Here is a 57,671-nt window from a genome sequence, read left to right as displayed (position 1 = left end):
GGCTTGTCCGCGCACAGTTCCTTTGGGGATTATAGCACAGCGGCGCCAAGGTTCGCCTGTGCGCGGCTTAGTGGGAGACGATCTCGACCAGAATGGAAGCAAGCGAAAAACAGACGCCGACCAGATACAAAATCGCGACAGTCTGCACCTGTGTCAATCCAGACTTCATCAATAGGTGAAACGTGTGCCCTTTATCGGCGATGTAAATGGGGCGGCGTTCTTTGAATCGGCGTGATACCACCCACAGAGTGTCGAGGATGGGCACACCCAGCGCGAGCATCGGCACAACCAAAGAGACGATGGTCGCACTCTTGAAGGCGCCATCGACTGCGATGGCAGCCAAAGCATAGCCGAGGAACGTCGCTCCAGCATCACCCATGAAAATGCGAGCCGGGTGAAAATTGTATTTCAGGAAGCCAAGGGCGGATCCGACCAGTGAAATGGCAAGCATGGCCATCATATCCTGGCCTTTCATCAAGGCGATAAACACCAACGTCAGAGCGGAAATGGCTGCAATCCCAGCTGCCAAGCCATCAACTCCGTCGAGAAAATTCATCATATTGGTGATGGCGACCACCCAAAAGACGGTAGCAACTGCTGACAGCCAACCTGGAAATGCGTAATACATATGCCAAAACGGGAGGTTGACGCCACTGATCCGCACGTGAAACAGTACCAGCACGACAGCGGCGGCAATCTGCATGAGGAATTTTGGCCAAGCCTTAAAGTCACGACCGCGAGTCTTGTAGTAGTCGTCGAGAACGCCGATGCTGAAGATGATAAAGCCGCCGGCTGTGATCCCCCAATAGGTCGCATGGCGGTGTCCCAGGAAACCTGCTGCGACGACGAACGATATGTATATGGCGAGTCCCCCAAGCAGAGGGATGGGTTCGCGGTGAATCTTTCGCTGGTTGGGGCGATCCACAAATCCTGTCCGCAAGGCAAACGAACGAATGAACGGAATCGAAAAGTTGGAGATAAGCGCAGCGACTGCGCAACAGACAAACAGATACCATCCAGGAACCATGTCGGCGATGCGACCTCCCATCCTGACGAGGCAAATCTCCTTACCGACCTGATTGTACCAAAGTTCGCTCGGTCTTCGCTCGAAATTTGCGACAGGCTGTCATGGCGTTTTTGTGTGGGACATAGACATGTAGCGAACAGGCCAACACCATTCTACGCAAGGGGGCTGCACGACATTGCCTACCCATGACGTCATCATCGGTCTTCTCATTGCTCTCCCGGTCGCCTTTATCGCCGGGCGCTACTCCAATCGGATCGCATTTTTTCATGCTCAAACGGAGGAAAAACTGACGGTACCCGAGTTTTTGAAATCGCGGCAATAAAGCGATCCTGGCAGCCCGGGGTCTGGGACATAGCCAGTCCCTGGGCATGCCCTTATCGCCGCAATCCAGCCTCGTCCACAATTTTCAAAAACGCCGTTTCATCGAGAATTTGCAGTGAGGCGTTCGCATGTGTCGCCAGGATTTCTTGCGCCTTGGCCAGCTTGCTCCCCGCCTTCTCCCCAGCGATCAAGATGTCCGTCTTGACGCTGACGCTTGACGACACTTTACCGCCCAGCTGTTCGACCCAGGCTGCCGCCTGTTTGCGATCCGCCTCCGCTAATACCCCCGTCAATACGACCGTCTTGCCTGCAAAAGGCCCGTCAGAGACAGCGCGCGCCCCCAGGTAATCCATGTTTAACCCGAGCTCCTTGAGTTCCCCAATCAGCAGTCGCACGCTTGGGCTCGCGAAGTAGAGTCGAATGCTTTCTGCCATCTTTGGCCCCACATCCGATACCTGCAGCAGCGCATCGATGTCAGCAACCATCAGGGCGTCCATGGTACCAAAGTGCTGCGCCAGTGTCTTCGCCGCCTTTTCCCCAACGTGCCGGATGCCGAGGCCAAACAACAAGCGCTCCAACGAGTTTCGCTTGCTATCTGAGATTGCGCGTAACAACTTATCGGCCAACTTGTCGCCCATCCGCTCAAGCTGCAGGAGATCGGCCTTTTTCAGGCGGTACAAGTCCGCATACGTGCGCACCATGCCGCGATCAAGCAGGATTGCGATCCACTGTTCGCCAAGCCCCTCAATGTTCATAGCATCACGTGACGCAAAATGGATGAGCCCTTCGCGAATCAAAGCCGGACACTCCGGGTTCATGCATCGCCAAGCCACTTCACCATTCAGCTTTTGCAAGGGCGATCCGCACTGTGGACAGGTGGTTGGCATCTGAAATGCCGGCAATTCCTGTGTGCGCCGCTCCGGTATCGCGCGAATGACCTCCGGAATGATGTCCCCCGCCTTTTGCACAACAATCACATCGCCGACGCGTATGTCCTTTTCGTGAATCAAATCTTCGTTGTGCAACGAGGCGCGCGCAACTGTGGTGCCCGCCAATGGCACCGGATAAAAGACGGCGGTAGGCGTGACGACACCCGTGCGACCGACAGTAAGCTCGATGGACCGGAGCGTCGTTTCTGCCTGTTCGGCCGCATATTTGTATGCAATTGCCCAACGCGGGCTCTTCGCTGTAAAGCCAAGTTCGTCTTGTAAAGCGAGATCGTCAACCTTAATAACCATGCCATCGGTCGCATATGGAAGGTCGTGGCGACGATTCGCCCATTCTTCGATATACGCCACAACCTCCTCGATGTTGTGACACAACCTGCGCTCGCCATGCGCCGGAAGCCCGAGACGGGCGGCGTAGGCCAAAGCTTCGCTGTGCGTCCCCACAGCATGCTCTCCCGGCTGCGCAAGCTGATACACGATCACGCCAAGCCTGCGCGATGCGGCGACTGCAGGGTCCAATTGGCGCAATGAGCCGGCGGCCGCATTCCGCGGATTGGCAAACAACGGCTCTCCCTGCGCCTCACGCAATTCATTGAGACGCGCGAACTCGCGCTTTGGCATATACGCCTCGCCGCGCACCTCGATGCTGACGGGCTCATTGAGCTGCAAAGGGACATTGCGAATTGTACGGATGTTGGCCGTGATGTCCTCCCCAATTTCGCCGTCACCACGCGTGGCCCCTTGCACCAAGATGCCGTTTTCATAGCGCAGCGAGACGGCCAGCCCATCTATCTTCAATTCGCACACGTAGCGAACCGCTTCGCCCACCACCTGCCGAACGCGCCTGTCAAACTCGATCAGATCCCCCGTCGAATACGCGTTGGCCAGCGACAACATTGGAATGGCATGTTCGACCTTGGTAAACCCCTCCGCCACGGGAGCGCCGACGCGCTGTGTCGGAGACGTCGGATCGGCCAATTCCGGGTACGCGGCCTCCAGTTGCAGCAATTCCCGCATCAACGAGTCCCACTCGGCGTCGGTGATCTCCGGTTGATCCTCGAGGTAGTACCTCCGATTGTGATACTCGATCTGCTCGCGCAGTTCTTTCACACGCGATTTCGCTTCTTCGAGCGTCATGCTCATCATCGATATCCTCCAAGTGCTATCGGTATATGTGGGTGCCAAAACTTGCGCATTCTATCCATGTGTATTACGGTTCATTGACTTTCTGAATCGGTGCAAACTTTGCAAACAGTTTCCGTTCACCAATCGGATCGGCAAACCGAACCATCAGTTCCAATTGCTCGCCTTCGCCTTGCTTCGATACGATGACGCCCCGCCCCCACTTGCGATGTTCCACAATATCGCCGGGATTGTACGGCACTGTGAGATCGGCACCGAACGACTGCGGAACAACGACGCGCGAGCCAAGCCGCGGTGCCTCACCATCGCGATCCAACCGGCGCGATCCAGTATCTCGTCCAAACGCAACATCCGCGGTACGCAGTGTGGACAAGCCGTCGTGATCGACATCGGACGAAGGCATTTCGCTCAGAAAACGGGACGGTGTGAAGTAGCGGCGTTCACCGAAAATCATGCGATTGCTGCACGTCGTCAGAAAGAGTTGCTCCTTCGCCCGCGTGACGCCAACATAGCATAAACGTCTCTCTTCCTCCATCTCTTCCGGCGAATCGAGTGCCCGCTTGTGCGGAAACACGCCCTCCTCCATCCCCACGAGAAAGACCACGGGAAACTCCAAACCCTTCGCCGCATGCAAAGTCATCATGGTCACTTGGTTCGTGACCTCAGCCGGAACCGGCTTGCCGCCAGCCAGATCTGTATCCGAAACGAGTGCGACTTCCGTTAAAAATTGCTCAAGGGCGCCTATTTCGCCATCGATAACGCCGTTCTCGTCGAACTCGCGCGTCAGCGACAAAAACTCGTCCAAATTTTCAAGTCGGCTTTGTGATTCAAGTGTCTTCTCCGCAGCCAAGGCATCTCGGTAGTTAGATCGGTCGAGCAGTTGTTCGGCCAAATCCGTCAGCGGCAAAAACACACGCTGCTGTTGCAGAATGAGGAGAAGATCGACAAATTGGGCCAGAGCCGTCGCCGCCTTGCGCGCGATACCTGCCTCACCGGCGCGCTCCGCCGCTCGAAAGAGCGATATGCCGTGCGCGCGTGCATAGGTTTCAAGCCGTTCTAAAGATGTATCGCCGATCCCGCGCTTTGGCACGTTCACGACACGCAGAAACGAGACATCGTCATCCGGATTGGCTATCAACCTGAGATAAGCAAGGATATCCTTGATTTCCTTGCGCTCGTAGAAGCGTACGCCACCGTAGATCCGATATGGAATCCCTCTTTGCAAAAACACTTCCTCAATTACGCGCGACTGTGCGTTCGTTCGATAAAGGACGCTGAAGTCCGCGTACGTGCGGCCGTTGTGCGCCAGCCGCTCGATTTGATCTGCAACGTATTGAGCCTCGGCCCGTTCATCCGGCGCATGGTACAAGCGCGCCTTCTCACCTTCGCCAGCGCTGGTCCACAAGTTCTTTGAACGGCGCAACTGATTGTTTTGAATCACTTGGTTCGCAATGCGCAGGATGCGTCCCGTCGATCGATAGTTTTGCTCGAGACGAATGACAGCTGCGCTTGGGTAATCACGCTCAAAATCGAGAATATTACGGATGTCCGCACCTCGCCATCCGTATATCGACTGATCCGAGTCGCCCACTACACAAAGATTTTGCCGCTTCTCAGCAAGCATTTTGACAAGCGCATACTGTGCATGGTTCGTATCCTGATACTCATCGACATGAATGTGTGTGAAGCGGCTTTGATAGTAGTGAAGCACGTCAGGCATAGCTCGAAAGAGTTCTACGGTCTTCAGTAGTAGATCATCAAAATCGAGTGATTGGTTCTCCTTTAGTCTGCGCTCATACTCTTGGTAAACTTGGCCGACCATCTTATCATAGGGCGATCCGGCCCGATCCACGGCACGCGCAGCGGATCGGAGTTCGTTTTTGTGCTGGCTAATCTGATGCAACACTGCCCGCGGGTCATACTTTTTCACATCGATGTTCATATCGTGCATCACGCGGCGGACGACGGAAAGCTGATCTGCCGCGTCGAGCACTGTAAAAGTTGATGAATAACCGATTTGCTGTATGTCGCGACGCAAAATTCGCGCACACAAGGCGTGGAATGTCGACGTCCAGATGTCGCTTGCCGCCGCCCCGACCAACTGCTCGATGCGCTCGCGCATCTCACGGGCAGCCTTATTCGTGAATGTGATCGCAAGAATGGCCCAAGGCGGTACGCGTCGCTCGGCAATCAGGTAAGCAATTCTCCGGGTCAATACGCTCGTTTTCCCGCTGCCTGCGCCAGCGAGAATCAACAGCGGCCCGTCAGCGGTCAGAACGGCCCGCCGTTGTTCGTCATTTAAATTGTGTAAGATCAAGTTTGTATCCATCTCCGTCCGTGCCACGTACGCATCACCCTTTGCGCGCCGCTGCGCTATACTACCCACGAGTATAACAGCTCCGTCCACACAAGGCGATCGTTTGTTCGCCTTCGTCAGGTTCCGGCGTCGATGACGCCCCCTTCCCACTGGACAAATCTGTATCAAACATACCTGTTGACTCCAGTCCGACCGTCTGCTATATTACTACATGTCCGCTTTCGAAGGACGCGCAGAAATTTGGATGATGACGGAATGTAGCTCAGGTGGTAGAGCGCACGGTTCGGGACCGTGAGGTCGCAGGTTCGAGTCCTGTCATTCCGACCAGATCAAGAGCACGAGTTGGATGGTATCATGAAAAACCACTTACCTTCTGTGTGATGAACACCGTAGGAAGTGGTTTTTTATTGATGTCGTATGGCGTCATGATCCTTCAATAGGCGATTCAACACGTTTTTTCCGAACAAACTTCGGCAACACTACAAACATGGTAAAGTTATTGATTTCCAAATTACTCCACTCTATCATGAGGCATAACATTGGATCATTAGCCGCCGTGATCGCATTCTTCGGCTTTTCTTCACTCATGCCTATGTGCGCTTTACTTGTAGTGATCGCTTCGCTTTTTGTCCCAAACGCCACAGTCGCACGGTTCATCCAGGGTATTTTGCAATCGTATATCCCGCCCATACCTGCCGGGGCGACATTCGCAGCATCAACGGTTCATCACCTCACGATGTATCGCGCAGACATTCGCGTGATTGGTCTCATCGGTTTGTTATGGGGTGCCATTGGCGGGTTTGTAACCCTTCAACAGGTGCTCGACACGATTTTTGAAGTGAAAACACGCCGCTCCTTTTGGGTTCAATATGTCGTTGGATTCGCCATGATGGGAATCTTGCTGCTGTTGACCGTCGGATCTTCGTTGATGTCCTGGCTATCCCCGATGTTCCTCGCCAAAATCATGCACGTGTCGAGCGCATCGTCCGCACACCTATTGCACGTCATTGGTGAGGTTATTTTTCCTGCCGTTCTCTTTATCACCTGTTACTGCTGCTACAGACTCCTTCCTTCCCGTCGTCTGACAAATGTACCACTGCTGGCAGGGGCTCTGATGGCGACCATTTTCATCTACATAAGTCGCTTTGGATACGTGATCTACACACATCACCTAGGCAACTACTCCATTCTGTATGGTGCCTTCACGTTCGTAATGTTACTTACCTTCTGGATTTACATCGTGTGTATGATTCTGCTGTTAGGGGCTGAAGTTGCGGGGACCATAGAGGACTTCCTAACAAAGCCGTCACACCGATAACCTCCAACTCAGCGGGTCTGCGAGAGATCCAAGTCGGGCGTCAAAGGACTGGAAACTTCCTGTTGCTTCTCTTAGTTTGGGCGACTATGCTTGAACTAATGTCATATATCCTTCCTTGGCTTCGCTTACGAAGGACTTGTCATGTTGGCACTAGGAGCACTCGGATAGATAAGGAGACCGCCATGGTATTTGATGCACTCAAACTGGTAAAGCCTCTGCTGGAAGGCGATGAGGCGGCCGCATGGGAAGTCATTCAAACGTACGTACAGGGCGGTGCAAACAGTGCCTACATCTACGATGTCTTGCTGTGCAAAGCGATGCGCCACATTGGTGAACTTTGGGAGGCCAATTTGATTTCTGTTGCCGATGAGCACTTGGCCTCGTCTGTTTGCGACGCACTGCTCAAACGGTGCGAGGCGACCAGAACCGTGCAACCGACACAAGGCAAGGCCATGCTATTTTGTATCGAAGGTGAACAGCACGATCTCGGTATCAAAATGGTAGCATCATGCTTTGCGGAGTTCGGATTTGAGACGCGCCTTTACGGCAAAGACCTTCCTCTCGAATACGCCTTGCTTGCAGCATTGCGCTGGCATCCGGATATCATTGGCATGTCTGTATCTATAGTCTATCATCTGCCGAAGCTGAAGACGTATGTTCAGGAGCTTGGTTCCCTTGCACACCATCCGACGCTCTTGATTGGCGGCAGATTGGCGCAAGTGTACGACCTGCATCCTTACGTGGGCGATCACGCCTTGATCATCCATGACATTTTACAATTGCAAGAATGGCTGGCGCTACGCCAAAAATCCAAAGCCCGCGCACAATAGGAGTCAGAACACGAAATGCACGCCCTAGACCATCTACCTGTGCCTGGATTCATCATCCTTGAAAATTACGATGTGGTTCGCATGTCCGAAACAGCAAAGGCGACCTTTGGCAAGGAAGTTGCAAACTTGCTTGACGTGATCGATCACGGTAGCCGTGCAAAATTGTCCCGCTTTTTATGCGCAACAATGTCGGGAATCAAAGTCGAACTCAACTTTTGTATGCCGGAAGGCATTGGGTTGTTCGACGTTTATCACCGCTGGCGGCCATCCGAAGATGGCAATACGGTTGGATTCATAGCCTGTGTGCCGCGACAATCCGACTTGGATGAGGTCTTACATTCTGTAGCTCGACTGGAACAGCGCTTGGTCTGCGGAGAATCCGTGCAGAAGCCCGCAGAATTGAGAGATGACCTCTGGCAGCATGTGGATCAGTCCATCCGTACGGTCGAAGAACTGCTGGGCATGTTACAAGGCGATATCATTGAAATAGGAAAAGGTGTATATGCTGAACTGATTATGAAAGAACTGGATAGCCTGCGCGCTCTGATTCACGAACACGCTCAAGCCGCCCTGTGACTGGAATCACTATCGCCGATGACGAACGCAGGTCTACGTGGCGTCCGTCATCGGCGATTTCCGCAGTGGCAGGTGAATCTCGGCCGTCGTGCCTTGCCCCGGTGTGCTGCGATAACGAATTGCACCGCCGTGTTGCTCAACGATTTTAAAACTCACCATAAGCCCGAGGCCGGTCCCTTTATCTTTTGTCGTGTAGAAAGGCTCACCAAGTCGCGCCAATTTCTCCTCAGGGATACCAACCCCTTGATCCTGCACCGTCAGAAGCACTTCTTCGTCGCCGCTCAAGGTCAAATGCACCGACACGGTCCCCCCGTTTGGCATCGCCTCAATCGCGTTCTTCACAAGATTGATAAAGACCTGCTTTAACTGGTTTTCAACACAGTCGATGATCAACTCTTCCGTCGCGCTTTCAAACACAATTTCGACCTGATTGAGCAACGCCTGTGTCTCTAATAGCATCACGACGTCGCGCATCACCGCAACTAAGTTGGCCGGCCTGAAATGTACCGCCTGTGGCTTAGACAGGACGAGTAACTCGTTGATAATCGACTCAATCCGCTCTAACTCCTGGTGCATGATCTCCAGATACGCCTCACTGTGCGATCCGGTGCGAATAAGTTTCGTAAATCCTTTCAATGCCGTGAGAGGATTGCGGATTTCATGCGCAATGCCTGCTGCCAATTCACCCACCGCCGAAAGCATTTCCGATTTGCGGAGCAGTTCTTCCGTATGCTTGATCTCCGTAATATCCTCCGCGACTTTCAAGTAGTGGATTGTATCACCCTGCTCATTCAAAATCGGAACAAGCGACAATGATTCCCAATACGTCGTCCCGTCTTTGCGGATACTTGGCAATTCGCCCGTCCAACGTCCCCCAGCCGTCACAGAACGCCATACGGAAGCGTAGCTCGCCTCGTCTTCCCCCCACACATGCAATGACGCGATGTCCCTGCCGACCATTTCGTCCTGTGCAAAACCCGTGCACTCGCAGAACTTCGGATTCACATACTCGATAGCTCCGGATGGATCTGTAATCACGACGATGCTCGGACTTTGTTCAATTGCGTATGACAACTTGCGCAGTTCTTCATTCATCTGCTTCATTCTGGTGATATCGACAAACGTGAGCACCGTACCCTTAATGGGCTGCTCCGCGGTGCGGTACGGCAAAATCCGCACACTGTACCAATGCCCCGTTTTACTCTCAATCTCCCGCTCAATCGGCACGCTGGTGGCAAGCACCTTCTCGGCATCCTGAACCATCTCATCGTACTTGAGATGATGAGAGATATGCGAGATTGGCCGGCCGATGTCGACCTCAAGCAGGTTGATTTCTTTTGTAATCGCCGGTGTGAACCGCCTGACCCGCATCTCGCGATCCAAAAACAACGTGCCAATTTGCGTACTCGCAAGAAAGTTGTCCATATCGTTATTCAACTCGGTCAGCTGCTGGATATTCAGCTGATATTCCGCATTGATGGTCAACAGTTCTTCGTTGACCGAATGCAGTTCCTCATTCGTACTCTGGAGTTCCTCGTTCGCTGCGACGATCTCCTCATTGGTCGCCTGCAACTCCTCGTTGGAGGTCTCCAGTTCTTCCACCGTCACCTGCAGCTTTTCTTGATACATCTGCAGTTCTCTTTCCAACTCGATCACGTGCTGATTGACACTCGTCACCATATCTCCGTACGTGGATGCAAACTGCGGTGTTCGCTCCGCGTCTTTGAATAGAACCAAGACATAATTGCGAAACCGCTCCACAACATGCGACAGCGGACGAATGACCAAGCTGACGCGCACATGGTCCGCGCCTTTGGTCTGGACGTGATCGTAAACAACCTCTAGACTTCCCTTTCGGATTTTGCTCATTGCCGTAACAATGGCAACCGAAATCGACGAATCGAACATCTTGTGTACATTGTTGCTCGGTTTACCGCTGGCAAGTGCCAAATACTTGTTGACATCCCCGTGCAACGACACGACGTCCTGTTTGTCGTCGATCACGACACAAGCAGGCATGTGTTCCTCGACGAAGATGCGATACAACTCGTCCGTATCCGATGATCCTCCTATGTGTGTTTGCCTTGTTGCAAAATACGCCTGCTGTGGTCTCGCGACGCTGGACTTTACCGCTTGGGCACCAACAGGAAGCAACGATGCTTGCTGATACAGCGCGAGAGCACCGCTGGCGTCTGCATGCTGAAAAATATTCCACTTCGTATTGATAGGTACGAACAGGTTCGCGAGTCGGCCTATACTTTCGCTGGGTCCAAGAAACAAGAACCCGTGCGAATGCAACGCAAAATGAAATAGCGACAAAATTCGATGCTGCACATCTGGTTGCAAATAGATCAACATATTGCGGCACGTGATCAAATCCGTATTGATAAACGGCGGATCCTTCGTAATGTTATGCGGCGCAAAGATAATCATTTTTCGAATCTCAGGCTTGACCTGATAACCAGCGTCGACGCGCGTAAAGAACGTTTGCAGCCGCGTCCGATTCACGGTCTTTTCGATTTCAGCAGGATAGATACCGTTCCCGGCAAACGCGATCGATTCCCTGTCCAAATCGGTCGCAAAGATCTTCACGTTATACTTCATGCCGGTTGACACCATATACTCTTGCATTAACATGGCAATGGAATACGCTTCTTCGCCGGTCGAACAGCCCGCAACCCACACGCGCACTTCACGCTCGCGGGCACGATTTGCAAATATTTGTGGCAACACCTGCTCGTACACAATCTGAAAGGCTTTCGGATCGCGAAAAAAACTGGTCACACCAATCAACAAATCCTTATGCAATTCCTGTACCGACTCCGGATGTGTCTGCAATAAATCAAGATATTGCTCAATATCCGGGATGTTTTCAATGCCCATTCGACGCTTCAATCGCCGAATAACACCATCGCGCTTGTACACCTGATAATCGATACCTGTATTTTCAAAGAGCAGTTCGAGCAAGCGCTGATACTTTTGCGTATCAACTTCTTCGTCACTATCCTCGACTGCTGGAATATCACTTGGAGATGTTGACCCAGCTGGCCACTCGCCGCGAGCCATACTATGTAGTCGAGCGGCCATCTGGTCGGGCGGCAGCACCGCATCGACGACGCCAGTCGCGAGCGCACTGCGCGGCATCCCATCAAATTTCGCGGACTCGTCCTGAACAAAGACCTTGCCACCGTTGCGCTTCATGGTGATAATTCCGCGTGATCCGTCGCTACCTGTGCCGGAGAGAACGATGCCAACTGCGCGCTCCCCTACATCCTTCCCAAGCGAGTGAAAGCAACTGTCGATAGGAAGGTGCAATTCTCCCTTGACCGCCGTGTAGTCGTGAACAATCAAGCGACCGTTCTCGACAAAAAGATTTTTGCGCGGTGGGTTTAAGTACACCACGTTCGGCTCAATGAGCATGTCATGTTCGGCTTGGACAACCCGCATCGACGTATGAGCACCAAGCAACTCGGCCATAAAACTTCGATAGTTCGGCGATAGGTGTTGGATGACGACAAATGCCATACCTGTATTCGATGCAAGATGTTCGAACAGGGCCGTGAGCGCTTCCAGCCCTCCGGCGGACGCACCGATGCCCACGATATAGGACGGTCGCAGTTCGGATGCAGTCATGCGTCTCACCCCTTCTCGGCTACACGGCCTTACGATTGCAACCTATCCAAAGCGGCCGCTAACGCTGCAGCGAAAAAGACCCGCCTCTCCGGCGTCAACTCTGTTCTCTTCTCAACAGTTTTGGCCATTCTACACAGGTTGTCCAATAAATGTTGCACTGTCATACCATGGGCTACCAAGATTCTGTTTAACCAAACAGCATAGTCCGTGAATATGGAGATGTTTCCGAGTTGAAACGCGGTCTCCAAATGCCGCACATGGTGAATATTGTCTTCTCGACATTTTTCCCGGCCCACTTCACCGTATTGCTCATACCACTCGGGGTGTTCCCGATACAATTCTGCCACAACGTCATCTACCCATTTTGCACAAATCTGTTCAATCATTCCGCTACCACCTGATACTTGCGAACTGTCGGTCGGACCAAGCGCAGGTCCGCGTCCGGATAGTGTTTCTCCAATTCGTGTACACGCCGAAAATCCTCGCTCCGCGCCCAAGCCAAATACGAGTCTTTGTCTTGCCAGGTCAGTTGCACGGTCAACTCTTCCGGTCGATGTTCATTTTGCAGCAATTGAAACGATAGAAAACCAGGCCACGTATCTACACGCCCCGAACGTTGGCGGTAGATTGAAATGACCTCGCTCACCTTATCCAACGGCACGACGATGGTTGAATGCACAATAAACATATCCACTCTCATTCCTCTGGCCTTACTGCATGAGCATCATTATGAAATATGAAAAGCTCGTTGTCACCTTTTGTATGGCCCGTAATCTAACATTCTGGTACTCCCGCCGCCTGCGCGACAAACAGCATGAAAAATCCTTCAGCCTCAAATATCGTAAAAAGGCCCATGCCGACATGGCATGGGCCTCAAACCGTGATGGTTGAATGGGCAATCAACCCGTAATGGCGTCAATTTGCGCCTTGCTGAGTGCACTGATACTCGCAGGCAACGGCAAGAAGTTGACCGGCGTCATATACTTAAGTTGCTGACCGCCATCGGGGCTGATGGCCCATTGCAAGAAGCCTTTCACGAGATCGGCCGTGTTGCTGTCCTGTTGTTTACGATTGACGATGACATACTCGAAATTGATGAGTGGATACGAATCGGTTCCTGGCTCATAGATGAGCGAGACGGCTTCGTCTTTCGGAACGTGTTTGGCACCGACTTCTGCTGCTGCCTGAATCGTGGCATTCGTCGGCAACACGAAGCGACCTGCACGATTTTGAATGGCCGCTTCGCCCATCGCCGGGCTCGCCGCCAATGCCTGCTTCAAATAGCTGATGCCTACATATGAGAGTGAATATGGCGTTTTCGCCAATGCAGCGACGATTCCGCTGTTGCCCTTTGCACCAATCTGTCCTTGCACTGCTGGCCACGATACGCTCGTGCCGTAACCCACATTGGATTTCCACCAATTGTTTGTATCGCTCAGCAAGGTGGTGAACAAGAAGGTGTCGCCACTACCGTCCGAACGACGTACTGTTACAATCGGTTGATTCGGCAATTTTACGCCGGGATTGAGAGAAACAAGCCGTGGATCGTTCCACTTCTTGATTTTCCCTTCATAAATCAAAGCCAGTACATTCCCCGACAGTTTCAAGTGCGCCGAGGGTTTGACCCCAGGGAGATTGTACATGACAGTCTGAGCCGAAACGGCCATCGGGATATTCTCAATACCAGGCGTCGATGCCACTTGCGACGGTGCAAGGTAGGCGTCCGAGGCGCCGATGTTCACCGTGCCAGCGATAGCGTCGGATATCCCCGTACCGCTGCCTGTTGCAGCTGCGCTCATCGACACGTTAGAGTTAACTTTCTCGTAGGCTGGAATCCACTCCTGTTGAAACAGTGGATACATCAGGGAAGATCCTGTCTCCGTCAAGGACTGATCTGCGAATACCGGAGCCGCGATGCCGGTCAAAACGACACCTGCTGCCGCCATACCAATGGTCCACGCCTGTTTCTTCGTGCGCATCTGTAAGACCCTCCTGCATGTCACTTGTGGTGAAACACTTGTTATAGACAGACTAGACATGGTTGGTAAACATACCATGATCGTTTTGTAAAGTTCTTGCGTGAAAACTCTATATTTTCATGAGGATCCAGGTTTGTTTTCAGCAATTGCGAACAAACACTGAAATTGTGCACCGTACTCTATAACTTGAATGTATTTGTGAGATTGATCTGCTACAATTTGCAAAGGCTTTGAAAGGTGGTGCGGTGATTGGCCATATTTGTTTCCTATCTGAATGAAGCTTGCATTCTGCTCAGCGCGCTGTGCTTTGCGATTGGCTGGGTGCAGATCCGCAAACATCGAGTACGCGTTCATCGTCGCTGGATGCTGACTGGCGTCGTGTTTGCCGCTTTGTTTTTCATCATCTACGCCTTAAAGACGTTCATCATCGGCGACAATGAGTTCGGTGGCCCAAAGTCTCAACGCCTCTTTTATTACACGTTCTTGCAAGCGCACTCCATTCTGGCGACTGTGGCAGCGGTGCTTGGCATCGTGACGCTCGTGTTCGCCTTACGGGGGCGCTTCTCTCGGCACCGCAAGATTGGCCCCTGGACGGTTGTCACCTGGTTCGTAACGGCAGCGACAGGGCTCGTCGTCTTCATCTTGCTGTATGTGCTATACACACCCGGACAAGCGGCAAGCTTATTGCACTCGTACCTCGGACACTGACGCCCTGCTGCTTGTTTGCCAGATAAGGTCTGCCTCACTTGGGGACAGGCCTTATTTGCGCTATGGTAGAAGATACATACGCAAGGAATATCTCCTGCTGGGTTGGAGGTGCATCATGGATCAGCGCATCGTCATTGTCACCGGAGGTGGCCAAGGTATCGGCCGTGGCGTCGTCGAAGCGTTTTGGAAAACGGGCGATCGCGTCGTGATCGCAGAGGTCGACGACGAAGCGGGGCAGGAATCGGAAATGGCGTTGGCCCAACGCCAAGGTCCTGGCGAGGCATGGTTTGTGCACACCGATGTCGCGTCCGAAGAGTCGGTATCCGCTTTGGTCCAAAGTGTGGTGAAGCGCTATGGGCGGATCGATGTCGTGGTAAACAACGCCGCGCTCGGCGCACCAAACATTCCGCTGGAAGATCTCGCGGTTGCCGTCTGGGACGAAATACTGGGTGTCAATTTGCGTGGGCCTTTTCTCATGGCAAAGCACACGGCTCCGTGGCTCCGCACATCCAACGGCTGTATTGTCAATATCGCATCGACGCGAGCCCTGATGTCAGAGGCAAACACGGAACCGTACTCGGCGTCCAAGGGAGGTATACTCGCTCTGACGCACGCACTCGCCATCAGCCTGGGCCCCGACATCCGGGTAAACGCCATCTCGCCAGGCTGGATCGAAGTGGGGAATTGGAAGAAACAAAGCCAGCGCACACAACCGGTGCATCGCCCGATCGATCGCGCGCAACATCCGGTTGGACGAGTCGGTGTTCCGGACGACATCGCCCAAGCTTGTCTGTTTCTCGCATCTTCCGCATCGTCGTTCATGACCGGACAAAACCTCGTGATCGACGGCGGGATGACCATCAAGATGATCTATGAGCCGGATGACGAGGTGAACACATGACATCGTTTTCTTACGCAATTGCCACAGACATTCAGTTTGGCGAAGGCGCCAGCCGCCAATTGGCACACCACCTGCTTCGTCTCGGCTTTGGCAGACGGTTGTTGCTCGTGACCGATGCAGGTCTGATGGAGGCAGGCATTCCGCAAAGCGTCGCCGCAAGTTTGCAGGAATCCGGCTTCATGCCGCAATTATTCACGCAGGTGCAACCCAATCCGCGCGACGAAGATTGCCTCATCGGAGCCGACGCCTTCTTGCGGTTTCGAGCCGACGCAGTCATCGCCATTGGCGGCGGCAGTGCGATGGATACGGCCAAGGCTATCGCGCTTCTCGGGCGCCAGGGTGGCACACCCGCAGAATATGCGGATGGACATCGCACATATGGAGCAACTGCGCCTATCGCCTGTCTGCCGACAACCGCGGGCACTGGTTCAGAAGTGACGCGCTCTGCTGTTATTACAGAAACGAAGAGCCACCGCAAAATCACCCTGAAACATGAGCGTTTGCGCCCTGCACTCGCCGTGCTCGATCCACTGCTCACCCGTTCCTTGCCGCCAGCGATAACGGCGGCCACAGGCGTCGACGCGCTCGTGCATGCCCTCGAGGGATACACGTGCACAGTGACGCAACCCGTGTCACAGGCTTTTGGCGCAGCGGCCATGCCGCTGATCTATCGGGCGTTGCCCAAGGCGTACCGCCAGCCTGACGATCTCGCCGCGCGCAGCGACATGTTGCTTGGCAGCCTGCTCGCGGGGCTATGCTTTGGCAGCAGCGATGTCGCTGCGGTACACTGCCTTGCTGAGGCACTGGGCAGCCTGTACGACACGCCACACGGTCTTGCGAACGCCGTTTTCCTGCTACCTGTGCTTCGCTACAACGCCTCGGCGTGCGGATCTCAATACGCCAACGTCGCCCGCCATATGGGCGTTGCGGATGCCAAACTGAGCGATGGGGACGCAGTCGCTGCACTTCTCGACGCGCTGGGCGCATGGTTGCATGATTTATCGATTCCCACCCTCTCGCGACTGCCCGAAGTGCGTCGCGAAGACGACGAGCGACTGGTGGCCCTGGCACTGGCCAACGGTTCGACAGCGAGCAATCCACGCCCGCTCGCCGCGGACGACTACCGCGCCATTCTCGAAGAGGCGTATCGAATGTAAACATTGCGAAAGGTGGGCCGCTATGGGAACGCGTCAACTCGGGAAAAGTGGCATTCAGATTAGCAGCATCGGCTTTGGCTGCATGTCATTGGCGACCGATGCGTCCGTTTCAGTTCCTATGTTGCACCAAGCCTTTGAGACGGGAATCACGTTTTTTGACACCGCTGATTTGTATCATCAAGGCCGCAACGAAGAGTTGGTCGGCGAAGCGTTTGCTGGAATGCGTCACGAAGTCGTGATCGCGACAAAAGTGGGCAACCGATTTGAACCAGGCAAACCCGGTTGGCAATGGGACCCTTCGCCTGCATACATCGAGCAGGCGATCACGGCCAGTCTGCGCCGCCTGCGCACCGACTATATCGATTTGTATCAACTGCACGGCGGCACCATGGACGATCCGTTTGACGACATCGTCGAGACGCTCGATCGGCTCAAACAAAAAGGATGGATTCGCGCCTACGGCATCTCCTCCATCCGCCCAAACGTGATACGCCGCTACTTGCAGGGCTCACAGATCGACACCGTCATGATGCAGTATAGTCTCTTGGACAGAAGACCAGAGGAATGGTTCCCTGAGATCAAGGAGTACGGGGTTAGTGTCATTGCCCGTGGCCCGGTTGCCCGTGGCTGGTTGACAGGGCATAAGGATGTCAACGACGACACATATCTCAAGTGGTCTGCGGCTGATTTGAAACGAGCGATCGCGATGTTGCGAGAGGTTGCACCAGAGCGGACGCCCGGGCAGGCAGCCTTGGCGTTCGCGCTCAGCCCCGAAGTCATAGCGTGCGCTATCCCTGGTGCGAGCACGCCGCAACAACTGGCTGAAAACGCAGAAGCCAGTAAGCGTCCTGGCTTGACCGAAGATGCACTCGTTCAATTGAAGCAAGCTTTCCCTGCTGCCCTATACCAAGAACACCGGCCGCTTTGAGCCGGTGTTTTCCTTTGCGCTCGATTCCGGGTGGGTCATCATCTTGCATTCGTCAGGTTGCAGACGAATCGATCGCCACGCCGCCAGCGTCCGTGATATCGATATTGGCGGCCAAAGTCGGCGTCGCCAGATTCTTCACCAAAACCGATTGCCCACTTTGATTGCTGTAGCGATAGACGGCCGTTACCAGGCCTTCATTGTTGATATCACCATAATACAGCGTGTTCCCGACGACATCGACGAGTGCCGCATTCAACTTGACGAGATGTGCGACGTCCTGACTATCGAAATACAAGACGTTGAACGAACCGTCCATGTGATCCTCGAAATAAAGATCATCGCCGGTGTCTGTCAACGCTATGTTTTTGATGAACCTGCCGCCCGTGGGCACCAGCGTCACATGGCTCATGGTGCCGATATGATACAAAGCGCTGGTCGAACTGGTATTGATGAGAATGTAGATATCATTTGTCAGCGTACTGAACGTAATTTTTGCAAACGCCGCATCGGGTTCAAGACCCTGAAAACGAGTGACGATGGTTTGCATTCCAGACGGCACATCAACCGTCTTGAGCTCGAGATCGCCCGGCATGACCTGTTCCCCAACGAACACGCGCTCATCCTGGATCCACTCGACGTACTGCACCGGATATGGATTATTGGCCTCGCAAACATCCTGCTTGGTCTGCAAATCCATCACATGTAAAATGTTGTTTGCACCGAGATATGCAACATACTGATCATCCGCTGACGGCGTGACAAATTTGTACTTTTGCTTCAGATCCGCGATCTCTTTCGTGATCGCCCGCTGCATGGAAGGCGATGACGAGATGCGATCAGACGTCAGGTCATTGCTGCTAAACAGTTTGTTGTAATGATAAAAAACAAGCACTTGTACGACAGTGATCACCAAGGCTATCAAAAGCATGGTACGACCCATTTTTTTAACCATGGCTACCACCACCTTCTGGCATCACAACAATGGAAGTTGCGACGCTGCGCTCGCCAAGAATATCAACTGGCCGATTCAGGACCTTCCCCTGGTAGACCATCGTCGACGATGACCCACCGTCGAGATTTGCGGCGATATCCGCATGATACTTCAACATCAAATCGGCGATGTCTTGATAACTCGCTCCCGCGTCGTTCGGTCCGGTCGCGTAACGGCCGTCCGTCACGATTAAGATCACGGTGCCATCCTTGGTTTGTCCAATGGCAGTTCGCGGATTCCGATCATATTGACCGGCAACCGGAGTTTCCTTCCCGTTCTCAACCAAAACCGGTCCAAAACCGACACATTGCGCGATGCCGAGGCTCTGCAATTGCCGCAATGAATACGATCCGGCAATCATCTGCCCTTCGTTGGTGAACGCGATCACGGGCTGTGGTTCGCTCGCCGATCCGGTCATTGAAACAAGTTTGCCATCCGTAATGGTAATGCCTTCCGGATACGCACCCGTCCCTTGCCAGTTGGTATCGACAAATCCACCCGCATTGATGCCAGCCACAGCCCCTGCATCATTTACCATTTCTTGCACCGTCTCGCCGCGGACGTGAAGATACTTGGTCGCGACGACGCGGATCCGCTTGGGATCATTTACGAGTAAAATAAACGCCTTAAACGTCGGTTCCTGCAATGTAATCTCTTTGATGGTACCATCCTTGATTTTACTGAAATCCCGATGCTGCAAATCGGCAATCGGAATGGTCGGCCCGCTTAGGTTGTTCGGAAGCGCATACTTTTTGATGGTGGCTTCCGATACGGTGAACAAAGACAGCGGTCGCAACAGATAAGCATGCCGAGTCTCGTCAATACTTTGAATTAAGTAGTTGCGCAAATTGGAAAACGGCCCAACAAAAATCCACAATACCGTAGACACGTAGGCAAATACGGCCGTAAAGGCGATATATGTCAACAGACGCAGCCCACGTCGTTTCTGCGGCGGCTGCTCCTGCTTCCGCTTCTCCCGGCGGGTGCGGTGCTGATTTGAATTGTCCATAGTTGTTCTCACACCTACTTGTTTAAGGGTTGTCCGACCAACGCGTACATTCCATGTTCGACATGAATATTCACACACAAACAACAAGGGGTATCGACACATTTCCCCTCTCTACATTGTAATCGCAAATCGAAAGGACACAACTCACAGACGAGCGTCACAGATGGATTGTTCACAAATTGTCACGAGTATCAGGCATGATTCAAGTCGTCGGATGGGTTACACTCATCCTATATTCTGCAGGAAGGGTAGACATGTGCATGGATCGAACGAGTTATGCGGATAGTCTGTTGCCAAATGATCCTGTGCTGTCGCATGTGCTGCGCACGCTGGACGAACACGGATTGCCGCAGATGTCTGTACGCCCTATGCTCGGACAACTGTTAACCGTGTTGAGCAGAGGCTGTCAACGAGCGCTCGAAATCGGAACATATGCAGGTTACAGCGGAATCTGTATTGCGCGCGGTCTCGCGCCCGGCGGGCGGCTCGTCAGCCTTGAGCAACGCGAGCGCCACGCGGAGCTTGCGGCTGACAACTTTCGAGCCGCCCGTTTGGCGGAAATCGTGGATATTCGTATAGGGGACGCGTTGGAGCAACTGGAGATGCTGGTAATAGAAGGCGGAGAGCCCTTTGATCTCGTCTTTATCGACGCAGATAAACCGCGCTATGGCCTGTACCTCGAGACGGTCCTTCCACTGTGCCGCGAAGGCGCATGGATTGTGTGTGACAATGTGTTAGCGCGGGATCGGGTCCTTGATCCGGACAACCAGAACCCGACACCGGCGGCGATGCGGCATTTTAACCAAAGCTTGTTTCACCATCCGCGGCTGACATCCGCACTTCTTCCTATATATGACGGAATTGCCCTCATGCGTGTGGGTCATGCCTCCGACTGACGATCTCACAGCCTAGTTGTCTACCGGGGCCCGTCACGCTTCGCCAACTCCCAACCCGCGCGCCAGGGTTGCGCCTTCGCAACCAATGCCGCACGCGCGCGGCGACGGCGGACGACTTTGCGCCGCCAGTAGAGGAGCACCGTCAATATCACCACCACGCATGCTGCGATGGCGGCGTTACGCGGCCAGACCATGGGTCGCGGCACGGGTGTATACGGTTTTTCCACAACAAGCGGAACTTCCCCGATAGCGTTACCTGACGAAGATACCAAATGCAATGCCCCGACACGCGTGTCCGCGGCCGTAACAGCCTGCGGTGCCGCGTAGCCTACTTTGCTCGCCACCCGCATCGGCGCACCGAGAGAAACAGTGGCCAAAACGGGCAGTGCTGTCGCGACCGGATCGGCCCCATCTGCCCCCACGACCGTGCCAACGACATGATGGGCAGGCAAGACCCTCTGTGTTTCGTAATGCGCAAATGCGTAGTTCAGAAGGGCCGTGGCATCCGCGCGAATCTGTGCGTCCGTCGGACAATCCATGAGCACCGCGAGGAACGTGGTCGCTCCACGCCGAGCCGCGACAACCAAAGTCTCGTGCGCGACGCTGGTGAAACCTGTTTTCACACCAATCGCCCCTGGATACGTGAAAAGCATGCGATTTAAGTTCACCAGCCGCGCGTGCCAAGCCCGCCCCTGCCAGTTGTCATACTTCGTATCGACAATCGTTCGAAACTCAGGTTCCTGCATGGCAGCCCGGGTGATGACGGCCATATCATAAGCCGTCGTGGTGTGATCCGGGTTAGGCAACCCACTGGGATTCACGAAGTGTGTATGTTGTGCACCGAGTGCCTTGGCCTCGGCATTCATCATTTGCGCAAAGTGTGCGACCGATCCGCCGTAGTGCTCCGCAATCTCAACCGCAACGTCATTGGCCGAATCAAGTAACATGGCGGTTAAAAGCGGCCTTAGCTCCTCCTGTTCCCCCACCTCAAGGTATAGCTTGTCCGGCGGCTGGTTGACAGCATTCTGACTCGCCGTCAGCACGTCGTTCAGGTGGCCCAACTTGAGAGCCAACAAGGCCGTCATAATTTTGGTGATGCTCGCCGGATAATGAAGTGCAAGGGGATTCTTCCCGTAGACCACGGTCCCCGTATCCATATCCATGACAACCGCACTCTGTGAAACAATGTCAGGCCACTTGGCGTTGTCTGCACCGTCGACATAGGGGACGTTTCCTGGAACTTGATTGAGGACAACTTGGGCGGGCAGGAGGGAGTGCACCGGCACAGGCTCCTTTTGTGATGCCGCTTGCGCTACAGTGGGAACATTCATACTCGTCAAGATAGCGAAAAGACATCCGATCACGGCGACACGCGCGGCACGACGATTTCCTGGCATTCCGGCCACGACACCTCCATAAGTTCGTGCATGACGCCGACGCGCTGTCGACGCAGGTCGTTTTAGCCTATTCTCTTATCATAGAATGTCGAACCCTCAGTTGACCAGAGGAGAAACCCTCCATCATGAAAACTCGTCCCTGGATTCGTCCTGTTCCTATCGAAAAAGGGCCCTCCGGCGCGCCACTCGCGCACCAAAAGGCCCTTCCTTCGGTGGTACTTCGTCAATGTGCCGGGCTTCGCTCACCCACCGCATATCCCTCTCCCTTGTGGACGGGGACAAACGGCGGCAAGCTTTGAATAGCGACATAACAAAGCGACACAAACAGCCCAGTGACAATGGAGACGTGCAACATAAACGCCTGAATGCTCACGTGCGACAACACGAGATAAACTCCGCTGAACGCCTGCAGCACCACAAAAATCATTGCAAACCAAGCACCGCGATACAAATCTGATCGATCGCGCCGTGTTTGATAGGTGCGCACGACGAGAACAACCATCCAAATGACCAGAATCATCGCAATCGACCGGTGCGTCCAGTCAAGCAAACGGGCGTGGTGGAAATCGTTGATTCCCGATTCATTGGGAAACGGGAAACCACGGAAAGCATCGCCCGCACCACTGCTCGAAATATAGGCTCCGACGTACATCGCGAGGTAAATCAGAGGCAAGCCAAGCCACGCAAACCACTGGAAGCCCCGTGACGGTGCAGGATCGCGCAATGGCTTGCGCTCGCCACTGGCAAGATACGCACCATACACGCGCTCGGCCCGACGGACGTAAATCGTGAGCAAGACTGTACTTGCGAACGCAAGCAATGAAACACCAAAGTGCGTCGCAATCACCGATGCAGGTTCATTATAGACGACGGCGAGCCCTCCTAAGACCGCTTCGAGGAGGACGAAGAAGATGCTCAAGCCGACGAATAGCGAAATTTCACGCCACCGACGATAGCGCATGATGGAACTGACCGCTGCCACCAAGAGCAATATCGTGAGAATGGGAACCCCAACGCGGTGGGAAAACTCGATGAACGTCTGCAGCGATTGGATAATGGGAATCCAGCGGCCATTACACTGAAACCACTGGTGTCCGCAACCAAACGCCGATCCAGTGAACGCATCCAAGAAACCTATCGAATTCACGACGAAATTCTGAACGGCCGCAAGAACGCACACGACGAAGACGAATACGCCGAAACCATGGCTCTTTACCATCTCCTCACCTCCTCTCAGCTTCGGAAGACAAACCCGTCAGCTATGAAACGATGGAGCGGAACGACATAATCCAGATGGAGCCACCGACGACGGTGAACGCGATAAACAACGCGAAATATATCGTCGGCACCTGCCAAGCGCGATCGTCACTCTCCGTAAAGTGCATAAACATGTACAACTGAACCAGCAATTGACCGAAGCCCAACACGACGATGATGGAAATCACGACGGCTGGCGGCTGATGTGTCGCCAACGCAAGCCAGAAAGCGATGGCCGTCAAAACGAGTGACAAAAGCAGACCGATGACGTGCTTCCATGGAAAGCCGGTCTCCTGGTGAAACTTGTGTTCTTTCGTTTCCACGCTTATACCACCTTCCCGGTCAGATATACGACGGTGAAGATGAAAATCCAGACAGCGTCGAGAAAGTGCCAGTAAATGCTGACGATGAATGCTTTGCGCGCCGTGATCGGCGTGATGCCGTAGCGGATCAATTGAATGATAACGCTGAGCATCCACAACGTACCCATCGTCACGTGACATCCGTGTGTACCGACCAGCGTGAAGAACGCGGATAAGAAGCCGCTTCGCTGCATGGTCGCACCAATCGAGACGTTGTGCACAAATTCGTCAATTTCAAACCCTAAGAACACGAGGCCAAGTGCCACGGTAATGAACAACCACGTGACCATCGCATTGCGATTGCCGCGGCGCATTTCATAGGTGGCAAGGCCACATGTAAACGAGGAGAACAACAACGCAATGGTTTCAATCGTGAAGCCTGTTACGTCAAACAACTGCTGCGAAGTCGGACCACCGGCAACGCGACCGTGCATGACGACATAGGTTGCGAATAGACACGAGAACAAAACTAAGTCGGAACCAAGGAAGACCCAGAACCCGGCAATGCGTAGACTGTTTTCTTCCTCGTGATACTCGACCGGGACTGACGGATCCACGGGGTGATGATCCCCGTGGATGGCCGTGTGTGCATTCGACATCGTCACAACCTCCCTGCTGCAGCCTCGGTCTTCTCGATTTCTTCGACCGGGATGTAGTGGTGGTCATGGTATTCAAAGGAGCGCTGCGCCATGGTGACCAGGACGCCGAGCAAGCCAATGATCGCGAGAACCCACCACTGGAAAATGAACCCGCCACCTGCGATAAAGAAGAACAGACTCATGATAATCGGACGACCTGAGTTGTTCGGCATATGGATGGGGCGGAACGGAACGCCCTTCGGGCCGTTGATGGACTCGCCAGTCTTCTTCATGAGCCACCAAGCGTCGCGACCCTTGACGGTCGGAATGATGGCGAAGTTGTACTCCGGCGCCGGTGATGTCGTCGCCCACTCGAGCGATCGGCCATCCCATGGGTCGCCAGTGGTATCGCGCTGTCCGAAGCGGGCACTCCAAAGGATGTTCCACACGAAGATCAGGAAGCCAACGCCCATCAACACTGCGCCGACTGTCGAAATCAGGTTGATGATACCCCAGCCATACCCTGCGGGATACGTGTACATGCGGCGTTGCATGCCCATGAACCCGAGGAAGAACTGCGGGAAGAAACAGATGTTAAACCCAATCATGAACATCCAGAAATGCCAGCGACCGAGCTTTTCATCAAGCAGGACGCCAAACATTTTTGGCCACCAGTAATAGATTGCCGCGAATACACCGAATACGGTACCGCCGATGAGCACATAGTGGAAGTGCGCAATCAGGAAGTACGAGTTGTGATACTGATAGTCGGCAGGCGGCACGGCAAGCATGACACCCGTCAAACCACCAATCAAAAAGTTTGGAATGAACCCAACCGCCCACAACATAGCCGACGTAAATTCGACCCGACCTTTATGCATGGTGAAGAGCCAGTTGAAGATCTTCACACCGGTCGGAATGGCAATGGCCATGGTGGAAACGCCGAAGAACGAGTTGACACCAGGCCCCGCACCCATCGTGAAGAAGTGGTGCACCCAAACAATGAAGCTCAGGATGGCGATTGCGATCATCGATACGACCATCGCCGAGTAGCCAAACAATCGCTTGTGTGAGAATGTGCTAACCACTTCTGAGAAGATGCCAAATGCCGGCAGAATGACGATATAGACCTCTGGATGACCCCAGATCCAGAATAGGTTAATGTACTGCATCGGCATGCCGCCGCCTGTCACCGTAAAGAAGTGCGATCCGAAATCGCGGTCAATCAGCAACAGTGCGAGTGCGACCGTCAACACCGGGAAAGCGAAGACAATGATGATGGACGTGATAAACACCGACCACGTGAACATCGGCAGGCGCATCATGGTCATGCCAGGTGCGCGCATGCGCAGGATGGTGATCAAAAAGTTCACACCTGTCGCGATGGTACCGATACCTGTGATCTGCAGGGCAACGAGGAAGTAGTTTTCACCCGGGCCTGGATCAAAGACGTTTTCCACGTATGGTGGGTAACTGGTCCAGCCGCCGTCTGGTGAACCACCGACGACAAACGATAGGTTGAACAACAGCGCCGCCGCAAAGAACAGCCAGAAGGAAATGGCGTTCAGATACGGAAACGCAACGTCGCGACAGCCAATTTGCAGCGGCACCGCCACGTTGAAGAAACCGATGATCGCAGGCATCGCCATGAACAGAATCATGATGGTGCCGTGCGTCGTAAAGATTTGGTCATAGTGATCTGCATTCAGGAAATGCAGGTTCGGCCATGACAGCTGCGCGCGCATCAAAAGACCGTCGGTACCGCCGCGGAAGAGCATAAGTACGGCGGCAATCAGATACATGATCCCGATTTTTTTATGGTCCACCGTCGTGAGCCAATTGTCCCAAAGCCACTTCCACAATTTGAAGTAGGTAAGGGCGACGATAATACCGATTGTGGCGCATCCAATCAAAAAGTCGGACAGCCAAATCAGCGGACCTTCATCGAGCATGAAAAAATGTACGGCCCAATTTGCAAAACCGTTCACGCTCGCACATCCTCCCTTAGTACTTGATCCGAGTCTAACAGACCAACTTCGTCACTGTGGCTCGGTCGACGAGAACGTCAGCGGCTTGCTCAGGAGTCCAGGCTTTTGAATCTGGTCCTGTGCCTGCTGCGTCAACTTAGGAGCCGTCTGTTGCGTCGTCTGCACCCACTTTGCGAAGTCCGCTGCCGTCTGCGCATTGACGTTGAACGTCATGTGGGCGAAGCCACGGCCTGAATACTGGCCACTTCGACCTTGATAGGTCCCCGGATGATCCGCCTCAAGCCATAATTTCAGGTTCATCCCTGGCATGGCGTATTCCATCCCACCGAGCGCCGGCACCCAGAACGCGTTGATGGGACCGCTGGCCGTCAACTCAAAATTGACCGGAACACCAGCAGGAATGTTGACGTAGTTAACCGTTTCAATGTTTTGCGCCGGATACTTGAACACCCATTTCCACTGTTCCGCGATGACGTCGATGGTCAGCGACTTGCCGGTGGCAGCCGTTGTTGCGGCCTCAACCTTTGGCGGTTTCACCAGTTTGTACGTGACCGCGACCGTCGGAATGGCAAGGGCAATGACGATAATGATGGGGATAACTGTCCAAATGGTCTCCCACTTTGTATTGCCTTCGATTTCAGGTGGAACGTAGTCTTTGTTTTCAGGTCGAGCGCGGTATTTTGTGATCACATAGAAATAGATCACAAACACACCCAAGACGACAAGCAACATCACAATGAAGGAGTAGAGAATCAGGTAGTACTCACTTCTCGCAACCGGCCCCTGCGGACTGAGCACGGGCATGTACTTCGGGTCGTCACAACCTGCCAGAGCGAGCATGGATAGCCCAACAATGATAAACAGGCTGCGAACTCGACGCCCAGATGGCTTCATCGTCGCTTACGTCTCCTTTCTGTCTCTGAGATATGTAGAACGGTGCCCCCTGCAAGCAGACGCCGATCGACAACGAAACCAAGAATTAAGCCTGGGTACTACGCGTAATCGTTGTCTGCTTGGCCTCAGCGGCTTGGTCCAGCGCGCCACCATTGATGATACCAAAGTCCCGACAGATTTCGCGCCCTTGCCCACGCACACAATATGACGATTTTGAAAAAGGTTCATTGGTCACCCGGTCAGCGGGCGTCGTCATGAAACTCAAGGTTCGTTGCATGCTAAGCAGCATGGTTCACTCCGGCACTAGTATTGCTTGTGGGCAGGCAATTTAAACCATGTTACAATCGATTCGACAATCCTGTTATCACGAGATCGTTCACGACGATTCCCATGTTGTAAGGCGGGTTTACAAATGGCGTCCACATCAACATTCCATTCTATCGATTCATTCGCAGATGTCGTTGCTCGCTTATCCACTGTGTACCATGTATCTGACATTGTCTTAGAGACATCTACGTGCCTATTCATTCTTGAATCTCCGCACCTCCAGGAACTCAAGTTCGGAGCGCCTGTGGCGGGAGCGTCCGGGGCGACGATGAGCAAGCATATCTTCGGCCTCGACTACGCCCGGATGCCGCTTGGCCGTATGGTCAAGAAGAATGCCGAAACAGGTGCAGGTCGCCCGCGGCTTAGCGCCATCGGTCTCATCAACGTCAGCAACATTCCACTGCAAGCACAAGCGTACGATCCCGACACACGACAGCAGCTTTCCGACTGGTTCGGCGACATGAACGTCGTACGCACGCAAAACCAGCGTCTGTCGTTTCCTAATCCGCGCCAGCAAGATATCCAAAACTGGCTTGTCCAAGCCCTGCGTACCAAGTTGCAGGCCTACAGAGGGCGGTCAGTCACCCTCATTCCATGCGGTCGTTTTGCACAGAAGTTCTTCCGCTTAGCGGGCCTGTCCGATCCGGCGTGGCGCGTGATCGAAAACGTCCCTCACCCCTCCTATAACAGTTGGGATCGAACCGCCTACCAAGCGCAAGTGGCGGCTGTGGTAAGCGCGATCGAACAGGCGGCAGCGCTGCTCACACAGATGTCAGAGGGGACGAGCCGTGCGTAGCACGTTCGCCATCGCCGTTGCCAGTGGATACCCCGCTGCCTCGTACCGTTTGCAGGCGGCCTCGACATCGTATGGAATGCGGCGCAAGTGGATTTGCGTATCAAAGCGGCTGCTGTCGACGATGGCATAGGACGCTTGCGCGATTCCGTCAAACGGCATGCCAACACTGCCGATGTTGACAATGGTTCGGTCGCCAGTTCGGCGCACATACGGAATATGAATATGCCCATAGAAAAACAGCTTGTGCGGGTGACCGTCGACAATAGACTGCTCAATCGCGCGATCCGAAGCGCTCTCTGCTACCACGGCGAACGTGTCCGCAGGCGTCGCGTGAAACGCTAGCCACGTCGAATCGAGCTCAGGATTGAGGCTTTCGCACGTCATGGGCAAATCGGCTAGTTGCTTCACATCTTCAGCCGTAAGCTGGTGCAGCGCAAACGCCCGCTCTCCGTTCATCACGTCCAGTCTGTCCGGCGGCACCTCGCCCTCGCGAACACCCCGCACGATCCACTCGTCTGCGTTGCCGCGAACCACGGTGTCGGCAACGGCCATCACCTTGTCGAGACAGGCCTTCGGCGCATATCCGCGGAAACAGATATCTCCCAACATGTACACCTTGTCGCATCCCATCTCTCGGATGTCATGTAAGACAGCATCTAAAGCCAATTCGTTGCCATGCACATCTGAGAAAAACGCAACTCGCACGGAGATCACCCCTTTTGTTCCAGTTTAGCCACCCCCCTATTGTACCGCCCTGTAGAGTCAAATCTGCAAAACACTTCGTCTATGCTATATTTCTAATATCGAAATACAGAAAGCCAGGGGTGAGATTCATGGCTGTGACAACCGCACAACAGAAATCGGAGCACTACGGCTGGTTGGTGCTCTCCGTCACGAGTCTAGGCGTTCTGTTGACCTCATTGAATGTAGGTTCACTAAACGTGGCTTTGCCCGTGGTCGTGAAACATTTTCATGCGACCGCGACAACGGCGAACTGGATCCTACTTTCGTACATGTTGTTCAATACTGTTTTTATTTTGATTTTCGGACGCATTGCGGATCTGTTTGGAAGGCGCAAGCTCTACATCATAGGTCTATCGCTATTTACCGTGGTGAGTTTTCTCATTGGACTATCCCCGAACATTTGGATACTCTTGGTACTCAGGGCGATTCAAGCGGCGGGAGGTGCCATTGTCATCACGAACACAACGCCGCTGATTACAGATGCGTTTCCAGAGGGCTCGTTGTCAAAAGGTCTTGGCATCAATGTGCTGATCGCATCCGTAGCTCAGTTGCTTGGCCCCGTTGTTGGCGGTTTCTTTGCGGCTACACTCGGATGGCAATGGGTTTTTTGGTTCAATGCCCCGATTGGCATCCTCGGTGTAATTTGGGCAGCCATCACCCTGCGTTCATTACCCAGCTCAGGAACAGGCGAAAGTCTGGACTGGTGGGGCAATGTGTTGCTGTTTGTGGCCCTGAGCGGGCTGATTTTCGGACTTTCCGAAGGTGCGACGCTCGGCTGGACGAGCGTATCTGTACTCACTGGTTTCGCGGCGTTTCTCTTGTTGACCCCTGTCTTTCTCGCCTACGAGTGGCGCCAGCCATCACCCGTCATGCAATTGCGCCTGTTCGGCCAGCGCAGGTATGCGGCCGCATATGCTGCCACCTTTATGAACGCCTTTGCCCGTTCGGCGGTGGTCTTGTTATTCGGATTATTCGAACAGACCGTACATCAAAGCGATCCGTTTCTCGCAGGTATTGCTGTGTTGCCCGTGACCATCGGCATGATTCTCCTCTCTCCCGTCGCAGGTTGGCTCGCTAGCCGCTTTGATGCACGCTTACTCTCGAGTGTCGGGTTAGGCTTATCCGGCGTGGGCGTGCTGTTACTCATACCGTATTCGACCGCTGAGAGCCCATATCTCTGGCAAGGCGTGGGCATGTTTCTCGTCGGCGCGGGGAGTGCATTGTTCATGACGCCGAATACATCCTCGATTATGGCGACTGTCGAACCGGCCTATCGAGGCAGCGCCAACGGTTTGCGTTCCATGTTGCAAAATATGGGTCAAGTCATGAGCACAGCCTTGTCTCTCACTCTTGTCGCCGCAAAGCTGCCAGCAAAGCTCCAAAGTGCCATTTATCAAGGAAACGGAGCGAACTTGCCAGTCCGTGATCTGCCATTGCTCACAGGAGGCTTTCGGATGTCTCTGGCAGCCTTGCTACTGGCAACCATGCTTGGCATGATCGCATCATTGGTACGCGGCCCGCGGCCAACCGAATTGCCCTGAACCGCGATCACAGCCACCCCATGCTTTCTGCGTGACGGACCGCATCCAGACGTGATGCGCAACGCATTTTGGAGATGGCCTCAGATAAGTAATTGCGCACGGTGCCTTCGGATAGGTACAACTCACTGGCAATTTCCTTCGTCGTCAGGCCGCGCTTGACGCCGCGCAGCACGTCGCGTTCACGCATGGACAGTGGCTTTTCAGATGCAGTGGCGGCCATCATCAACGCCGGGTGAAAAACCCGCTCTCCAAGCGCTCTGCCACCCTTCAAAGAAGTCAGGCTGGCGCATGTTCCCTACATAGTCACGTACCTTGGCAAGCGATTCGCGAGCGGATCGCTCGATGAGCTCAATTTCCAGAACAGCCCGATCGATATCGGCCGTTTTTCGGAGCACTCGCGCCGCTACCTGGGCCTTGAGCGAGATGAGAGACAATTGGTGCCCCATGACATCGTGCAAGTCTCGCCTGATTCTTGCTCGTTCCGCTGTTTCGAAAGTCTCGAGATTTCCTCGTGGGCCACCGTCAACTTCTCGTTCATGGCCCGCAATTAATGATGCCACCGGAGCATGAAGATCATCATCAACGTACTGAACACGAGGCCGGCGAGGGCATAGGCGAAACCATCCGGAAGGCGGCGCTGCCCCAGTAACCCGTCCAGGCCGATGATAGCCCACGTACCAAGCGCAAAACCGGCGTAGGCCAATAGACTTTTTCGCAGTGGAAGCGTGGAAGCGCGGCGACAGGACAGTAGGCCAAGTAGATAAAATCGAGGTTAAACATGCACATCATGAACCACAGTAAAGCGACCATGACGAGACAACCAAAGAGGCGGACTCGGGGCCTTTCGCCGGCCACGAACACACAGGCATAGGCGATACCAAACATCAGCATGACAAAGAGGCCGAGACCAAGCTGCCCAATTGGCAAACCGAACAGGCAGGACGCCGGATACAGAAGTTATGCAAGGAAAAACAGCAGCATGCGGTTGTTGCCATTTCCCCAAATGCGGGCAATCTTCGCGGCAACACGCCTTGGCAGTCGCGTTTTCTGCAACTTGCATGCTCCTTTCCTTGTACAGCCATGGTCCTTGATCGAGTGATGCTACGCGACGCGTGCATCGCTGCGACGATTTGCCAGATACACGGCCAGGCCTGTAAACACAACGAGATACACCAGCAACACCCAGATGTCGGTCACCGCGATGCCTTTGCCTGCAAGGACGTTCCATGCAATGTGTGCGAGATGATAGGTTGGCATGAAATTGGCGATATGCCGCATGACGGACGGCATTGTGGACACGGGCATCCAAAGCCCGCCTGTAATGGACATGAGAAAATAAAGGATCGAGGCTACAATCTGCGATGCGTCGCTCCCTGCCAAATGGCCTACGAGAATACCAAGCGCAATAAAGACCAATCCGCCCAGGATAGTCGTGATCGCCGCCAACATCCATTCACCGACGCCCATCGTCACATGTTCGACCGCCGCTCCAGCCACAAATAAAATCGCGACTTCACAAATGTTGAGGAGGACATTCGCCGCGATCTTCGTCGTGATGTAGTTGCTCGCCCGCTGCGGAGTGGTTTGCATCAACTTGACCCAGCCTTGCGTTCGTTCGTAGGCAACGCGCGACGACAGGCCATTTAATCCCGTTCCGACCACGCCGAAGGTCGCCATTGAAATCATATAGTATGTGGGCCAATTCACACCGTCGATCACAACGGCCTTGCCGACCAGATGGACATAGAGAAAGTAGAAGCCTACCGGGAGCAAGATGCTGAAGAAGAAAAAGCGCCGATTGCGTAAGTTGCGCAGCATCTCGAATTTACACTGTAGTAGCCACGCCTTCATCTAGGCCGCCTCCCATCAAACACCGTTCCGTCTTCCTCTTCGTCTCTGGCGGTGAGCGACACAAACGCGTCCTCGAGCTGCCCTTGTGACACCTCGAACCCAGACACATCCAAATTGGCGAGGATTACGGCCCGCAACACGTCGTCCGGAGAATCGGTGGTAATACGCACATGCCGTCCGCTCCAGCGCACCTCGTTGACATGTGGCAGCCCGGCAATCATATCTTCGGTCACAACCTCCCCCGCCCAAAAACTCACATACCGATTGCCAGCCTGGCGCTTTAGAGCATCCACTGATCCGTCGGCAATCACGCGTCCCTTTTGCATAACGAGCACCCGATCCGCAATCGTTTCCGCCTCATCAAGGTGGTGTGTCGTAAGAATGATGGTTCGATCTCGTTCCTTCGCGAACTTGCGCAGATAATCCCAAAACCCTCGCCGCGACGAGATGTCCATGCCCGTTGTCGGCTCGTCGAGAAACAGGATGCGTGGATTGCCAGCCATGGCCATGGCGAATTGTAAACGCCGCTGCTGCCCACCACTCAATTTCACCGCTTCTTTGCGAGCGAGATCGCGCAAATCGGCCATGTCAAGCAATGCGTCTGTGGAAAGCGGCGCATCGTAGAAGCTGCGGAACCAGTCGACCAGTTCACCAACACGCACCTTCTGCGGCAATCCCACCTGTTGCAGCATGACACCGTAATGCCGGCGAGCGGCGCGGCGCATTGGATCCTCGCCAAACGCGCGCACACGGCCCGAGGTCGGCTTCGTCAAGCCGAGCATGATCGAAATCGCCGTCGTCTTGCCAGCGCCATTGGGCCCGAGGAGGGCAACGATGGAGCCGGCCTCAATCTCGCACGATACGTCATTCACCGCATAAATATCGTGGTATCGCTTGACCACGTTTTCAAAGGAAATGGCGGTTGCCACTCATGAATCTCCTCCACTCAAGTGAACCGGGATTGACTCTATTATACAGATTGTCGGGTTGCTGTCTGAAGTGGATCTTGTCATCCATCTGACATGACATTTGTCATATCGTGACGTAACCTGGTGCCAAGATATATAATGCTATCACCCAGGGTTGGGCAAGGGAGGTTGATGGTCATGCACATCCGCCGACAGCGTCTGGACATACGGCTCCATTTTGACGAAGAGGACAACGACGAAGCGTTGTTGGAAATGGCAGAGGATTTACCCGGATTCCAGCAGGATGAACAAGCGGCCAGCGGTGAAGAATCGCACTAAGAACCAGGAAGGACAAGCCGTCATCCAGTATTTGTAAAAACCGCAAACGCCCCTTCAGAACACTCATTTCATGCTCCACGAAGGTGACGCATTTACCACAAAACACATATGTGGACGCGTGGCACCTCCCATGTTCGTTGTAATATCCTCCACCGGAGAAGCACGAAAAGCGTTCAGCCGCGGTACGTAAGGGTGCCTGGTTACATGAATTAACCATACAAAGCGAAAATCGGCGTCTGCGGGAAGGATTTCGAGTGTATGTCGCCGCCCGTCTGCAGTATGTTGAATCCAAACCAGCGCAAACACACGTAATCCTTTGTCCTTATCGCATGCTCAACGGTGAGCATAGGTTACATGCGATGCCGATGTCCGCAATGGTACCACTGCAGACTCCATGGAAATACGCATGACAGAGGTGGCCACGGATTTGCTGTTTCCATTCGTTTTTTTCTACCCATTCGTCATGAGTGTGGTGTGGATGATGGGCGCTACCCTATTTTTTTGGCGGCGCGAACGCCATGCCACTGATACACTGCCAACGTTGCGCATGACACCCATGGTCTCGATTCTTGTGCCTTGTTACAACGAAGCGGCCATGCTCGAAGAAACGCTATCCGCACTTCGCGTGATCGACTATCCAAATTACGAAGTGCTTGTGCTTAATGACGCTAGTACAGATCATACCGTCGATGTCGCATACGCTGCGATGGCCAGCGACAAGCGCATTCGTATGGTCAATATACCGGTACGCTGCGGCAAAGCGCACGCACTCAATGCCGGCGTCTTTGCGTCCCGTGGAGAAATCCTGGTCACCATCGATGCCGACGCTGTTATCCACCCCGATGCTGTGCGCTACATGGTGGCTCATTTCGTCAATGCGGGCGGCGAGCGCGTCGGGGCTGTCACTGGAAGCCCGCGCGTGCGCAATCGAGCAACGTTGTTGGGCAAGGTCCAAGTCGTGGAATACGGTAGTATCATAGGCCTGATTAAGCGAGCCCAGCGCATATTAGGCAAGCTGATGACCGTCTCCGGCGTGATCGCCGCATTTCGAAAGCGCGCGATTCTCGATTGTGGCTTCTGGGATGAAGACATGATTACCGACGACATCGCGATATCCTGGAAGCTACAACGACAAGCCTGGGATATTCGGTACGAACCGCGCGCCCTTTGTTGGATGTGGGTGCCTGAGACCTTGCGCGGTTTATGGCGGCAACGCATGCGTTGGGCGCAGGGTGGTGTCGAAGTCCTGATACAGAACATCTCCGTCTGGCAGAGATGGTCACAAAGAAGGCTTATTCCAATTTATCTTGAGGAAACTGTCAGTATTCTATGGTCCTATCTGTGGCTTATCTCGTTCGTGCTGCTCATCATACAGGCCCTTCATGGGAAGGTGCCATGGAATATGGTGAGAACAGGAGGCACCTGCCTGGGCCTGATGTCACTATGCCAATCGATTGCAGCACTTCTTCTCGAAAGAAAGTATGAACCGCCACGTTTTATGGCCTACTACTTTTACGCAATCTGGTACCCTGCATTGTACTGGGTCATCGGAGCCTTTGTCGTAGCGTTGGCAACACCGCGTGCCCTGTGGCGCATGCTGCGGGGAAAAAGGACATATGCAACTTGGCACAGTCCAGATCGAGGGATGTCGTCGTGAAAGATGTAAGAACACATTGGAATGACATGGTCATCAATGCAAGCCCGCATCGCTCCAAACCTCGGCGTTTCGCCGAAACATTGCTGACCCTCGGAGGATGGCTATGCGTTGGCAGCGTGCTGCTGCAGCTTTTGTTGGCGCTCTGCCTTTGGGTATTTGGGGCGCGGCATGTGACACTCGATTTTATGTTCGGCCTTTCGAACGCATCTTTGCTCATCTTCCTGCGCGACGCGGGTGTCGTCGGCTGCGCCTCGCTCTGTGTGTTTGGCACTTGGGTTGTGTATAACAAGCGACGGTTTGGGAGCTTGCACCGAAGGAAGTTTCCGCGCGACGTCACGGCCGACGAACTCGCGGAGAGGCTCGGCATCGATCCACCGCAAATCGAGACATGGCAACATTCCGCAGTTGTCAACTGGGGGATCGACTCATCAACAGGTTACGGTAGCATCGCCGCATCGCCGACGGGTTCGCTGGCAAACAAACGATGAATGTCAGGAACCTGACACGTTTCCGCAAGAATGAGCAAATGATCGCCCACGCGCAGGCGCGTGTGTCCGCGTGGAACAATGGCCCTCGCCCCGCGAACAACGCCATAGCACAACGTGTGATCTGGAAACGGAATATCCTGCAGACGCACGTTTACATACGGTGATTCGGCAGCAATCTCCACCGGTACGACCACGGCGGTCTCACGAGTGAGAGACATGAGATCCAATATGCTCTCGGATGGTGTTTCGGCGACAAGTTCAAATTTTTCCGCCAGCCACTGCACCGTGAGTCCCTGAATCAAGGTCGATGCGATCACGATGAAAAACACAATTTCGATCAGCACAATGTACCCCGTAACCTGAGCCTCAACCGCCGATAAAATCAAAACAATTGGCGCTGCGCCGCGCAACCCCGCCCATGCCAGGAACCACTTTTCCTCAGCCGAAAATCCCATGCCGAAGGTGGCCAGCCAGACAGCCATGGGACGAACCAGGCTGATCGCTGCAAACGCAAGCAAAACACCTTGCACAGAGATGTTGACAAAGTCGCGAGGCACAAGGAAGAAACCGAGGACCACAAACATCAAGACGTGCATGGTCCACGCCAGTCCCTCATGAAAGCGGACGACAGTAAACCGCTGCTCCAAGCGGCCGCTGGCGATCACGACACCTGTCGTATAGACGGCAAGAAAGCCACTACCAGCCAGGCTCTGCGCGAGCGCGAACGAAAGTAGCGCAATGGCAAGCGATAACGTGGGATACAAGCCGACGGTGTCGAGATCGACACGGGTGAGCAAGAAGCGCCCCGCCCATCCGATGATGACGCCGACCAGTATACCCACGCCCATTTGCAGCAAGAAGAAAACGGCGACGTGCAAGAAACCGCTGCTATGGTGCGGAACGCCTATCCGCGACCACTGAATCAGCACAGTCATCAGAAAAAACGTCATCGGATCGTTTGTACCAGATTCGACTTCCAGCACATCCGCCAACCTGCCGCGCAGCGATGTGTTCCCCAAGACACTGAACACCGAAGCCGCGTCGGTGGAACTGGCGGCAACGCCGAGCATGGCGCATGGCAACCAAGGCAACTTCAGGATGAGATGGACAATCACGGTCATCAAGGCGGAAGCCACAAGCACTCCGACGGTTGCCAAGGACAAAGCCGGAGCTAAGGCGCGGCGGACGCGGCGCATGGACGTATGAAGACCGCCTTCAAACAAAATCATGGCCATGGCCACGTAACTCAAATTCTTGGCGACGGTTGGCGTCACATTTTCCAGCAAACTCGGGATCAGCGCCGCCATCGCTGCTCCAACTGCAACAAAGCTGATCAGAGCCGGGAAGCCAAGCCGCCGATTCGCACGAGCGAGCAGCACACCAGCGAGCAAAATCACGGCGACCATCAACGTAGCGGTATTCATGTGTGGTGTGTCCTCCTGCAAGCAACTTGCGCCAGCTCGCGAAGCCAAGCCGACGTTTCATTTTTACAGGATTGCCGTCCAAAACATGATCGCAATCGCGATCGCCAGAATCCTTCTTTAGCGATCAAGTTGCTGGCGTTCCAGCAGTCGCTCGTTGAATCGTTTCAGTAAGCCGAGAAAGTGTTCGCGATCCGCCTCGGACCAGTCCGCAAGCAGTTCCGCGTACAACTGGCGCCGTGATTCGCGCGTGGCTTCGAGCGCCGCGCTGCCTTCCGGCGTGATCGAAAGCCTAACCTGGCGTTTGTCGATTTCGCCACGCTCTTTGGCGACCAAACCAGCATCGACAATGGGCGCCAATTGCCTGCTGATGGTGGAGATATCGAGTTGGAACGTATTTGCAAGTTGCCCAACCGCCAATGGTCCATCGTTTGCTAGAGCCAATAAAATGAGGTACGCAGAACGGTCAAGATCCTGATGTCGTTGCCAACTCTGCCTAGCCCCTTCCACCCGCCTTGCGAAGACAGCCACTTCCCGCTCGAGTTCTTGCAACACGTCCATACTCCTCGCCTCCAAACCAACGTCTGAATATCCATCCAAGACCATGCATTCATTCTGAAACAGTTGTATAATACAATAGTTGTCGTATTCAAGTGAGCCATGCGCTCAAGCACAACCCAGCAGTCCACAGGGGGAATGTATGATGTCTGCACAATCACAGGCGCCGGACGAATTTGCAGAGGCCGAAGCCAGTATTTTGCGGCAGCCAGCTCCGGTTTGGGCCGTCGCATTCGCCTGCGTCGTCGCCTTTATGGGGTTGGGCCTGGTCGATCCCATTTTACCGGCGATCAGTGCACAACTGCATGCTACCAAAGCACAAACCGAATTGTTGTTCACCAGCTACATGCTCGTCACCGGCTGCATGATGGTGTTCACCGGCTTCATCAGCACACGTATCGGGCCTAAGTACACGCTGCTCATCGGTCTACTATTTATTACCGCTTTTTCATTTTTTGCTGGCCGATCCGGAAGCGTCGGTCAAATTGTCGGTTTTCGCGGCGGCTGGGGTGTGGGTAACGCGATGTTTATCGCGACAGCGCTCAGCGTGATCGTTTCCTCTGCACGCGGTTCCGCCGCCAGCGCTGTCATCTTGTACGAAGCCGCACTGGGACTTGGCATGTCCGTGGGTCCCTTGCTTGGCGGTACACTCGGTTCGCACAGCTGGCGCTATCCATTCTACGGCGTCGCCATCTTGATGGCGATTGGATTTATCGCGGTTCTTTTATTCCTGCGTGGCGTTCCCAAGCCTGCGCACCGGGCATCCATCTTGGCTCCATTCCAAGCGTTGCGTCATCTCAGTTTGCTCACATTGGGTCTGACTGCGCTCTTTTATAACTTTGGCTTTTTCACGTTGCTTGGCTATGCTCCGTACCCGCTTCACATGAGCGCACACGGCATTGGCTACACCTTCTTTGGATGGGGTGTTTTGCTTGCAATCACATCCGTGTTCGTTGCCCCGAAACTGGCTGAGAGATTTGGCGTCTTGCGCACCATGTACGGAATTCTCACCCTGTTTGCTGCGGATTTGCTCGTCATGGGACTGGGTATCCACTCGCAGATCGCACTGGTCATTTGCATCATCGTCGCAGGTGCGTTCCTTGGTGTGAACAATACGCTGATCACGACAGCGGTCATGCAGGCCGCTCCAGTTGAACGGCCCACTGCATCTGCCGCATACAGTTTTGTCCGCTTCGTGGGGGGTGCCGTAGCCCCATGGTTGGCTGGCAAGCTCAGTGACGCCGTTGGACCTGCTATGCCGTTTTACGTTGGCTGTATCGGCGTGTTGGTGGCTTTGGGTATACTGTTCCTGGGCAGAAACGTGTTGCGCCATGTCAATGCCAGTTCGCATTGATTTGTCCATGGCGCGCGAAGGAGCGTTGACATGGAACTCTACTTTCTGGGGACAGGTGCCGGGCTTCCGTCGACAAGGCGCAACGTGACTTCCATCGCGCTGCGCCTTTCGCGTGGGACAAGCAGAGTTTGGCTGTTTGACTGTGGCGAAGGAACGCAACAGCAAATGCTGACGGCGCCATTTGGCCCTGCCAAGGTAGACCGCATATTCATCACACATTTACATGGCGACCACATCTTCGGCTTGCCGGGAATGCTCGGCAGCCGTTCCTTTCAGGCGGGTAGCGGCCCACTGTCCATCCTCGGACCGCTTGGCCTTCGCACATTCCTGAAAACTGCTGTCGAAACGGGCGGATCGCATATTTTATACCCATGGGAAGTCACGGAAATCAGCGATGCGGTGCGCGATGTGGTGATAGATGGGGATTATCGAGTGAGCTATCGGCGTTTGCGCCATGGCATCCCGTCGTACGGATATCGCGTTGAAGAAAGACCGTTTCCAGGCGCTTTGCGCAAGGACTTACTCGAAGCGGCAGGCCTGCCGCCAGGCCCGCTGTACAAGAAGATTAAATCAGGGCATGACGTCACCTTGCCGGACGGGCGCACCCTCGTCGCTGCCGACTATGTCGATCCGCCCGAACCAGGGCGCATTATTGCCATTCTTGGCGACACCCGCCCTTGTGACGAAGCCGTGGAATTAGCTCGCGACGCCGACATCATCGTGCACGAAGCCACATATACCGCTGCCGACGCCGATCTCGCCGCTCGCCATCACCATTCCACGGCGGCCGAGGCCGCCGCCGTGGCGCGCGCGGCTGGTGCACGCAAGCTGGTCTTAACTCATGTGAGTTCGCGCTACGATCACGACGGCGAAGAGCAACTGCTCGCGGACGCCAAACGCATCTTTCCCAATACCATACTCGCGCACGACCACTTGTCTGTGCTGGTGGAGCGTGTCATGTCAAAGCGATGTTGATGCCAATCTCCTGTAATTTGTCAAAAAACATCGGACACGTTTTTGACACGCAGCCCGGATCCTCAATTTCAATGCCCGGCACAACCAAGCCGATGAGTGAAGCCGCCATCGCCACACGATGGTCATCAAACGAAGAAAGGCGGGCTCCATGCGGGGCACCGGGGTAGATTGTCACTCCGTCTGCTCGCTCATCCACAGCAATCCCCAAGCTGCGCAACGTCTCGACAATGACATGTAACCGATCCGATTCATGATGCCGAATGTGTTCGACATCCGTGATCGAAATGGGGCCATCAGCGAACGGTGCGATAAACGCCAATGTCAGCGTTTGATCTGACATTTCCTTCATACTGACGGTCATGCCGCCACGCAGGCGCTCTGGCCCCCGCACCACGATGCCTTGTCCTGAGGTGTCCACGGCACAACCCATCTGTGCGAGGACATCGACAAAATGCACGTCCGGTTGACGCGTATCATACCGCAGGTTCTGGACACGGACCTGCCCGCCGGTGAGCGCCGCGGCCGCCCAAAAGTAACAAGCCGTCGATGCATCCGCTTCAATCTCGTATTCCCTGCCTATGTAAGGCGATGCTTCCACTTGCATGGCGGACAGCCCGGACAGTTCCTTCACCCGCGCGCCAAAGTCACGCATCATATCGAGCGTGATGTGGACGTACGCGTGCTGTACGATGTGATCGACAATCTCCACAGTCAACGGAGATTGTGCGTACGGCGCCGCAATTAACATCCCGCTGATGAATTGCGACGACGTGGCCCCAGACATGTGAACGGTGCCACCTGTAAGTCCATTGGCCTCCAGGCGAATCGGAAGTGTATGCGGGCGCTCAGACATAGGCGTGATGACTGCGCCAAGCGCGGTAAGCGCCTGAAACAGTTCACCCATCGGACGTTCGTTCATTCGGCGACTACCGCGGATAACCCATGAACCGTGTCCAGCCGCCAGTGCACTTGTCAAAAAGCGGGCCGCAGTACCGCCAGCACCTGTGTACACCTCGGTATTGGCGTTCGGCCAAGAGCCGCCCGTACCTTCGACAACCACCGCCTCGGGCCGCACTTCAACGCGAACGCCCAACTGCCGCAAAGCCTCGATGCACCAATACGCATCGTCACTTCGCAGCACACCGGAAAGTCGCGACACTCCCTCGGCCAGCGCTGCAATGACCAAGGCCCGATTGGTCACACTCTTGCTGCCTGGTACAATGACATCCGCAACGATAGGCTGTGTCGCAGGTGTGATGGCAGCCAGGTGAACACCGTGCAACGCCCATGGCGATCTCGCGTGTAAATCCGCTTCCTGCGATGACATTCGCTCACCCCGTTCTTATGGAAGCCGCTTGATCCGATTGGCAATCGGCTCGCGTGACTTCGCCTCCGGTACTTCGCGGGGATAGCCCACGCCGATGATATTGGCGACCTCGTAGTCCGGCCCTACACCGAGCACCTCGCGCGCCGCGTCCGTCCAACCTAAAGAGGTCCAGCGGATCCCCGCGCCATGACTTTGTGCCAAAAGACTAAAATTCTGTATAAAGCACGAGACAGCCATGAGGTTTTCATCGCGCTCCAGTTGCGTTTGGCCGCGTTTCGACAAAATGGCTAGAACCAGCGGCGCATCGCCAAAATTTTGCCCATGCTTCAACTGCGCCCGCGTCTCGGACCCCACAACCAGAACCTGCCAAGGCTCGGTCATCTTATGGTTGGGCGCAAATTTTGCTTCTTCCAACCAGCTCATCCATAGCGCTTCGTCAATCGGTTCTGGCTTGAAAAATTTGATATGACGCCGTGTGCGAATCGCTTCCAGCACGTCCATCGTTTCTCCCCCTCACATTTTACTGTCCGCTCGCCTGCTGCTTGCGCTTGCGCCAGATGGACAAATCCCGTCCAAGCACGTCTTCCAAAGCCGCGATGTCCGACGCGAAATAACGCTCCAATTCAGTGCGGACCGCCGGTTCCATCTGCACCCGTTCCAGTACCATCGATTTCACTTGGTTGCCAAGCCGCTCACGGAAACTCGCCGGCAGCAATGGTTTGACAATCTCTTTAATGCCGTGCGGTTTCGAAATAAAGTTGTAAATCGCCCGTGACTTGGGCACCCCGGATTCGTTGTGGCGGATCGAAGTGTCAGGCGTGAAATCGGAAGAAACCCCAAGAAAGGTGCAGACCTCGCGCACAGCGGCCACCGGATTGCGCGAAAATTCTTCAAAAATAATCACCTTCACGCGATCCGGTCCAAATACGTCGAAATAGCGCTGCACCTGCGAAGCATACAGGCCGACGGCTCGATAATACCACAATGGTTCGAAACTGCCCGCGATGCGCTCGTCCTCTTTTGCCAAGGACTCGCGGAATGGCAAGTGCTCCCTTTCATCGCGCACGAGATGCATGTATGCGGAAAAGGCGCGATCGACGGGATTGCGCAGCATGATGATGATTCGCGCGCCCGGGTACGCCTCGTGCATCCGTTTGGCCGTCCCGGGATAATACAAGTAGAACACGGACGACTCGCCGACCGCCTTCTCGTCGCGCACACCGTCGAACAAAAGGTCGTATTCTGCGCGATCGCGAATCGTATACAAGTTCATACCTTCGTCGCCTGGTCCGCGGAATGTCGGCGGAAAATCCGGAATTGAGAAGTAGTGTGCTTCTTTTTTCGGTGGGATGAACACCTCAGGATGTTGGCTCAAATAGCGGTCCAACGAACTCGTCCCCGACTTTGCCGCGCCGACAATAAAGAAATTCGGCTTCCCCAACTTCTTCACCTCCGATCATCAACAGTTGTTGCGGCCTGCTCAACTCCGGCTGCCCTCGGCACAACACCTTGCTCTTCCAATTCGCGAATGATCTCTGCAACACAATCGGACACCGCCATCCGATCCGTATGTAACACGATATCCGGGTTCTCCGGCGGCTCGTAGACCGCGTCGATCCCGGTAAAATTGCGAATCTCACCAGCCAATGCTCTTTTGTAGAGCCCTTTTGGGTCCCGCTCTTTGCACACCTCAATGGGACACTCGACATAGACTTCGAAAAATTCTCGCTCCCCGAAGCGATGACGAGCCTTTTCGCGATCCTCGCGCGTGGGCGAGATGAGTCCCGCAATGACGATCATCCCGGCATCGACGAACAATTTGGCAATCTCGGACACGCGTCGGATGTTCTCACTGCGATCCGCCTCGCTAAAGCCGAGATCGGCATTGATACCATGACGTAAGTTGTCGCCATCCAACAGATACGTACGCAAACCGCGTCGGTGCAACGTGAGTTCAAGTTCGCACGCAATAGTCGACTTACCGGCGCCTGACAATCCTGTAAGCCAAATCGCGCAACTCGAATGGCCGTTCAAACGGCGTCGATCCTCTTTTGTCACAGGCGTCGGCTGCCATACGATTGAATTCATGTCGTAACCTCACTTTGTTTTGTGCAGCAAGCGTTCCATCACGTCAGCCAGCTGGCCAACCACATGCTGCGTCGTAAACTCCTCCGGAATGGCGACCTGGTCTGCCATACCCGATTGAAACTCTGAAAAACAACGGCGAATGCCCGCTTCAATGCCATCGGGATCGCGCGGGCTGACAACGATATGGCCGTACTGGCGCAAAAGATTTGCCGCTGTCCCCTGCTTGTCGGTAATACCCAGGATTCTCCTCCCGGCTCCCAGATAATCGATCAACTTGGACGCCAAAAATGGATTTCTCCCATTTGCGGATGGAGCGTCAATCAATAAAAGGACGTCCGACTGCCGCATCATGTTCAAACTTTCGAGATAGGATACGCGACCACGGTGCACAGGGACCGGCGAGTGTGCGACGAGATCGGCAAATTTGGCCTCCACGTTACCGAAAAATTGCACAACTGTGCGCGCTGCCATCGCTGGATCGGCGGCCACAGCTTTGTGCAAGCCGGACAGAAACGGCTCGGGCGACCTCGCCCCGTAAAAATCACCCATATAGGAGAAGACACACTTGCCCACGAGTTCGGGTGCGCGAACAACATCGTTTGGGTAGAGTTCCGGCGTGAAGTGATGCGGTAAAATCACTGATTTCTGTGCAATGGGTAATGCCGGATACGAGCGCTCGTACATCTCCCGAATTTCCGAGGTCGGAAAGATCAACACATCAGCTTCCGTAACGACAGCCTGCTCCATACGCTGGTTGTACTGCTTCCGTCTGCTCGTATGATGGGTGTGATACGGATTATTGGCCCAGGGATCGCTAAACTGTGCAATCCACGGCTTCCCTGTCCGCCGTTTGACCGCTAAGGCAAGGATGTGGCTTGCGCCTGGCTGAGAGCGGCTGTAAATGGCATCACACTGCCTTTGCGCTACATCGAGATGCGTGGCTTTGGCCCACAAGTACTGTTCATCAACCGCAAGCCCCATCAACTTCTCCAAGGCTCGACGCGGTTTATACGCTGCGGGCTTCCATGTCCGCGCTCGAATGACTTCCACTGCGTCAGGCACCTGCAAACGCGTATCCGATCCCGCTCTCTCATCACTTGTCACAAGCCGCAGCCGAAAATGGCTGGCCAATTCACGCAACGTCTTCCACACCAAAATGGCCTCCGCGTTTAATTGCGGCGGCGCAAAGTAGGAAACGACCAATACGGTCGGTTTCACCCTGGTCACGGGTCTTCCCCCTATTCGATAGGCTGCATTGATATGTACCGTGATCTCCTCGCTGTGAACGTCCCTAGTCTACACAAAGGGCAAAGTATCAACAACGAAACAAGCAGCGACAGGAACGTCCCAATCGCATGCACATCAGAGTTCGATACCCTTCCTGCGCAGATTTTCACGGCACTCCTGCAGATATCTATCGTCGTGCTCAGGGTAAATTGGCTTCGTGGGCGAGTACCTACGCGGATCCGTCGCGATGGAAGCGAGGCGTCGCCCCCGATAACCGGGGACGCGCCATTCTGGTGCCACACGATAGCCGTGCACCTGCATTTCGTCCATCACAAGGCCGTGATACTGGACAAGATACTCATAGGGATGACGGAACACATAGTTGACCGTCGCATGCGGGCGATTCCAGCCAAGCCCGCGCAAAGCACAGCACTCCCGATGTTGACCCAATAGCTGTTGGCGCGGCAAAACGGCCATCAGCGCTTCATGCCACAGGCGCATGCGTGCCTCCTTGAACCTAGGTAAGCCCCCGCGCACACCCTTTGATGCTTCAGGGAACGAGACACATGTTCAGTATACAGATAAAGCATTGAGACTTCATTGAGATTTTTTTGAGAAAAGGCGAATGCAGTCAAGACACCAAAGTCAACGGAAAGTGGAGCCTCTGCCTTTCACTGCGAATCCCGAAACTGAAGCACACACGTTGGCTTCACCTGTTCTTGTCACGCATGCATTGACAAATAGGAGGCCACCATGTAGTGTACTCAGTGTTGTTTGTGTTTACGAAAAGTAAGTTTATAAACTTTTTGACATCCGCATCGATGGATTGCGATTGACTTGGATCTTGGCTTTTGCCCACCGACGCCACTAAACGGTTGCTGCATATTGCACATCTATTTGATCACGATGATTTCTGTTCGAGGGGAGACCTGTGAGGTAGCGCGGCACGATAGACGATGTCCAGTCCAAATGGTCAACGCCATTGCGGTCACCGTCCCGGCATGTAATGACTTCAATCCCGGAAGGAGTAGAATTTTGTGAGCAATAAGATTCTCGGCATTCATCATATCACCGCGATGTCAGGCATGGCACAAGCCAATGTAGATTTTTACGTTGGCGTTCTCGGGCTTCGGTTGGTTAAGAAGACGGTGAACTTCGATGCTCCGGATGTGTACCACTTTTATTATGGCGACACCGTCGGCAATCCTGGAACGATCCTCACGTTTTTCCCATTCGGCGAAGGTCCAAGAAGTCGCAGCGGAGCGGGCCAGGCAACCGCGACGTCGTTTTCCATTCGGCCTGAATCGATCGCCTTTTGGATCCAACGCTTGCAAGACCACGCTGTGTCTGTCAGTGGTCCGGAAGAACGGCCGAATCATCGACAGGTCATCACGTTCCACGACCCAGATGGTCTTGCGCTCGAACTGGTTGCTCATGAAGGTGCCGAGACGCGACCGGGATGGAAGGATGGCCCTGTGCCAAGTGAGCATGCGATCCGCGGATTTTACGGCGTCACAATAAAAGTCAAGAATCACGCCTTAACTTCCGCGTTGCTCCAGGACGTGATGGGCTTCCAGCTGATTGAACAGAACGGTTACCGTTTTCGCTACGAGGTCGGGGAAGGCGGGCCTGGTACCATAATCGACGTCATTAGCCAGGCAGATGCCTCATATGGGAGACAATCCATCGGGTCAATCCACCACATTGCTTGGCGTGTAGCCAACGAAGATGAACTCGTTCGTTGGCAACAAAAGCTGCTGGATGTTGGGCTGCATGTCACGGAAGTCAAAGACCGAAACTACTTCAAATCCATTTACTTCCGCGAACCAGGCGGTGTTCTATTTGAATTAGCAACCGATCCGCCGGGATTCGCGATCGATGAATCCGTGGAGAACTTGGGATCGGATTTAAAGCTACCCGAATGGCTCGAACCCACCCGTTCCAGCTTGGAGGCTCAATTGCCACCTATCAACGTTCCAAAGATTAGGAGATAGCCCATCATGACCTTCATACACAAGTTGATTCCGTCTGCGACCGGGACAAATGAGATCACATTGCTTCTGTTGCACGGAACCGGGGGAAACGAGGAGGATTTGTTTCCCCTGGGGCAATTTTTAGCTCCTCATGCCGCAATGCTTGGGGTACGCGGTAAAGTCCTTGAAAACGGTATGCCACGTTTCTTCCGTCGACTAGCGGAAGGCGTATTCGATGAAGAGGATCTCATTTTCCGTACGCATGAACTCGCTCAATTTGTTGAGGAAGCAGCCAACACGTATGCGCTCAACCCAGAGCGAATCTATGCTGTAGGTTACTCCAACGGGGCTAATATAGCGGCTAGTATGTTGTTCCTCAAGCCAGGCATTTTATCGGGAGCCATCTTGTTCCGCGCGATGGTTCCCCTTGAACCAAGCAAACTACCCGACCTGACAGGCAAGCGTGTGCTGATGCAATCAGGAAAACACGATCCGATTGTCCCAGCAAGCAACAGTGAGAAACTGGCGCAGTTACTCAAACAGGCAGGCGCCGAGGTCACGCTTAATTGGCAAAACACAGGGCACGGTTTGACAAATTCAGAACTTACGGTGGCCCAGAAGTGGATGGCACAGCTGCAAAACTAGCTTCTCGCTCACGATTTACACATCGTGGTTGATGTGTTCAGCGGTACCCGGAGACCCCTTCTTTGGCAAATGCCAGCCATAATGTAGAGAAATCATCCGCAACACAACAACCACGACAAATAAGGCGTACTGAGCGGGTGCCACCGGAGCGATGCCCAATCCGACACACAGCCCCGCAAACAGCGCCCAAACAGCATAGACTTCGGCTTGGAAGACGAGCGGCTTGCGCCCGGCCAACACGTCGCGAATGATCCCGCCGCCAATGCCGGTCATCAGTGCGGCAACAAGCGTTGTCGCGAATGTGCTATGTGCATGATGGGCGTAAGTCGCTCCTTCAATCGCAAAGGCAGATAAGCCAATCGCATCAAAAAAGCTGACGACTCGCTGCCAACGGTGTATCCAGTCGTATGGCAGCACAAATACGATACCTATCGTAATGGTGGCTGTCAGAAACAGAGACGGCTGGTGCCAGATATTCGCTACCGGCAAACCGACTATCAAATTGCGAATCATGCCTCCGCCAAATGCAGTGACGAATCCTAAGATAAACACACCTAATAAATCAAACTGCTCCTCGACAGCTACCAGGGAGCCGCTGACCGCAAAGGCAACCGTGCCAATGATATTCAAAACGCCCCAGACGATTGCAAATCCCTCCTGCCGTAGAAGGCGGCCATGGTGATACCGTTCGACCGCAACGACTGCCATATCACCAATCGTCGAGAAACTTCTCTCGCTCGTTTCGTGCCGGAATCCGGCATACGTTGCGCTGGCCGAACCAAGCATACCGGTGTCTAGCAATCCAATCGTATATTGTATCGCGCGTGTCCTGTGGAATCCATGCCAAATACCGCAGCCATGACCATGGTTGCGGAAGCCCTGTGCAAATTTGCAAGACAGCGGCAGATCGTTCATAAAGCTGACCACGAGCGAAGACAATCAGCGAGTCCGCGAAACATGCGTTCGCTGAGTGCTCGACAACGAGTCTTTCTGAAAACCCAGACTGCAGGAAAGCAAATCGAAAGGTGTCTTTGCGATCGCGCCTCAAAATCCAATTCACAGCTCCGTTACAAAGCGAACAGGTACCGTCAAACAAAATGATAATTTTGTCCTTTTCCTCCATGCTCCTACCACCCATACAAGTGACATACATACCCCCAATATATGATCAACGCGCCGGATTGTCCGGCGCGTGCCTTGTATAGCGTGATTTACTTTACTTTGAGGATGGTTTGAACGTCTGGTCCGCCTTTGACAAGCACTTCCGCGTCCAAACCAAGTTCTGTGCTGGACTTTGGCAAACTCTTAGGAACAACAATCTTCCCAGTCCATGTATCATTTTTGCCAGCCTGGAAAATCGTCGTCACCAGCGTCTTAGAAGCGTGCGCCGTACCATCCAAGAGTGTTACCTGTACGTCCTTCTGCGCAAAGTTATGACTGACGGTGCCTGTAACGGTTAATGTCTGCCCTGGCGCGACCGTTTGTTCCGCCTTTGGCGAGGTCACTGTGATGGCGTTCGCCGCGTGGACACTGTTTGCTTTCGATTGGTTCGAGGTCGCTGCGGTACTTTTGGTCGTGGCCTTCGTGGTTGTACTCTTAACTGCCGCAGATTTCTTTGCGCTAGTCGCCTTATCCCCCGACGTCGTATGTTTTGTCGAAGAAACGGTTGTACTTGCCGCACCGCCACTTGTGCTGTTACCACTCGTGCTATTAGCAGATGTACCACACCCAGCCAAGGCCAGAATGGCCACTGCTGTCATTCCAAACATGCTGATCCGCTGCTTGCGGTTCATACACCCATCTCCCTTGTAAAATCAGCGCGATCGCGCTTCAATGGGTATGCTGAACCTCCGAACTCAAAAATGCCTCAGAAGAAAGCCCTCACATATTTGACGGTTTTATGAACGACACTGAACACCGTTGATCGACGGCAATAATACAGGATATACCACCAACGATTTGCCCCTGGTGGATCAAGGTGAAAGCTGCGGGCACATTGAGTACAATCAGGAATGGAACAAATGAATAATCATAAAGGGTGAACAATGTGCCCCCTCTAACGAACCGCCAAGCTGCCTTGCTCAACCTGTTGGTCAATGCGGCGGCACCCGTTCCAGGTCAAGCGCTTGCTGACGAATTAGGCGTGACACGCCAGGTCATTGTGCACGATATTGCGCTCTTGCGTGCCGCTGGACAACGAATCTTTGCAACCCCCAAAGGATACCTTATCGAGTCTGCACTGCCTGCCGACAAACAAACGGTTTTGGCGGTCTCCCACACGCCGGAACAAACCGCAACGGAGCTATACATTCTGGTAGACTGTGGCTTACGTGTGCTCGATGTACGTGTGGAGCACCCAGTCTATGGGGAATTGGTGGGCAACCTGCTATTGTCTTCACGCCGCGATGTCGATTTATTTATGCAAAGAATCCGCACCGAGCAGGCGCCTTTGCTATCGACATTAACAGGTGGTTATCACTATCACCGCGTGGAATACCAAGAAGACGAACAATTGCAAGAAGCCCTCAACCAACTGACACACGCTGGCATTCGGCTCCTGGAGGGCAGTGAGTCGCCGATGATGCCGGAAAGATAGTTCGAGACCGGGCAGCTCCCCTGCCCGCACAAACAGCTCACGCCTGTATCGCCCATATATGGTAAAAGGCCGTCCGCGGACGACCTTCACGTGCTTGCTTCCATTCGCCACGCCCTAATCGCGGCGTAGCTGACTTTACTCCTGTACAAAGCGGCGCTGTGTTTTCGTATGGGTTTCACGGATTAGGAGACTGCGCCAACGGTTCCCATGACCTGCTTGGTGACGTGTTCAATCACTGTGGCAGGCAGTTTGAACACCATGCCGGCCGGATCGGACTGCACCAACCTGACTACCTGTACCAAGTCATTCTGCTGGATGTTGTAATCAGCAAAGGTATCTGGCAAACCCACGCGCTTACGTAGATCTGTGATATAGGCAACGATAGCCTGTAGTGCGCCTTCGGAGCTCTCGGGCACATATCGTAACCCAAGCACTTCCGCAAATCCACGCGAGCGCGTTAGATAGAACTCGGACATCGATGCCATGACGTACGGCAGCAAGACGGCATTGGCCAGGCCATGGGGGATATTGAATTTGGCGCCCAGGGCATGCGCCATGTTGTGCACGGGAATCGCGTTCAGGGCTGCACTGAATGCCGAGATGGCCATACAGCTTGCAATCAACATATTCGCTCGGGCCTTTAGATTCGATCCTTCCTTCACCGCCGTCTCCAGATTCTCAACAACCAACCGGGTTGACTGAATTGCATATGCGTCAGTCATAGGATTGGCAGCCGGAGAAAAGTAGGCTTCTAATGCATGTGTCAGCACATCAAATCCGGTAAATGCAGTGATTTTTGGGGGGAGGCCCAAGGTCAATTCAGGATCGAGCAGTGCAAAATCCGCCGCCACGAATGGATTAATGAGATTCGTCTTTATGTTCAGCGTTTCGTTGAAAACGACCGCGATGGGGGATACTTCCGCACCTGTACCGGCTGTGGTCGGCAATGCCACATGCGGAATGGGAATGTACTGTGCCTCCGGAAACATCTCAATGGTGTTTGTAACAAGCCCCATACGCACATCCTGCAATCCTTTGTGCATCATCCACTTCATGGCCTTCACAGTGTCGAGGACACTGCCACCACCCAAGGCAATGAGACAGTCCGCACCAAGCGCCTTGAACTGCGCGACCGCCTTATTAATAACAGCTGCTTTCGCGTCCTGCTCCACGTCATCAAATATGCCGACAAGTCGAACCGGCTGCCAGGAAACGTCAAACAACTGACTGACCTGCGCAGTCACCCCAGCCTGAGTCACACCTTTATCGGTGACCAGCAGAGCTTTGCGTCCACCAAGTCCACGCAACAATTCCGGCAACAATGTACGGCAGCCAGCGCCACTGTGCACTGCCGTCCGCACACCAAACTGAAAGTAGGACGTGGTCATTCCCGTACCACCTTTCCGAATGCACTTCACTCACAATTTGCGGTGCCCCTACACGTTGATTTCATCGCGAGTTACCGCTACCCAACTGCATTTCTTGTACAAGATACATATACATTCGAAACGCCGACTAAACGACCACGGATTAGCCAAACAACATGCCGAGCCAATGGCGCTTTTCCAACTCAGGCACCAGTGAAACATGGACATGTTTTAACTGCGTGTACTCGTCCAATGCGTGTCTCCCTAGTTCGCGGCCAAATCCACTCTGCTTATATCCGCCAAATGGAGCGTCCGAGCGCAGCAAGTGCCAGTCGTTGATCCATACGGTTCCTGCCCGCAATTTGCGTGCAATCCGGTAAGCTTCATTGATGTTGCGGGTCCAGACGCCCGCTGCAAGACCATATATGGTATCGTTGGCCAAGCGAATTGCTTCCTCCACTTCTTTGTATTGAATTACCGCCAGCACTGGACCAAAAATCTCTTCCTGCGCGATCCGCATGTCATTCCTGACATCGGCAAAGATAGTTGGTTCGATGAAATAGCCGCCTTCACATCCCTCCACAACAGCTGGTTTGCCCCCGCACACAAGCCGCGCGCCTTCCTCTTGGCCGAGACGGATGTAGTTGAGCACGATATCAAACTGCTGCTTCGACACCACTGGCCCCATGCCTGTCCGCTCGCTGAGTGGGTTCCCCAACTTAATGTCCTTCACTTTCGAAGCTAGTTGCTCAATAACCTCGCTATACATCGATTCATGCACAAACAACCTTGTTCCAGACTCACAGATTTGCCCTGAGTGCATGAATACCCCAAACAATGCACCAGGAATGGCAATTTCCAAATCCGCGTCCGGCAGGATGATCGACGGAGATTTGCCGCCAAGTTCGAGTGAAATTTTCTTGACAGATCCAGAAGCCATATGCATAATCCGTTTGCCAACTTCAGTCGATCCAGTAAAAGCAACTTTATCTACCAATGGATGTGTGACCAGTGCCTCCCCGGTACTCGCACCGGGACCCGCAACGACATTCAACACGCCTCCCGGGATGCCAGCCTGCACTGCCAACTCGGCCAACTTTAAGGTGGATAAAGGCGTGTTTGACGCTGGCTTCACCACAATACAGTTGCCCATCGCCAAGGCCGGAATGACCTTCCACATCGCGAGCATCATTGGGAAGTTCCATGGTGTAATGGCCGCGCACACGCCAATTGGTTCACGCCATACCTGCCCCTCAGCGGGACCAGGGACGGTCGGTATCGGGAGATGCTCCACATACTTGTACTCCTGTACGAACTTTGCGGTCTGAACAAGGAGATCGCCAATTTGCAGAATGTCAGACAACGCAATACGTCGAACCGTGCCACCTGAACTAATAGACTCTAGATAGACCAGTTCATCAGCATTTTCCATAATTTTTTGAGCAAATGACATGAGCATGGCAGCACGCGCTTCAGGTGATAGCTCCGACCATACACCACTATCAAAGGTTGTACGGGCTACCAGCACGGCGTAATCCACGTCTTCCTTGCCTGCCTTTGCGACTTTGGCAACAACTTGGCCGGTCGCAGGATTCATGACCTCGAACGTTTCTCCGGATCGCGCAGGTACCCAGTGACCGCCAATAAACAGCGGGAAACTCTGTATTTCCAGATCGGCTGCCACAATCATCACCCCTTGAATCGAACAAATTTTGTAAGCGCATTCATTGCAGTCCCGATTTGACCCTCACGCACTTGATTCGTCAAATCCGCACATTTCTGCGAAAGCAACAGTTTTCGTGCCCTTCCAAAATCAATTCCTATTCAACAATGTGGCAGATTATTATCACAAAGGTCGGAAGACCGTATAACCGGCGAGGACAGCATTTTCGAATGGTCATTGCACCTTCCCTGCCCCACAAACAGCTCACGCCGATATCGCCCATACATGGCAAAAAGGTCGTCCGCGGACGACCTTCACGTGCTTGCTTCCATTCGCCACACACTAATCGCGGCATCGCTGAACTTTACTCCTTCACAAAGCGGCGCTGTGTTTTCTTTCCGTCGTACGAGAAGATGACATCCCGACCTTCCACAACAGTTTGTAAGTGCACCTGTCTCCCCCAGACTCGATGCAGGTATGGCAATGTTCGCTCGAGGTGACGAAGATCTAGCTCCACACCCTCGTACTCATGTTTGATATACAACTCGCCATTTCGGTTGTAATCCCCATCTTCGACGTATAGTACCGGAATACCGCCATTGACTCGTGAAGCCACGATGGTATTGCGCACCTTCTCCCAGTCCGTCTCTACCACGCGCCAGTCGTTACCAACTTTCTGATATAGATAGAGATCCAGCTTCTCAATTAGATCTTTCGTCAAATAGTTCCGCAGAAATGAAACGTCATTCTCCATCTCGCGCACTTCGAACATCTTTTCGCGCCCTTGTCCGGGTTGACGCCCAAATGTTGCGATCTCGTCAGCCGTTGGTTCATTCCACCGCCGTTCAATATCCTCCCAAAGCGCAAGCCCGATGTGGTAAGGATTGATACTCATCCGCGATGGCAGCACGACGCCAGAGTGCATTTTCGCAAACTCAATGGCCTCATCGTCTGTCAAATCCATCTCGCGCATAATTCGCAAGTGCCAGTACGTGGCCCAACCTTCGTTCATGATTTTCGTCTCGAGCTGAGGCCAGAAATACAGCATTTCTTCACGCAAAATGGATAAAATGTCGCGTTCCCACTCCTCCAGCGTCGAGCTATTCTCGATGACAAACAACATGACGTCCTTTTGCGCGGCTCGCGGCTTCACAATCGGCTTTTTCGCATCGTCTGCCGGCGGCTTCCCGTCCAATTCCCAGAGATCGTCGTAGGGCGTGCTCGCATGCGGATTCGATGTAAAGACCACCTGATGTTCGCCCCGACGGTGCAGGTACTGTTGCTGTTTCACGACTTTCCGGGCATTTCGTCCATCTGTCGAAGCGTCGATGTGCTCAGAGAGTGCGAGGCCTGCGTCGAGCAACTGCTCGACCCGGCCCCGTCCGTATTGCAATTCGTAATGGTAAATGCGCTCGGCACTCGCGGCCATGCGCTCGACCATATCGCGGGAAGTATAGCGGAACGTCGCATTGTTCTTAAAGAAATCGCAGTGCGCCAACACGTGCGCGCAAACAGTTTTGTTCTGCAGAAGTGTATTGCCATCCAGCAAAAACGCGTAACAAGGGTTCGAGTTGATCACGAGCTCATAGATGCGACTCATGCCGAGATCGTAATCAAGTTTCATTCTGTGGAATTGTTTACCGAACGACCAGTGATGAAACCGCGTTGGCATGCCATATGCGCCAAAGGTATAGATAATATCTGCCGGACACACCTCGTACCGCATCGGGTAAAAGTCAAGCCCAAACGATTTGGCGATCTCGGTCATCTGTTCGATGCTGGCGGCAAGCTGTTCCATTTCTTCGTTGGTCATGCGCTTCTCACCCCGCCGCTTTGAGAAAAGAAATGGCGTAACGCTCCGTATACTTCCGATTTCTCACGAATGACGTACTTCCGAAATTGAGGGAGTTCAAATTTCCCAAAGGCGCTCATCAAGGTCGACGCCCGCGAATACTGGTTGACCTCCGCATACCCGAACATACGCGACATGGAACACAATTCCGTGACCAATTTGACACATTTCTCATTGTCGGATGTCAAATTGTCGCCGTCGGAAAAGTGGATCGGATAGATGTTGTAACGCTCTGGCGGATATTCGTTGCGAATCATCGCCAAGGCGTACTCGTACGCGGAAGAGCAGATCGTGCCCCCGCTTTCACCTTTGTTGAAAAAATGCTCCTCATCGACCTCGTGTGCTTCCGTGTGGTGCGCGATATAGCGAATCTGTACGTTGGCGTACTTCGTCCGCAGAAAACGTGTCATCCAGAAGAAAAACGTGCGGGCACAGTACTTCTCAAACAACCCCATGGATCCCGACAAGTCCATCATCGCGAGGATGACCGCGTTGGAATCCGGCTTGGTGATATCTTCCCAAGTCTTGTAGCGAAGGTCTTCTGGCGTAATGCTGACCCGTTTTTCATGCGGACGCCCCGAACGTCGGATGGCCTGTAGCAATGTGCGCTTCTTATCGATGTTTGTGGACAACCCTTTTTTGCGCACATCCCGAAATTCAACCGTGTCAACGGTCATGTCTGCCGCTTCTTTGTCGGCTAAATCAGGCAGCTCCAGTTCGCGAAACAGCACCGCCTGAATGTCGTCGAGGGTCACCTCAGCCTCGGTGTAATCGACGCCCGGCTGCTCGCCGGCGCCCTCGCCCTGTCCCGGTCCAGGTGCACCATCCTGATCCGGGCGACCGCGGGCGACAACGTCACCCACTTTGGTGTTGCCTGAACCGGTCCCAGCATGGCGCCCTTTTTGAAAGTTGTAGCGAATCCGATACTCCTCCAGCGAACGTATAGGCACCTTTACAATTTGCCTGCCATCGCTCATGATGAGACTCTCATCGCTAACGAGATCCGCCAAATTCTCACGAATCGCCTCCCGCACCTTTTCGCGATGCCGCTCCTGGTCTTGCTGGCCCTTGCGATGCAACGACCAGTCTTCGCGCTCCAGCGTAAATTCGATCAAGCGCCTCTCCCCCCGCCTGTTCAGCGATTGAGCAAGCTACCAGTATACCGCAACAGTTCATTCGCACACGACGAGCAATAGCCGTGTTCATCGATCAACCTTGCGGTGACCTCGTTGATTTTCTTGAGCTGTGTCTCATTCGGGGTCTTCGAGGACGTGGTGATCTTCACGACGTCTTTCAAATCAGCAAACAGCTTCTTTTCAATCGCTTCCCGCAGCCGCTCGTGCGAATGGTAATCGAACCGCCTGCCACGCCGCGCGTAAGTGGAAATGCGAATCAGAATCTCCTCGCGGAACGCCCGCTTTGCGTTTTCTGAGATGCCGATTTGCTCTTCAATCGAGCGCATCAACTTTTCATCCGGATCGATCTCCTCGCCCGTCAAGGGGTCCTTGAGCTTCTGCCAGTTGCAATACGCTTCGACGTTATCCAGATAGTTGTCAAGCAGGGTTTTTGCCGATTCTTCGAATGAATAGACGAACGCCTTTTGAACTTCTGTCTTCGCCATCTCGTCGTATTCGCGCCGCGCCATGGCGACGAAATTCAGCAGTCGTTCGCGATCCTCCGCCGAGATGGACGGATGTTGATCGAGGCCATCCTTAATCGCGCGCAGGACATCGAGCGCATTGATGCACTGCGTGTCGCGGCGAATGAGCGCCGTCGATATGCGGTTGATGATGTAACGCGGGTCGAGCCCGGACATGCCCTCATCGGGAAACTCTGTCCGAAGTTCCTTGACGTCCGCTTCTTTCATACCTTCAACCGTCTGACCGTTGTACAAGTAGAGTTTTTTCAATAAATCGACGCCTTGCTTCTTCGATTCCTTCAGGCGGGTTAGAATCGAAAAAATCGCAGCCGTGCGTAGCGCATGTGGAGCGATGTGAACGTGCTTCAAGTCGCTCTGTTGAACAAGTTTCTCGTAAATTTTGACTTCGTCATCGACACGCAGGTTATATGGCACGGGCATGACAATCATGCGCGATTGCAAAGCTTCGTTCTTCTTGTTGGCCACAAAGGCGCGATACTCGGCCTCATTGGTGTGTGCCACGATCATTTCGTCAGCCGAAATCAGGGCAAAACGGCCTGCCTTGAAATTGCCCTCCTGGGTAAGGCTGAGTAAGTGCCACAGGAATTTCTCATCGCACTTGAGCATCTCTTGGAACTCCATCAGACCACGATTTGCCTTATTCAACTCGCCGTCGAATCGGTACGCCCGTGGATCGGATTCGGAACCGTACTCCGTGATCGTCGAAAAGTCGATACTGCCCGTGAGATCGGCAATGTCCTGTGATTTCGGATCAGATGGGCTGAATGTGCCGATGCCGACGCGCCTTTCCTCTGACAGCAACACGCGTTCAATGGGCACTTGTTCGATCCGGCCGCCAAACTCTTCATCAAGCCGCATCCGGCAACTCGGGCAAAGGTTGCCTTCAATGCGAACGCCGTACTCCGCTTCAAACTCACTGCGCAATTCCTGCGGAATGAGGTGCAGTGGTTCTTCGTGCATAGGGCAATCGGCAATCGCATAAACGGCACCGGAAGGGGTGCGCGAGTAGCGTTCGAGCCCTCGTTTGAGCATCGTGACGATGGTCGACTTGCCACCACTGACAGGACCCATCAAAAGGAGAATACGTTTACGAACATCTGTCCGCCGGGCTGCGGCATGAAAATATTCCTCGACGAGGCGCTCAAGCGTCGCCGACA

56 protein-coding genes and 1 tRNA gene (1 of these 57 only partly in view) are annotated in these 57,671 nt (G+C 53.9%); 21 read left to right on the top strand and 36 right to left on the bottom strand.

The genetic code is table 11. The features are described 5' to 3' along the window. Positions 1 to 67: 67 nt before the first annotated feature. Entirely contained in the window at positions 68 to 1,027 is a 960-nt protein-coding gene (locus C7445_RS10290; RefSeq protein WP_243835122.1) for an MraY family glycosyltransferase, read from the bottom strand. A 175-nt stretch (positions 1,028 to 1,202) separates the two neighbouring features. Between C7445_RS10290 and C7445_RS14635 the strand changes: the two genes are divergently transcribed. Next, positions 1,203 to 1,349 (top strand): hypothetical protein, encoded by a 147-nt coding sequence (locus C7445_RS14635; RefSeq protein ID WP_166669092.1) that lies wholly within the window; start codon positions 1,203 to 1,205, stop codon positions 1,347 to 1,349. A gap of 52 nt (positions 1,350 to 1,401) precedes the next feature. Here C7445_RS14635 and ligA read toward each other — a convergent pair whose 3' ends face one another. Together ligA and pcrA are read right to left on the bottom strand one after the other, a co-directional pair. Beyond that, positions 1,402 to 3,432: an NAD-dependent DNA ligase LigA gene (ligA, locus tag C7445_RS10285; protein ID WP_134160065.1), complete on the bottom strand. Its 2,031-nt coding sequence runs from the start codon at positions 3,430 to 3,432 to the stop codon at positions 1,402 to 1,404. A 73-nt stretch (positions 3,433 to 3,505) separates the two neighbouring features. Beyond that, positions 3,506 to 5,767, bottom strand: coding sequence for a DNA helicase PcrA (gene pcrA, locus C7445_RS10280; protein WP_134160063.1), 2,262 nt, complete (start codon positions 5,765 to 5,767; stop codon positions 3,506 to 3,508). Positions 5,768 to 6,006: 239 nt separating this feature from the next. Between pcrA and C7445_RS10275 the strand changes: the two genes are divergently transcribed. From C7445_RS10275 to C7445_RS10260, 4 genes are all read left to right on the top strand, one after another. After that, positions 6,007 to 6,082: transfer RNA gene (locus C7445_RS10275), tRNA-Pro, on the top strand. 160 nt (positions 6,083 to 6,242) lie between these two features. Beyond that, complete coding sequence (locus C7445_RS10270) at positions 6,243 to 7,073, top strand: YihY/virulence factor BrkB family protein (protein WP_134160029.1); 831 nt, start codon at positions 6,243 to 6,245, stop codon at positions 7,071 to 7,073. Positions 7,074 to 7,255: 182 nt separating this feature from the next. After that, on the top strand, positions 7,256 to 7,903 hold the full coding sequence (locus C7445_RS10265; protein WP_134160027.1) for a cobalamin B12-binding domain-containing protein: 648 nt from the start codon (positions 7,256 to 7,258) through the stop codon (positions 7,901 to 7,903). Positions 7,904 to 7,918: 15 nt separating this feature from the next. After that, positions 7,919 to 8,479 (top strand): hypothetical protein, encoded by a 561-nt coding sequence (locus C7445_RS10260; protein ID WP_243835120.1) that lies wholly within the window; start codon positions 7,919 to 7,921, stop codon positions 8,477 to 8,479. A gap of 33 nt (positions 8,480 to 8,512) precedes the next feature. Here C7445_RS10260 and C7445_RS10255 read toward each other — a convergent pair whose 3' ends face one another. Genes C7445_RS10255 through C7445_RS10245 form a run of 3 tightly spaced genes read right to left on the bottom strand, consistent with a single transcriptional unit; the run spans position 8,513 to position 12,800 of the window. Then, entirely contained in the window at positions 8,513 to 12,112 is a 3,600-nt protein-coding gene (locus tag C7445_RS10255) for a chemotaxis protein CheB (RefSeq protein ID WP_134160025.1), read from the bottom strand. Positions 12,113 to 12,141: 29 nt separating this feature from the next. Next, positions 12,142 to 12,498, bottom strand: a complete 357-nt coding sequence (locus C7445_RS10250; RefSeq protein WP_134160023.1) for a hypothetical protein — start codon at positions 12,496 to 12,498, stop codon at positions 12,142 to 12,144. Then, entirely contained in the window at positions 12,495 to 12,800 is a 306-nt protein-coding gene (locus C7445_RS10245; protein WP_134160021.1) for an antibiotic biosynthesis monooxygenase family protein, read from the bottom strand. The genes C7445_RS10250 and C7445_RS10245 overlap by 4 nt, the downstream gene beginning before the upstream one ends. A gap of 41 nt (positions 12,801 to 12,841) precedes the next feature. Between C7445_RS10245 and C7445_RS14625 the strand changes: the two genes are divergently transcribed. Beyond that, complete coding sequence (locus C7445_RS14625) at positions 12,842 to 13,003, top strand: hypothetical protein (RefSeq protein ID WP_166669090.1); 162 nt, start codon at positions 12,842 to 12,844, stop codon at positions 13,001 to 13,003. An 8-nt stretch (positions 13,004 to 13,011) separates the two neighbouring features. Here C7445_RS14625 and pstS read toward each other — a convergent pair whose 3' ends face one another. Then, complete coding sequence (gene pstS / locus C7445_RS10240) at positions 13,012 to 14,091, bottom strand: phosphate ABC transporter substrate-binding protein PstS (protein WP_134160019.1); 1,080 nt, start codon at positions 14,089 to 14,091, stop codon at positions 13,012 to 13,014. A 249-nt stretch (positions 14,092 to 14,340) separates the two neighbouring features. Between pstS and C7445_RS10235 the strand changes: the two genes are divergently transcribed. The 4 genes from C7445_RS10235 to C7445_RS10220 all read left to right on the top strand — a co-directional run bounded on the left by C7445_RS10235 (position 14,341) and on the right by C7445_RS10220 (position 17,785). Then, positions 14,341 to 14,799, top strand: a complete 459-nt coding sequence (locus C7445_RS10235; RefSeq protein WP_134160017.1) for a DUF420 domain-containing protein — start codon at positions 14,341 to 14,343, stop codon at positions 14,797 to 14,799. Positions 14,800 to 14,914: 115 nt separating this feature from the next. Then, positions 14,915 to 15,700: a glucose 1-dehydrogenase gene (locus C7445_RS10230; RefSeq protein WP_134160015.1), complete on the top strand. Its 786-nt coding sequence runs from the start codon at positions 14,915 to 14,917 to the stop codon at positions 15,698 to 15,700. Then, the gene (locus tag C7445_RS10225) at positions 15,697 to 16,857 is read left to right on the top strand and encodes an iron-containing alcohol dehydrogenase (protein ID WP_134160013.1); all 1,161 of its coding nucleotides are present in this window, start codon (positions 15,697 to 15,699) and stop codon (positions 16,855 to 16,857) included. The genes C7445_RS10230 and C7445_RS10225 overlap by 4 nt, the downstream gene beginning before the upstream one ends. Before the next feature lie 22 nt (positions 16,858 to 16,879). Next, a complete protein-coding gene (locus tag C7445_RS10220; RefSeq protein ID WP_134160011.1) occupies positions 16,880 to 17,785 on the top strand; it encodes an aldo/keto reductase in 906 nt (301 codons plus the stop codon). Between the two features lie 52 nt (positions 17,786 to 17,837). On the opposite strand, the gene C7445_RS10215 is transcribed toward C7445_RS10220, so the two are convergent. Next, positions 17,838 to 18,737, bottom strand: coding sequence for a hypothetical protein (locus tag C7445_RS10215; RefSeq protein ID WP_134160009.1), 900 nt, complete (start codon positions 18,735 to 18,737; stop codon positions 17,838 to 17,840). Further along, on the bottom strand, positions 18,730 to 19,785 hold the full coding sequence (locus tag C7445_RS10210; protein ID WP_134160007.1) for a phosphodiester glycosidase family protein: 1,056 nt from the start codon (positions 19,783 to 19,785) through the stop codon (positions 18,730 to 18,732). Before C7445_RS10210 ends, C7445_RS10215 begins: the two co-directional genes overlap by 8 nt. 254 nt (positions 19,786 to 20,039) lie before the next feature. Between C7445_RS10210 and C7445_RS10205 the strand changes: the two genes are divergently transcribed. Then, positions 20,040 to 20,681 carry an O-methyltransferase gene (locus tag C7445_RS10205; protein ID WP_134160005.1) on the top strand — a complete coding sequence of 214 codons (642 nt, stop codon included), beginning with the start codon at positions 20,040 to 20,042 and terminating at the stop codon, positions 20,679 to 20,681. A gap of 20 nt (positions 20,682 to 20,701) precedes the next feature. Here C7445_RS10205 and C7445_RS10200 read toward each other — a convergent pair whose 3' ends face one another. The 6 genes from C7445_RS10200 to coxB all read right to left on the bottom strand — a co-directional run bounded on the left by C7445_RS10200 (position 20,702) and on the right by coxB (position 27,157). Next, positions 20,702 to 22,078, bottom strand: a complete 1,377-nt coding sequence (locus tag C7445_RS10200) for a D-alanyl-D-alanine carboxypeptidase family protein (protein WP_134160003.1) — start codon at positions 22,076 to 22,078, stop codon at positions 20,702 to 20,704. Positions 22,079 to 22,301: 223 nt separating this feature from the next. After that, complete coding sequence (locus C7445_RS10195; protein ID WP_134160001.1) at positions 22,302 to 23,297, bottom strand: COX15/CtaA family protein; 996 nt, start codon at positions 23,295 to 23,297, stop codon at positions 22,302 to 22,304. 40 nt (positions 23,298 to 23,337) lie between these two features. Continuing rightward, on the bottom strand, positions 23,338 to 23,658 hold the full coding sequence (qoxD, locus tag C7445_RS10190; protein ID WP_134159999.1) for a cytochrome aa3 quinol oxidase subunit IV: 321 nt from the start codon (positions 23,656 to 23,658) through the stop codon (positions 23,338 to 23,340). Positions 23,659 to 23,660: 2 nt separating this feature from the next. Continuing rightward, entirely contained in the window at positions 23,661 to 24,296 is a 636-nt protein-coding gene (gene qoxC / locus C7445_RS10185) for a cytochrome aa3 quinol oxidase subunit III (RefSeq protein ID WP_134159997.1), read from the bottom strand. 2 nt (positions 24,297 to 24,298) lie between these two features. Beyond that, positions 24,299 to 26,227, bottom strand: a complete 1,929-nt coding sequence (gene qoxB / locus C7445_RS10180) for a cytochrome aa3 quinol oxidase subunit I (protein ID WP_166669096.1) — start codon at positions 26,225 to 26,227, stop codon at positions 24,299 to 24,301. 87 nt (positions 26,228 to 26,314) lie between these two features. After that, on the bottom strand, positions 26,315 to 27,157 hold the full coding sequence (gene coxB, locus C7445_RS10175; protein WP_134159993.1) for a cytochrome c oxidase subunit II: 843 nt from the start codon (positions 27,155 to 27,157) through the stop codon (positions 26,315 to 26,317). A 595-nt stretch (positions 27,158 to 27,752) separates the two neighbouring features. Between coxB and C7445_RS10170 the strand changes: the two genes are divergently transcribed. Further along, on the top strand, positions 27,753 to 28,280 hold the full coding sequence (locus C7445_RS10170) for a hypothetical protein (RefSeq protein WP_243835119.1): 528 nt from the start codon (positions 27,753 to 27,755) through the stop codon (positions 28,278 to 28,280). Here the strand turns inward: C7445_RS10170 and C7445_RS10165 are convergent. After that, on the bottom strand, positions 28,257 to 28,985 hold the full coding sequence (locus tag C7445_RS10165) for a metallophosphoesterase family protein (protein WP_134159989.1): 729 nt from the start codon (positions 28,983 to 28,985) through the stop codon (positions 28,257 to 28,259). The genes C7445_RS10170 and C7445_RS10165 overlap by 24 nt on opposite strands. Positions 28,986 to 29,113: 128 nt before the next feature. Here C7445_RS10165 and C7445_RS10160 point away from each other — a divergent pair, with 128 nt between their 5' ends. Continuing rightward, a complete protein-coding gene (locus tag C7445_RS10160; protein WP_134159987.1) occupies positions 29,114 to 30,565 on the top strand; it encodes an MFS transporter in 1,452 nt (483 codons plus the stop codon). 7 nt (positions 30,566 to 30,572) lie between these two features. Here C7445_RS10160 and C7445_RS10155 read toward each other — a convergent pair whose 3' ends face one another. The 4 genes from C7445_RS10155 to C7445_RS10140 all read right to left on the bottom strand — a co-directional run bounded on the left by C7445_RS10155 (position 30,573) and on the right by C7445_RS10140 (position 33,345). Then, positions 30,573 to 30,752 carry a response regulator transcription factor gene (locus C7445_RS10155; RefSeq protein ID WP_243835118.1) on the bottom strand — a complete coding sequence of 60 codons (180 nt, stop codon included), beginning with the start codon at positions 30,750 to 30,752 and terminating at the stop codon, positions 30,573 to 30,575. Between the two features lie 13 nt (positions 30,753 to 30,765). Then, entirely contained in the window at positions 30,766 to 31,125 is a 360-nt protein-coding gene (locus C7445_RS10150) for a histidine kinase dimerization/phosphoacceptor domain-containing protein (RefSeq protein WP_279586213.1), read from the bottom strand. Between the two features lie 541 nt (positions 31,126 to 31,666). Next, entirely contained in the window at positions 31,667 to 32,416 is a 750-nt protein-coding gene (locus C7445_RS10145) for an ABC transporter permease (protein WP_134159983.1), read from the bottom strand. Beyond that, entirely contained in the window at positions 32,413 to 33,345 is a 933-nt protein-coding gene (locus C7445_RS10140) for an ABC transporter ATP-binding protein (RefSeq protein ID WP_134159981.1), read from the bottom strand. Before C7445_RS10140 ends, C7445_RS10145 begins: the two co-directional genes overlap by 4 nt. Positions 33,346 to 33,522: 177 nt before the next feature. On the opposite strand from C7445_RS10140, the gene C7445_RS14615 reads away from it, so the two are divergent. From C7445_RS14615 to pgaD, 3 genes are all read left to right on the top strand, one after another. Continuing rightward, positions 33,523 to 33,663, top strand: coding sequence for a hypothetical protein (locus tag C7445_RS14615; RefSeq protein ID WP_166669081.1), 141 nt, complete (start codon positions 33,523 to 33,525; stop codon positions 33,661 to 33,663). Positions 33,664 to 34,090: 427 nt separating this feature from the next. After that, positions 34,091 to 35,320, top strand: a complete 1,230-nt coding sequence (gene pgaC, locus C7445_RS10135) for a poly-beta-1,6-N-acetyl-D-glucosamine synthase (protein WP_208320887.1) — start codon at positions 34,091 to 34,093, stop codon at positions 35,318 to 35,320. Continuing rightward, on the top strand, positions 35,317 to 35,808 hold the full coding sequence (gene pgaD / locus C7445_RS10130) for a poly-beta-1,6-N-acetyl-D-glucosamine biosynthesis protein PgaD (protein ID WP_134159977.1): 492 nt from the start codon (positions 35,317 to 35,319) through the stop codon (positions 35,806 to 35,808). Before pgaC ends, pgaD begins: the two co-directional genes overlap by 4 nt. On the opposite strand, the gene C7445_RS10125 is transcribed toward pgaD, so the two are convergent. After that, positions 35,757 to 37,232: a potassium/proton antiporter gene (locus C7445_RS10125; RefSeq protein ID WP_134159975.1), complete on the bottom strand. Its 1,476-nt coding sequence runs from the start codon at positions 37,230 to 37,232 to the stop codon at positions 35,757 to 35,759. The genes pgaD and C7445_RS10125 overlap by 52 nt on opposite strands. Positions 37,233 to 37,349: 117 nt before the next feature. Further along, positions 37,350 to 37,790 (bottom strand): MarR family winged helix-turn-helix transcriptional regulator, encoded by a 441-nt coding sequence (locus C7445_RS10120; protein ID WP_243835117.1) that lies wholly within the window; start codon positions 37,788 to 37,790, stop codon positions 37,350 to 37,352. A gap of 142 nt (positions 37,791 to 37,932) precedes the next feature. Here C7445_RS10120 and C7445_RS10115 point away from each other — a divergent pair, with 142 nt between their 5' ends. After that, the gene (locus C7445_RS10115) at positions 37,933 to 39,141 is read left to right on the top strand and encodes an MFS transporter (protein WP_134159973.1); all 1,209 of its coding nucleotides are present in this window, start codon (positions 37,933 to 37,935) and stop codon (positions 39,139 to 39,141) included. 30 nt (positions 39,142 to 39,171) lie between these two features. Further along, entirely contained in the window at positions 39,172 to 40,116 is a 945-nt protein-coding gene (gene rnz / locus C7445_RS10110) for a ribonuclease Z (RefSeq protein WP_134159972.1), read from the top strand. Here rnz and aroA read toward each other — a convergent pair. From aroA to C7445_RS10080, 6 genes are all read right to left on the bottom strand, one after another. Next, positions 40,097 to 41,443, bottom strand: coding sequence for a 3-phosphoshikimate 1-carboxyvinyltransferase (gene aroA, locus C7445_RS10105; protein WP_134159970.1), 1,347 nt, complete (start codon positions 41,441 to 41,443; stop codon positions 40,097 to 40,099). The genes rnz and aroA overlap by 20 nt on opposite strands. A 15-nt stretch (positions 41,444 to 41,458) precedes the next feature. Then, positions 41,459 to 41,944 carry a nitroreductase family protein gene (locus C7445_RS10100; protein WP_134159968.1) on the bottom strand — a complete coding sequence of 162 codons (486 nt, stop codon included), beginning with the start codon at positions 41,942 to 41,944 and terminating at the stop codon, positions 41,459 to 41,461. Between the two features lie 19 nt (positions 41,945 to 41,963). Continuing rightward, positions 41,964 to 42,893, bottom strand: coding sequence for a sulfotransferase family protein (locus tag C7445_RS10095; RefSeq protein WP_424923004.1), 930 nt, complete (start codon positions 42,891 to 42,893; stop codon positions 41,964 to 41,966). Beyond that, positions 42,890 to 43,531 carry an adenylyl-sulfate kinase gene (gene cysC, locus C7445_RS10090; RefSeq protein WP_134159964.1) on the bottom strand — a complete coding sequence of 214 codons (642 nt, stop codon included), beginning with the start codon at positions 43,529 to 43,531 and terminating at the stop codon, positions 42,890 to 42,892. The genes C7445_RS10095 and cysC overlap by 4 nt, the downstream gene beginning before the upstream one ends. Positions 43,532 to 43,540: 9 nt before the next feature. Continuing rightward, on the bottom strand, positions 43,541 to 44,758 hold the full coding sequence (locus C7445_RS10085) for a glycosyltransferase (protein ID WP_243835116.1): 1,218 nt from the start codon (positions 44,756 to 44,758) through the stop codon (positions 43,541 to 43,543). 135 nt (positions 44,759 to 44,893) lie between these two features. After that, entirely contained in the window at positions 44,894 to 45,259 is a 366-nt protein-coding gene (locus C7445_RS10080; RefSeq protein WP_134159962.1) for a TIGR02328 family protein, read from the bottom strand. 536 nt (positions 45,260 to 45,795) lie between these two features. Between C7445_RS10080 and C7445_RS10075 the strand changes: the two genes are divergently transcribed. Continuing rightward, entirely contained in the window at positions 45,796 to 46,752 is a 957-nt protein-coding gene (locus C7445_RS10075; protein ID WP_134159960.1) for a ring-cleaving dioxygenase, read from the top strand. Positions 46,753 to 46,758: 6 nt separating this feature from the next. Then, positions 46,759 to 47,376 (top strand): alpha/beta hydrolase, encoded by a 618-nt coding sequence (locus C7445_RS10070; RefSeq protein ID WP_134159958.1) that lies wholly within the window; start codon positions 46,759 to 46,761, stop codon positions 47,374 to 47,376. 15 nt (positions 47,377 to 47,391) lie between these two features. On the opposite strand, the gene C7445_RS10065 is transcribed toward C7445_RS10070, so the two are convergent. From C7445_RS10065 to C7445_RS10055, 3 genes are all read right to left on the bottom strand, one after another. Beyond that, a complete protein-coding gene (locus C7445_RS10065) occupies positions 47,392 to 48,021 on the bottom strand; it encodes a trimeric intracellular cation channel family protein (RefSeq protein WP_243835126.1) in 630 nt (209 codons plus the stop codon). A 64-nt stretch (positions 48,022 to 48,085) separates the two neighbouring features. Next, positions 48,086 to 48,499 carry a thiol-disulfide oxidoreductase DCC family protein gene (locus C7445_RS15010; RefSeq protein ID WP_166669087.1) on the bottom strand — a complete coding sequence of 138 codons (414 nt, stop codon included), beginning with the start codon at positions 48,497 to 48,499 and terminating at the stop codon, positions 48,086 to 48,088. 88 nt (positions 48,500 to 48,587) lie between these two features. Next, entirely contained in the window at positions 48,588 to 49,169 is a 582-nt protein-coding gene (locus C7445_RS10055; protein ID WP_134159952.1) for a hypothetical protein, read from the bottom strand. Positions 49,170 to 49,423: 254 nt separating this feature from the next. Here C7445_RS10055 and C7445_RS10050 point away from each other — a divergent pair, with 254 nt between their 5' ends. Continuing rightward, positions 49,424 to 49,972, top strand: coding sequence for a transcription repressor NadR (locus tag C7445_RS10050; protein WP_134159950.1), 549 nt, complete (start codon positions 49,424 to 49,426; stop codon positions 49,970 to 49,972). A gap of 182 nt (positions 49,973 to 50,154) precedes the next feature. On the opposite strand, the gene C7445_RS10045 is transcribed toward C7445_RS10050, so the two are convergent. From C7445_RS10045 to C7445_RS10025, 5 genes are all read right to left on the bottom strand, one after another. Next, entirely contained in the window at positions 50,155 to 51,360 is a 1,206-nt protein-coding gene (locus C7445_RS10045; protein ID WP_134159948.1) for an iron-containing alcohol dehydrogenase, read from the bottom strand. A gap of 142 nt (positions 51,361 to 51,502) precedes the next feature. Next, positions 51,503 to 53,029 carry an aldehyde dehydrogenase family protein gene (locus tag C7445_RS10040; RefSeq protein WP_243835115.1) on the bottom strand — a complete coding sequence of 509 codons (1,527 nt, stop codon included), beginning with the start codon at positions 53,027 to 53,029 and terminating at the stop codon, positions 51,503 to 51,505. Between the two features lie 337 nt (positions 53,030 to 53,366). Continuing rightward, the gene (locus C7445_RS10035) at positions 53,367 to 54,815 is read right to left on the bottom strand and encodes a SpoVR family protein (RefSeq protein WP_134159944.1); all 1,449 of its coding nucleotides are present in this window, start codon (positions 54,813 to 54,815) and stop codon (positions 53,367 to 53,369) included. Next, positions 54,812 to 55,969 carry a sporulation protein YhbH gene (gene yhbH, locus C7445_RS10030; protein WP_134159942.1) on the bottom strand — a complete coding sequence of 386 codons (1,158 nt, stop codon included), beginning with the start codon at positions 55,967 to 55,969 and terminating at the stop codon, positions 54,812 to 54,814. Before yhbH ends, C7445_RS10035 begins: the two co-directional genes overlap by 4 nt. Before the next feature lie 20 nt (positions 55,970 to 55,989). Continuing rightward, positions 55,990 to 57,671, bottom strand: partial view of a PrkA family serine protein kinase gene (locus C7445_RS10025; protein ID WP_134159940.1) — the 3' portion only. 217 nt of this gene lie beyond the right edge of the window; only the last 1,682 of its 1,899 coding nucleotides appear in the window; its start codon lies off the right edge, out of view; its stop codon occupies positions 55,990 to 55,992.

Origin of the sequence: Alicyclobacillus sacchari (genome assembly GCF_004366795.1) — a bacterium.
Taxonomy (GTDB): domain Bacteria; phylum Bacillota; class Bacilli; order Alicyclobacillales; family Alicyclobacillaceae; genus Alicyclobacillus; species Alicyclobacillus sacchari.
Note: the sequence above shows the minus strand (reverse complement) of the source record. Positions and strands in the feature narration are given on the sequence as shown.

Excerpts from the sequence above, each read along its gene's own strand:
- C7445_RS10290 (WP_243835122.1), bottom strand. The coding sequence starts at position 1,027 with ATGGTTCCTGGATGGTATCTGTTTGTCTGTTGCGCAGTCGCTGCGCTT.
- ligA (WP_134160065.1), bottom strand. The coding sequence starts at position 3,432 with ATGACGCTCGAAGAAGCGAAATCGCGTGTGAAAGAACTGCGCGAGCAG.
- pcrA (WP_134160063.1), bottom strand. The coding sequence starts at position 5,767 with ATGGATACAAACTTGATCTTACACAATTTAAATGACGAACAACGGCGG.
- C7445_RS10270 (WP_134160029.1), top strand. The coding sequence starts at position 6,243 with ATGGTAAAGTTATTGATTTCCAAATTACTCCACTCTATCATGAGGCAT.
- C7445_RS10265 (WP_134160027.1), top strand. The coding sequence starts at position 7,256 with ATGGTATTTGATGCACTCAAACTGGTAAAGCCTCTGCTGGAAGGCGAT.
- C7445_RS10260 (WP_243835120.1), top strand. The coding sequence starts at position 7,919 with ATGCACGCCCTAGACCATCTACCTGTGCCTGGATTCATCATCCTTGAA.
- C7445_RS10255 (WP_134160025.1), bottom strand. The coding sequence starts at position 12,112 with ATGACTGCATCCGAACTGCGACCGTCCTATATCGTGGGCATCGGTGCG.
- C7445_RS10250 (WP_134160023.1), bottom strand. The coding sequence starts at position 12,498 with ATGATTGAACAGATTTGTGCAAAATGGGTAGATGACGTTGTGGCAGAA.
- C7445_RS10245 (WP_134160021.1), bottom strand. The coding sequence starts at position 12,800 with ATGTTTATTGTGCATTCAACCATCGTCGTGCCGTTGGATAAGGTGAGC.
- C7445_RS14625 (WP_166669090.1), top strand. The coding sequence starts at position 12,842 with ATGAAATATGAAAAGCTCGTTGTCACCTTTTGTATGGCCCGTAATCTA.
- pstS (WP_134160019.1), bottom strand. The coding sequence starts at position 14,091 with ATGCGCACGAAGAAACAGGCGTGGACCATTGGTATGGCGGCAGCAGGT.
- C7445_RS10230 (WP_134160015.1), top strand. The coding sequence starts at position 14,915 with ATGGATCAGCGCATCGTCATTGTCACCGGAGGTGGCCAAGGTATCGGC.
- C7445_RS10225 (WP_134160013.1), top strand. The coding sequence starts at position 15,697 with ATGACATCGTTTTCTTACGCAATTGCCACAGACATTCAGTTTGGCGAA.
- C7445_RS10220 (WP_134160011.1), top strand. The coding sequence starts at position 16,880 with ATGGGAACGCGTCAACTCGGGAAAAGTGGCATTCAGATTAGCAGCATC.
- C7445_RS10215 (WP_134160009.1), bottom strand. The coding sequence starts at position 18,737 with ATGGTTAAAAAAATGGGTCGTACCATGCTTTTGATAGCCTTGGTGATC.
- C7445_RS10210 (WP_134160007.1), bottom strand. The coding sequence starts at position 19,785 with ATGGACAATTCAAATCAGCACCGCACCCGCCGGGAGAAGCGGAAGCAG.
- C7445_RS10205 (WP_134160005.1), top strand. The coding sequence starts at position 20,040 with ATGTGCATGGATCGAACGAGTTATGCGGATAGTCTGTTGCCAAATGAT.
- C7445_RS10200 (WP_134160003.1), bottom strand. The coding sequence starts at position 22,078 with ATGCCAGGAAATCGTCGTGCCGCGCGTGTCGCCGTGATCGGATGTCTT.
- C7445_RS10195 (WP_134160001.1), bottom strand. The coding sequence starts at position 23,297 with ATGGTAAAGAGCCATGGTTTCGGCGTATTCGTCTTCGTCGTGTGCGTT.
- qoxC (WP_134159997.1), bottom strand. The coding sequence starts at position 24,296 with ATGTCGAATGCACACACGGCCATCCACGGGGATCATCACCCCGTGGAT.
- qoxB (WP_166669096.1), bottom strand. The coding sequence starts at position 26,227 with ATGCTCGATGAAGGTCCGCTGATTTGGCTGTCCGACTTTTTGATTGGA.
- coxB (WP_134159993.1), bottom strand. The coding sequence starts at position 27,157 with ATGAAGCCATCTGGGCGTCGAGTTCGCAGCCTGTTTATCATTGTTGGG.
- C7445_RS10170 (WP_243835119.1), top strand. The coding sequence starts at position 27,753 with ATGAGCAAGCATATCTTCGGCCTCGACTACGCCCGGATGCCGCTTGGC.
- C7445_RS10160 (WP_134159987.1), top strand. The coding sequence starts at position 29,114 with ATGGCTGTGACAACCGCACAACAGAAATCGGAGCACTACGGCTGGTTG.
- C7445_RS10155 (WP_243835118.1), bottom strand. The coding sequence starts at position 30,752 with ATGCGTGAACGCGACGTGCTGCGCGGCGTCAAGCGCGGCCTGACGACG.
- C7445_RS10145 (WP_134159983.1), bottom strand. The coding sequence starts at position 32,416 with ATGAAGGCGTGGCTACTACAGTGTAAATTCGAGATGCTGCGCAACTTA.
- C7445_RS14615 (WP_166669081.1), top strand. The coding sequence starts at position 33,523 with ATGCACATCCGCCGACAGCGTCTGGACATACGGCTCCATTTTGACGAA.
- C7445_RS10125 (WP_134159975.1), bottom strand. The coding sequence starts at position 37,232 with ATGAATACCGCTACGTTGATGGTCGCCGTGATTTTGCTCGCTGGTGTG.
- C7445_RS10120 (WP_243835117.1), bottom strand. The coding sequence starts at position 37,790 with ATGGACGTGTTGCAAGAACTCGAGCGGGAAGTGGCTGTCTTCGCAAGG.
- C7445_RS10115 (WP_134159973.1), top strand. The coding sequence starts at position 37,933 with ATGTCTGCACAATCACAGGCGCCGGACGAATTTGCAGAGGCCGAAGCC.
- rnz (WP_134159972.1), top strand. The coding sequence starts at position 39,172 with ATGGAACTCTACTTTCTGGGGACAGGTGCCGGGCTTCCGTCGACAAGG.
- aroA (WP_134159970.1), bottom strand. The coding sequence starts at position 41,443 with ATGTCATCGCAGGAAGCGGATTTACACGCGAGATCGCCATGGGCGTTG.
- C7445_RS10100 (WP_134159968.1), bottom strand. The coding sequence starts at position 41,944 with ATGGACGTGCTGGAAGCGATTCGCACACGGCGTCATATCAAATTTTTC.
- cysC (WP_134159964.1), bottom strand. The coding sequence starts at position 43,531 with ATGAATTCAATCGTATGGCAGCCGACGCCTGTGACAAAAGAGGATCGA.
- C7445_RS10080 (WP_134159962.1), bottom strand. The coding sequence starts at position 45,259 with ATGCGCCTGTGGCATGAAGCGCTGATGGCCGTTTTGCCGCGCCAACAG.
- C7445_RS10070 (WP_134159958.1), top strand. The coding sequence starts at position 46,759 with ATGACCTTCATACACAAGTTGATTCCGTCTGCGACCGGGACAAATGAG.
- C7445_RS15010 (WP_166669087.1), bottom strand. The coding sequence starts at position 48,499 with ATGGAGGAAAAGGACAAAATTATCATTTTGTTTGACGGTACCTGTTCG.
- C7445_RS10055 (WP_134159952.1), bottom strand. The coding sequence starts at position 49,169 with ATGAACCGCAAGCAGCGGATCAGCATGTTTGGAATGACAGCAGTGGCC.
- C7445_RS10045 (WP_134159948.1), bottom strand. The coding sequence starts at position 51,360 with ATGACCACGTCCTACTTTCAGTTTGGTGTGCGGACGGCAGTGCACAGT.
- C7445_RS10040 (WP_243835115.1), bottom strand. The coding sequence starts at position 53,029 with ATGATTGTGGCAGCCGATCTGGAAATACAGAGTTTCCCGCTGTTTATT.
- C7445_RS10035 (WP_134159944.1), bottom strand. The coding sequence starts at position 54,815 with ATGACCAACGAAGAAATGGAACAGCTTGCCGCCAGCATCGAACAGATG.